The organism is Alphaproteobacteria bacterium (assembly GCA_020638555.1).
Lineage (GTDB): Bacteria > Pseudomonadota > Alphaproteobacteria > Bin95 > Bin95 > JACKII01.
The window spans coordinates 1,093,882-1,150,612 of sequence record JACKII010000002.1; the positions used below are offsets into that span (position 1 = coordinate 1,093,882).

52 protein-coding genes and 2 pseudogenes (2 of these 54 running past the window's edge) are annotated in these 56,731 nt (G+C 66.9%); 32 read left to right on the forward strand and 22 right to left on the reverse strand.

From position 1 onward, the window contains the following. Together sseA and metC are read left to right on the forward strand one after the other, a co-directional pair. Positions 1-163, forward strand: the 3' end of a protein-coding gene (gene sseA / locus H6844_10920) for a 3-mercaptopyruvate sulfurtransferase (GenBank protein MCB9929909.1). Its footprint begins 701 nt before the window's first position; only the last 163 of its 864 coding nucleotides appear in the window; its start codon lies off the left edge, out of view; it ends in the stop codon at positions 161-163. Next, positions 121-1,341, forward strand: coding sequence for a cystathionine beta-lyase (metC, locus tag H6844_10925; GenBank protein ID MCB9929910.1), 1,221 nt, complete (start codon positions 121-123; stop codon positions 1,339-1,341). Before sseA ends, metC begins: the two co-directional genes overlap by 43 nt. Before the next feature lie 298 nt (positions 1,342-1,639). Here the strand turns inward: metC and H6844_10930 are convergent, their stop codons facing one another. Beyond that, positions 1,640-2,128, reverse strand: coding sequence for a DUF721 domain-containing protein (locus H6844_10930; GenBank protein ID MCB9929911.1), 489 nt, complete (start codon positions 2,126-2,128; stop codon positions 1,640-1,642). Positions 2,129-2,179: 51 nt separating this feature from the next. On the opposite strand from H6844_10930, the gene mutY reads away from it, so the two are divergent. Continuing rightward, positions 2,180-3,277 (forward strand): A/G-specific adenine glycosylase, encoded by a 1,098-nt coding sequence (mutY, locus tag H6844_10935; protein ID MCB9929912.1) that lies wholly within the window; start codon positions 2,180-2,182, stop codon positions 3,275-3,277. An 81-nt stretch (positions 3,278-3,358) separates the two neighbouring features. Further along, positions 3,359-4,204 (forward strand): crotonase/enoyl-CoA hydratase family protein, encoded by an 846-nt coding sequence (locus tag H6844_10940; GenBank protein MCB9929913.1) that lies wholly within the window; start codon positions 3,359-3,361, stop codon positions 4,202-4,204. 29 nt (positions 4,205-4,233) lie between these two features. On the opposite strand, the gene H6844_10945 is transcribed toward H6844_10940, so the two are convergent. Beyond that, on the reverse strand, positions 4,234-4,686 hold the full coding sequence (locus H6844_10945) for an acyl-CoA thioesterase (protein MCB9929914.1): 453 nt from the start codon (positions 4,684-4,686) through the stop codon (positions 4,234-4,236). Positions 4,687-4,796: 110 nt separating this feature from the next. Here H6844_10945 and H6844_10950 point away from each other — a divergent pair, with 110 nt between their 5' ends. From H6844_10950 to H6844_10965, 4 genes are all read left to right on the forward strand, one after another. Next, the gene (locus H6844_10950) at positions 4,797-6,515 is read left to right on the forward strand and encodes an amidohydrolase family protein (GenBank protein MCB9929915.1); all 1,719 of its coding nucleotides are present in this window, start codon (positions 4,797-4,799) and stop codon (positions 6,513-6,515) included. A 107-nt stretch (positions 6,516-6,622) separates the two neighbouring features. Beyond that, positions 6,623-8,344: a thiamine pyrophosphate-binding protein gene (locus H6844_10955; protein MCB9929916.1), complete on the forward strand. Its 1,722-nt coding sequence runs from the start codon at positions 6,623-6,625 to the stop codon at positions 8,342-8,344. A 99-nt stretch (positions 8,345-8,443) separates the two neighbouring features. Next, positions 8,444-9,505, forward strand: a complete 1,062-nt coding sequence (locus tag H6844_10960; protein ID MCB9929917.1) for a TIGR03617 family F420-dependent LLM class oxidoreductase — start codon at positions 8,444-8,446, stop codon at positions 9,503-9,505. A 429-nt stretch (positions 9,506-9,934) separates the two neighbouring features. Beyond that, positions 9,935-11,557 (forward strand): methyltransferase domain-containing protein, encoded by a 1,623-nt coding sequence (locus H6844_10965; protein MCB9929918.1) that lies wholly within the window; start codon positions 9,935-9,937, stop codon positions 11,555-11,557. A gap of 248 nt (positions 11,558-11,805) precedes the next feature. Here the strand turns inward: H6844_10965 and H6844_10970 are convergent, their stop codons facing one another. The 3 genes and pseudogenes from H6844_10970 to H6844_10980 form a co-directional block, all read right to left on the reverse strand. Next, positions 11,806-12,225, reverse strand: a complete 420-nt coding sequence (locus tag H6844_10970) for an EVE domain-containing protein (protein ID MCB9929919.1) — start codon at positions 12,223-12,225, stop codon at positions 11,806-11,808. 57 nt (positions 12,226-12,282) lie between these two features. Further along, positions 12,283-12,966, reverse strand: a pseudogene (locus H6844_10975) (arginyltransferase). 12 nt (positions 12,967-12,978) lie between these two features. Beyond that, entirely contained in the window at positions 12,979-14,142 is a 1,164-nt protein-coding gene (locus H6844_10980; protein ID MCB9929920.1) for a glycosyltransferase, read from the reverse strand. 107 nt (positions 14,143-14,249) lie between these two features. On the opposite strand from H6844_10980, the gene H6844_10985 reads away from it, so the two are divergent. The 4 genes from H6844_10985 (at position 14,250) to H6844_11000 (ending at position 16,320) form a co-directional block, all read left to right on the forward strand. Beyond that, complete coding sequence (locus H6844_10985) at positions 14,250-14,759, forward strand: flavin reductase family protein (GenBank protein MCB9929921.1); 510 nt, start codon at positions 14,250-14,252, stop codon at positions 14,757-14,759. 9 nt (positions 14,760-14,768) lie between these two features. Then, complete coding sequence (locus H6844_10990) at positions 14,769-15,182, forward strand: acyl-CoA thioesterase (protein ID MCB9929922.1); 414 nt, start codon at positions 14,769-14,771, stop codon at positions 15,180-15,182. A 163-nt stretch (positions 15,183-15,345) separates the two neighbouring features. Then, positions 15,346-15,642, forward strand: a complete 297-nt coding sequence (gene rplY, locus H6844_10995) for a 50S ribosomal protein L25 (protein ID MCB9929923.1) — start codon at positions 15,346-15,348, stop codon at positions 15,640-15,642. 33 nt (positions 15,643-15,675) lie between these two features. Further along, positions 15,676-16,320, forward strand: a complete 645-nt coding sequence (locus H6844_11000; protein MCB9929924.1) for an aminoacyl-tRNA hydrolase — start codon at positions 15,676-15,678, stop codon at positions 16,318-16,320. 284 nt (positions 16,321-16,604) lie between these two features. On the opposite strand, the gene H6844_11005 is transcribed toward H6844_11000, so the two are convergent. Both H6844_11005 and H6844_11010 read right to left on the reverse strand, forming a co-directional pair. Then, positions 16,605-17,201 carry an aldehyde dehydrogenase gene (locus H6844_11005; protein MCB9929925.1) on the reverse strand — a complete coding sequence of 199 codons (597 nt, stop codon included), beginning with the start codon at positions 17,199-17,201 and terminating at the stop codon, positions 16,605-16,607. Between the two features lie 14 nt (positions 17,202-17,215). Continuing rightward, positions 17,216-17,746: a phosphonopyruvate decarboxylase gene (locus tag H6844_11010; GenBank protein MCB9929926.1), complete on the reverse strand. Its 531-nt coding sequence runs from the start codon at positions 17,744-17,746 to the stop codon at positions 17,216-17,218. 289 nt (positions 17,747-18,035) lie between these two features. Here H6844_11010 and H6844_11015 point away from each other — a divergent pair, with 289 nt between their 5' ends. The 4 genes from H6844_11015 to H6844_11030 all read left to right on the forward strand — a co-directional run bounded on the left by H6844_11015 (position 18,036) and on the right by H6844_11030 (position 23,231). After that, positions 18,036-18,815, forward strand: a complete 780-nt coding sequence (locus tag H6844_11015; protein ID MCB9929927.1) for a PEP-CTERM sorting domain-containing protein — start codon at positions 18,036-18,038, stop codon at positions 18,813-18,815. 80 nt (positions 18,816-18,895) lie between these two features. Then, the gene (locus H6844_11020; GenBank protein MCB9929928.1) at positions 18,896-19,750 is read left to right on the forward strand and encodes a TauD/TfdA family dioxygenase; all 855 of its coding nucleotides are present in this window, start codon (positions 18,896-18,898) and stop codon (positions 19,748-19,750) included. Between the two features lie 511 nt (positions 19,751-20,261). Continuing rightward, positions 20,262-22,097: a KUP/HAK/KT family potassium transporter gene (locus H6844_11025; protein MCB9929929.1), complete on the forward strand. Its 1,836-nt coding sequence runs from the start codon at positions 20,262-20,264 to the stop codon at positions 22,095-22,097. A gap of 114 nt (positions 22,098-22,211) precedes the next feature. Then, the gene (locus H6844_11030) at positions 22,212-23,231 is read left to right on the forward strand and encodes a TIGR03617 family F420-dependent LLM class oxidoreductase (GenBank protein ID MCB9929930.1); all 1,020 of its coding nucleotides are present in this window, start codon (positions 22,212-22,214) and stop codon (positions 23,229-23,231) included. A 185-nt stretch (positions 23,232-23,416) separates the two neighbouring features. Here the strand turns inward: H6844_11030 and H6844_11035 are convergent, their stop codons facing one another. After that, on the reverse strand, positions 23,417-24,376 hold the full coding sequence (locus tag H6844_11035; protein ID MCB9929931.1) for a mitochondrial fission ELM1 family protein: 960 nt from the start codon (positions 24,374-24,376) through the stop codon (positions 23,417-23,419). 268 nt (positions 24,377-24,644) lie between these two features. Then, complete coding sequence (locus H6844_11040) at positions 24,645-25,862, reverse strand: CoA transferase (protein MCB9929932.1); 1,218 nt, start codon at positions 25,860-25,862, stop codon at positions 24,645-24,647. A 263-nt stretch (positions 25,863-26,125) separates the two neighbouring features. On the opposite strand from H6844_11040, the gene H6844_11045 reads away from it, so the two are divergent. The 9 genes from H6844_11045 to H6844_11085 all read left to right on the forward strand — a co-directional run bounded on the left by H6844_11045 (position 26,126) and on the right by H6844_11085 (position 33,912). Further along, the gene (locus H6844_11045; protein ID MCB9929933.1) at positions 26,126-26,371 is read left to right on the forward strand and encodes a hypothetical protein; all 246 of its coding nucleotides are present in this window, start codon (positions 26,126-26,128) and stop codon (positions 26,369-26,371) included. Further along, complete coding sequence (locus H6844_11050) at positions 26,365-27,192, forward strand: hypothetical protein (GenBank protein MCB9929934.1); 828 nt, start codon at positions 26,365-26,367, stop codon at positions 27,190-27,192. The genes H6844_11045 and H6844_11050 overlap by 7 nt, the downstream gene beginning before the upstream one ends. 111 nt (positions 27,193-27,303) lie before the next feature. Beyond that, complete coding sequence (locus H6844_11055; GenBank protein ID MCB9929935.1) at positions 27,304-28,779, forward strand: M81 family metallopeptidase; 1,476 nt, start codon at positions 27,304-27,306, stop codon at positions 28,777-28,779. Between the two features lie 77 nt (positions 28,780-28,856). Next, positions 28,857-29,426: a TRAP transporter small permease subunit gene (locus tag H6844_11060; GenBank protein MCB9929936.1), complete on the forward strand. Its 570-nt coding sequence runs from the start codon at positions 28,857-28,859 to the stop codon at positions 29,424-29,426. A gap of 3 nt (positions 29,427-29,429) precedes the next feature. Then, positions 29,430-30,749, forward strand: coding sequence for a TRAP transporter large permease subunit (locus tag H6844_11065; protein ID MCB9929937.1), 1,320 nt, complete (start codon positions 29,430-29,432; stop codon positions 30,747-30,749). Positions 30,750-30,783: 34 nt separating this feature from the next. Beyond that, positions 30,784-31,890 carry a TRAP transporter substrate-binding protein DctP gene (dctP, locus tag H6844_11070; protein ID MCB9929938.1) on the forward strand — a complete coding sequence of 369 codons (1,107 nt, stop codon included), beginning with the start codon at positions 30,784-30,786 and terminating at the stop codon, positions 31,888-31,890. Positions 31,891-32,115: 225 nt separating this feature from the next. Next, positions 32,116-33,135, forward strand: coding sequence for an LLM class flavin-dependent oxidoreductase (locus H6844_11075; GenBank protein ID MCB9929939.1), 1,020 nt, complete (start codon positions 32,116-32,118; stop codon positions 33,133-33,135). Positions 33,136-33,149: 14 nt separating this feature from the next. Continuing rightward, positions 33,150-33,548 (forward strand): DUF1491 family protein, encoded by a 399-nt coding sequence (locus H6844_11080; protein MCB9929940.1) that lies wholly within the window; start codon positions 33,150-33,152, stop codon positions 33,546-33,548. 43 nt (positions 33,549-33,591) lie between these two features. Next, a complete protein-coding gene (locus H6844_11085; protein ID MCB9929941.1) occupies positions 33,592-33,912 on the forward strand; it encodes a hypothetical protein in 321 nt (106 codons plus the stop codon). A gap of 79 nt (positions 33,913-33,991) precedes the next feature. On the opposite strand, the gene H6844_11090 is transcribed toward H6844_11085, so the two are convergent. From H6844_11090 to H6844_11105, 4 genes are all read right to left on the reverse strand, one after another. Beyond that, positions 33,992-34,795, reverse strand: a complete 804-nt coding sequence (locus H6844_11090; GenBank protein ID MCB9929942.1) for an enoyl-CoA hydratase/isomerase family protein — start codon at positions 34,793-34,795, stop codon at positions 33,992-33,994. A 39-nt stretch (positions 34,796-34,834) separates the two neighbouring features. Beyond that, on the reverse strand, positions 34,835-36,010 hold the full coding sequence (locus tag H6844_11095) for an alpha-hydroxy-acid oxidizing protein (GenBank protein MCB9929943.1): 1,176 nt from the start codon (positions 36,008-36,010) through the stop codon (positions 34,835-34,837). Positions 36,011-36,124: 114 nt separating this feature from the next. Further along, positions 36,125-36,937 carry a DUF2182 domain-containing protein gene (locus H6844_11100; GenBank protein MCB9929944.1) on the reverse strand — a complete coding sequence of 271 codons (813 nt, stop codon included), beginning with the start codon at positions 36,935-36,937 and terminating at the stop codon, positions 36,125-36,127. 92 nt (positions 36,938-37,029) lie between these two features. After that, positions 37,030-37,785, reverse strand: a complete 756-nt coding sequence (locus tag H6844_11105; GenBank protein ID MCB9929945.1) for an SDR family oxidoreductase — start codon at positions 37,783-37,785, stop codon at positions 37,030-37,032. A 141-nt stretch (positions 37,786-37,926) separates the two neighbouring features. Between H6844_11105 and H6844_11110 the strand changes: the two genes are divergently transcribed. Next, positions 37,927-38,952 (forward strand): LLM class flavin-dependent oxidoreductase, encoded by a 1,026-nt coding sequence (locus tag H6844_11110; protein MCB9929946.1) that lies wholly within the window; start codon positions 37,927-37,929, stop codon positions 38,950-38,952. Between the two features lie 57 nt (positions 38,953-39,009). Next, positions 39,010-40,858 (forward strand): annotated as a pseudogene (locus H6844_11115) (dipeptide ABC transporter ATP-binding protein). A gap of 167 nt (positions 40,859-41,025) precedes the next feature. On the opposite strand, the gene H6844_11120 reads toward H6844_11115, so the two are convergent. The 5 genes from H6844_11120 to H6844_11140 form a co-directional block, all read right to left on the reverse strand. After that, positions 41,026-41,292 carry a hypothetical protein gene (locus H6844_11120; GenBank protein ID MCB9929947.1) on the reverse strand — a complete coding sequence of 89 codons (267 nt, stop codon included), beginning with the start codon at positions 41,290-41,292 and terminating at the stop codon, positions 41,026-41,028. Continuing rightward, complete coding sequence (locus H6844_11125) at positions 41,289-42,479, reverse strand: MFS transporter (protein MCB9929948.1); 1,191 nt, start codon at positions 42,477-42,479, stop codon at positions 41,289-41,291. The genes H6844_11120 and H6844_11125 overlap by 4 nt, the downstream gene beginning before the upstream one ends. 88 nt (positions 42,480-42,567) lie before the next feature. Next, positions 42,568-43,041, reverse strand: coding sequence for a GNAT family N-acetyltransferase (locus tag H6844_11130; protein ID MCB9929949.1), 474 nt, complete (start codon positions 43,039-43,041; stop codon positions 42,568-42,570). Between the two features lie 14 nt (positions 43,042-43,055). Beyond that, entirely contained in the window at positions 43,056-44,255 is a 1,200-nt protein-coding gene (locus tag H6844_11135; protein MCB9929950.1) for a 3-methylitaconate isomerase, read from the reverse strand. A 216-nt stretch (positions 44,256-44,471) separates the two neighbouring features. Next, positions 44,472-46,178 carry an amidohydrolase family protein gene (locus tag H6844_11140; protein MCB9929951.1) on the reverse strand — a complete coding sequence of 569 codons (1,707 nt, stop codon included), beginning with the start codon at positions 46,176-46,178 and terminating at the stop codon, positions 44,472-44,474. Positions 46,179-46,329: 151 nt separating this feature from the next. Between H6844_11140 and H6844_11145 the strand changes: the two genes are divergently transcribed. Further along, the gene (locus H6844_11145; GenBank protein ID MCB9929952.1) at positions 46,330-47,553 is read left to right on the forward strand and encodes an MFS transporter; all 1,224 of its coding nucleotides are present in this window, start codon (positions 46,330-46,332) and stop codon (positions 47,551-47,553) included. A gap of 206 nt (positions 47,554-47,759) precedes the next feature. Beyond that, a complete protein-coding gene (locus tag H6844_11150; GenBank protein ID MCB9929953.1) occupies positions 47,760-51,359 on the forward strand; it encodes a hydantoinase B/oxoprolinase family protein in 3,600 nt (1,199 codons plus the stop codon). Between the two features lie 58 nt (positions 51,360-51,417). Here the strand turns inward: H6844_11150 and H6844_11155 are convergent, their stop codons facing one another. The 4 genes from H6844_11155 to H6844_11170 are packed head-to-tail and all read right to left on the reverse strand — an operon-like array spanning position 51,418 to position 54,400. Further along, positions 51,418-52,194, reverse strand: coding sequence for an SDR family NAD(P)-dependent oxidoreductase (locus tag H6844_11155; GenBank protein ID MCB9929954.1), 777 nt, complete (start codon positions 52,192-52,194; stop codon positions 51,418-51,420). Positions 52,195-52,216: 22 nt separating this feature from the next. After that, a complete protein-coding gene (locus tag H6844_11160) occupies positions 52,217-52,552 on the reverse strand; it encodes a tRNA-binding protein (GenBank protein MCB9929955.1) in 336 nt (111 codons plus the stop codon). A gap of 14 nt (positions 52,553-52,566) precedes the next feature. After that, positions 52,567-53,487 carry an aminotransferase class IV gene (locus H6844_11165; protein MCB9929956.1) on the reverse strand — a complete coding sequence of 307 codons (921 nt, stop codon included), beginning with the start codon at positions 53,485-53,487 and terminating at the stop codon, positions 52,567-52,569. 43 nt (positions 53,488-53,530) lie between these two features. Continuing rightward, positions 53,531-54,400 carry an LLM class F420-dependent oxidoreductase gene (locus H6844_11170; GenBank protein MCB9929957.1) on the reverse strand — a complete coding sequence of 290 codons (870 nt, stop codon included), beginning with the start codon at positions 54,398-54,400 and terminating at the stop codon, positions 53,531-53,533. A gap of 161 nt (positions 54,401-54,561) precedes the next feature. Between H6844_11170 and H6844_11175 the strand changes: the two genes are divergently transcribed. The 3 genes from H6844_11175 to H6844_11185 all read left to right on the forward strand — a co-directional run. Continuing rightward, a complete protein-coding gene (locus tag H6844_11175) occupies positions 54,562-55,017 on the forward strand; it encodes a cupin domain-containing protein (protein ID MCB9929958.1) in 456 nt (151 codons plus the stop codon). 152 nt (positions 55,018-55,169) lie between these two features. Further along, positions 55,170-56,219: a TRAP transporter substrate-binding protein gene (locus H6844_11180; protein ID MCB9929959.1), complete on the forward strand. Its 1,050-nt coding sequence runs from the start codon at positions 55,170-55,172 to the stop codon at positions 56,217-56,219. 335 nt (positions 56,220-56,554) lie between these two features. Continuing rightward, positions 56,555-56,731 carry the beginning of a malonyl-CoA decarboxylase gene (locus tag H6844_11185; GenBank protein MCB9929960.1) on the forward strand. The gene runs 1,260 nt beyond the window's last position, so only the first 177 of its 1,437 coding nucleotides appear in the window; its start codon is at positions 56,555-56,557; its stop codon lies off the right edge, out of view.

Sequence of the window (56,731 nt, forward strand, 5' to 3'; positions counted from 1 at the left end):
CGACCTTGCCAAGCCGATTGCCACCACCTGCGGCTCGGGCGTGACCGCCTGCACCCTGGCGCTGGGGCTGTATCTGATCGGCCAGACCGAAACCGCCGTCTATGACGGCTCGTGGAGCGAATGGGGCAGCCGGCAGGACACGCCCGTGGAGACCGAAGCGTGAGCAAAGATCTGACGGGCAAGGGCCCGGAAACCGTTCTGACCCATGCGGGTCGTGACCCGCAGGCGCATTTCGGCGCCGTCAACACGCCGGTGTTTCACGCCTCGACCATCCTTTCGCCCAGCTATGCCGACCGCAAGCGCGAGAAAGGCCCGCGCGAGCCGCGCTATGGCCGTCGCGGCACGCCGACCGTGTTCACGCTGGAGGATGTGTTGGCGGAGATCGAGGGCGCCGACGCCGCCGTGATCTGCCCCAGCGGCCTCAGCGCCATCACCACGGCGATCCTGGCCTTCGTGAACCAGGGCGATCATGTGCTGATGGTGGATTGCGTTTATGGCCCGGCGCGGAATTTCGCCACCAAAATTCTGCCGCGCTATGGGGTTTCCACCACGTTTTTCGACCCGGCCATCGGCAACGACATCGCCGGCCTGATCCAGGACAACACCAAGGTGGTCTATCTGGAGGCCCCCGGCTCGCAGACCTTCGAAATGCAGGACGTGCCCGCCATTGCCGCGGCGGCGCGGGCGCGGGGCTGCAAGGTGCTGATCGACAACACCTGGGCCACGGGCCTGTTGTTCAAGCCGTTCGCACACGGTTGCGATGTCTCGGTGCACGCGGCGACCAAATACATTGTCGGCCATTCCGACGTGATGATGGGCGCGATCACGACCACCGCCGAAGCCTATGCGCCGGTGCGCGAGATGTGGGACCTGTTGGGCCACTCGGTCGGGCCGGACGACGTCTATCTGGCGACCCGCGGCGTGCGCACCATGGCCGTGCGCCTGGCGCAGCATCAGAAAAACGCCGTTTCGGTCGCGGAATGGCTGCAAGGCCGGCCGGAGGTGGCGCGCGTGCTCTATCCGGCGCTGGAGAGCGACCCCGGCCATGCGCTCTGGAAGCGCGACTTCACCGGCGCCAGCGGCCTGTTCGGCGTCGTGCTGAAGCCGGCGAGCGATGGGCGGTTGGAGGCCTTTTTCGACGCGCTGTCGCTGTTTGGCATGGGGTCGAGCTGGGGCGGCTATGAGAGCCTGGCGATCCCCGCCGATCCTGCCGGGTACCGCACCGCGACGCAGTGGTCGCCGGAGGGTCCGCTGATCCGCCTGCATATCGGCCTGGAGGCGCCGGCCGACCTGATCGCCGACCTGGAGGCCGGCTTCGCCGCGATGCAGCGGGTCTCCTGACCTAACGAGGGAGGCCTGTTCCCCGGAGGTGGCGGAGCCGCCGTTCGGGGCTGGTGTCTTCCTACGAACACGGCCCTAGCCGATGTTCGCAAGAGCGGCCGGTCCCGGCCCGCCGCTCCGCAGCGGCCGGGAAACATGGATCGGTTTGGGGACGCCAGCCCGCGAGACGGGCCTGTTCCCCGGAGGTGGCGGAGCCGCCGTCCGGGGCCGGTGTCATCCTTCGAACACAGTCCTTGCCGGTGTTCGCGAGAGCGGCCGGTCCCGGCCCGCCGCTCCGCAGCGGCCGGGAAAGGCGCGCTCAGCGGGCGACGGCTTCTCCCAGGCGCCGCAGGATTTCGGCCAACTCCTTGTCCTCCACCGTCGCACAGGCCGCGTCCAGGCGGGCCTGCGCCTCCGATGACAGGGGCGGACGCGGCGAGAGGCGCGCGCCCTGCCGTGGCGCCTTGGGCTCCGGGATCGTGCCCTGGCGCAGCACCAGGCGCTCGACCAGGGTGTGGCCGAAATAGCGGTTGATGCGGTCGGCGATCTGCGGCGTCAGGTGCTGCACCTCCAGCGCCCAGCCGGAGGCCACCACCAGGCGCAGGGTCGGCATCCCGCCGCGCCGTTCGAGCCGGAGCGGCCGGGTGCGGCCGGCGAGCGGCTCGCCGACAATGGTCGACCACTCCGCCAGCAGTCGCGCCTCGCGGAAGCCGTGCTTTGCCGCGGGCTTGGCGAGTACGGGCGCCAGCGCCGCCGCGATCGGGCGGCCCATGGGGCGGTAGACGTATTTTGTCGGGCGTCGCGCCACGGCGCCGGCCTCTCCATTGAATGCTTACGAATTCGCTCTACCCTATCCGCCATGTCCGCTGCAACACCCGCCCCGATCACACCGTTCGCCGCCGAGGAGGTGGCGGCCATTCGCGCCGCCATCCTGGGCTGGTACGATGCCAACCGGCGCGACCTGCCATGGCGCGCGCCGGCCGGCCGGACGGCCGACCCGTATCATGTCTGGCTCAGCGAGATCATGCTGCAGCAGACCACCGTTGCGGCGGTGAAGGGCTATTTCGCGGAGTTCCTCAGGCAGTGGCCCAGCGTTGCGGACCTGGCCGCGGCGCCGCTCGACGAGGTCATGCGGGCCTGGGCGGGGCTCGGCTATTACGCGCGCGCCCGCAATCTGCACCGCTGCGCCCAGACCGTCGTTGCGGACTTCGGTGGCGCGTTTCCGGCGGATGCGGCGCTGCTGCGCTCGCTGCCGGGCATTGGCGACTACACCGCCGGCGCCATCGCCGCCATCGCCTTCGGCCACCGGGCCGCACCCGTCGACGCCAATATCGAGCGGGTGGTCTCGCGCCTGACCGCGATCACCGAGCCGACATCGCCGACCAAGCCGCTGGTGCGCAAGGGCGCCGCCGCCCTGGAGGACCCGGAGCGTCCGGGCGACTGGGCACAGGCGCTGATGGACCTGGGCTCGGCGGTGTGCACTTCGCGCAGCCCGAAATGCCTGCTCTGCCCGGCCGTGCAATGGTGCCAGGCGCAGGCGGCGGGCAATGCGGAGAGCCTGCCGGTCAAGCCCGCCAAACCCGCCCGGCCGCTGCGCACCGGCATTGTCTACTGGCTGGAGCGGGCGGATGGCGCGGTGCTGCTGCGCAAGCGCGCCGGCCGGGGCATGCTGGGCGGCCTGTGGGAGTTCCCGTCCGCCGGCTGGGACGACCGGAACGCGCATCCGACCGACCCCGCCATCGAGGCGCTGGCCCGGACGTGGGAGGCCATGCCGGGCCGCATCGCCCACGGCTTCACCCATTTCGAGGTGGCGCTGGAGGTGCGCAGCGCCGCCGCGCGGCCGGGCGTCAATCTGCCGGAGGGCAGCCGCTGGACCGCGCGCCAGAGCCTGGGCGAATTCGCGTTGCCGACCTTGATGAAGAAGGTTGCCAAGGCGATGGGCGGGGCGAAGCGCTGACGCGGACCGGCGTTGCCAAACCCCGGCCCGGCATGCGATCAGTCTGTGACCCGTCCCTACTCTCGTGCGGAGGCCCCTATCGTGGCGCACACCTGTTTTGACGTCTCAATCGAAAACCACGTCGCCCATATCCGCATGAAGCGGCCGGAGAAACGCAACTCCATGATCCCGGCCTTCTGGGACGAGTTGCCGGCCATCGTCGCCGACCTCGACGATTTCGTGCAGGCCCGGGTGATCGTGATTTCCTCGACCGGCCCGCATTTCACCTCCGGCATGGATGTCAGCTCGTTCGGCGACGGCCATCTGGATGCCAACGACGCGACGGCTCGCATTCAGCATGGCGCCCGTTTCTACAACAACCTGAAGCGTTTGCAGAAAAGCTTTAACTGCCTGGAGGAAAGCCGCCTGCCGGTGCTGGCGGCGATCCAGGGCGGCTGCATCGGCGGCGGCGTCGACCTCGCCACCGCCTGCGACATGCGCTATGCGACCGAGGATGCGTTCTTCACCATATTCGAGACCAATATCGGCATGACCGCCGATGTCGGCACCTTTCCCCGCATCGCCAAGCTGATCCCGGAAGGCATCGCCCGCGAACTCGCCTATACCGGCCGCCGTATGCCGGCGACGGAGGCGCAGGCCTGCGGCCTCGTCAACCGGGTCTATCCGGATCAGGAAGCGATGCTGGACGGCGTCATGAGCATCGCGCGCGAGATCGCCAGCAAGGCGCCGCTCACCACCTATGGCAACAAGCGGATGATGAACTATGCCCGCGACCACAACACGGCGGACGGCCTGGACTATATCGCCATCTGGAACGCCAGCATGCTCCAGGTGGCCGAGATCCGCGAGGCCATGACCGCCAACCGGGAAAAGCGTCCGGGCCAGTTCGCGGACCTGCCGCCGGTCAAGCGCAAGCGGGCGGATTAGGCGGCGGCAGGGCACACCGGGAGCAACGGTCAGCCCCCTGCCATTCCCTCCAGCAGCACCGCCCGCACGTCCTTCGGAATCCGCACCGCCCGTGCGGTTTCCGGATGGACGAAGACGGTTTCGACCTCGGCCGTTGCGATACAGGTCTCGCCCTGGAACAGGCCCTGTCCGAAGACGAAGCCGGCGCCGCCGACATGCAGGATGATGGTGCCGATCTCCACATTGCCGGGGAAATACAGCGGCGCGCGATAGCGGGCGTCCAGGCGCACGACCACGATGCCCGCGACCGTGTCGCGGCCGCAGCGGATCAGGTCGTCCCGCCGGAACCGAATGCGGCCCTCTTCGAAAAAGCCATTGATAACCCCGTGATTGACATGGCCGTTCGGGTCCAGGTCGCGATAGCGGAGAATGGCGGGCGCCCAGTCGCGAAAGGTCTCGCGGCGGCTCAGGTCGATGGTGGCGGCGGCTTCGGGGCGGCGCATGAGGGGGCTCCTTTCGGGCGGGCAGCGAATGATACCCGCTTGCACTTGTCGACGCTTACCGCCTAGCATTCCAGCCAAGCTTGACAAACAGCCAAGGAAGGTCCGCGACCATGCATGATATCGTCATTCGCGGCGGAACCATCGTGGATGGTACCGGCGCACCGAAATTCGTCGGCGACATTGCCATCGATGGCGACCGTATCACGTCCGTCGGCGGCACCGCCGGTCCGGGCAAGAAGGAATACGACGCTACCGGCAAGCTGGTCACCCCCGGCTGGGTCGACGTGCACACCCATTATGACGGCCAGGCCACCTGGGACCCGCTGCTGGCGCCCTCGTCCTGGCACGGGGTCACCACCATCCTGTTTGGCAATTGCGGCGTCGGCTTCGCGCCCTGCCGCCCGGATGACCGGGAAGCCCTGGTCGACCTGATGGAAGGCGTCGAGGACATTCCCGGCATCGTCCTGAACGAGGGCCTGAAATGGGATTGGGAGAGCTTCCCCGAATTCCTTGATGCCCTGGAACGCCAGGAACGGGTCATCGACGTCGCCGCGCAGGTGCCGCACCATCCGTTGCGCGTCTATGTCATGGGTGAGCGCGCCATCAATTTCGAGGACGCGACGCCCGACGACATCGCGAAAATGCGCAGCCTGACCGAGGAAGGCCTGAAGGCCGGCGCCTTCGGCTTCACCACCAGCCGCACCGAATCCCACCGCACCACCAAGGGCGAGCGGGTGCCGGCGCGCTATGCCAAGGCCGAAGAGCTGATCGGCATCGGCCAGGCGTTCAAGGGCGTGGATCACGGCGCCTTCGGCATGCTGAACGATTTCGAGGACGAATCGGCCGAGTTCGACTGGATCAAGGCCGTCGGCAAGGAGACCGGGCGGCCGCTCTGGTTCCTGCTCACCGGGCGCTATTCCGACCCGGACCGGGTGAATCGCCTGATGGGCGGCGTGCACAAGGCGCGCGACGCCGGCGCCAATGTCACCGCCCAGGTGGCGAACCGCGCCGTCGGCGTGATCCTGGGGCTGTCGACCTCGCTGACCCCGTTCAGCGCCCGACCCAGCTTCGCCGCCCTGAACGGCCTGCCGCACGCCGAGCGCGTCGCCAGGCTGCAAGACCCGGCCCTGCGCGCCAAAATCCTCTCGGAAGAGAATTCCGACGCATTGCTGGCGAAGATGCCGCCGCTGCAACGCGCCATCGCGACCCGCTGGGACCGCATGTACGTGATGGAGGACCCGCCGCAATACGAGCCGCCGGAGGAAGCCGCGGTCGAGACCGCGGCCCGCCTGGCCGGCCAGGAGCCGCAGGAATTCGTTTACGACTTCCTGGTTTCGGACGAAGGCCGCGGCATGATCATGTTCCCGGTCACCAACTTCCACACCGGCGATCTGGAGCCGGTCTATGAGGTGATGCAGGACCCGGCGACCATCGTCGGCCTTGGCGACGGCGGCGCCCATTGCGGCCAGATCTGCGATGCCAGCATGCCCACCTTCATGATCACCCACTGGACCCGCGACCGCACCCGCGGCGACAAATTCCCGGTCGAGTGGGCGGTGCGCCGCCTGACCAGCGAGACCGCCGACTTCTTTGGCTTCAAGGATCGCGGCCGGTTGCAGGCGGGCAAGAAGGCGGACGTCAACATCATCGACTACGACGGCCTGCAAATCCGCCGCCCGGAAGTGGTGTTCGACCTGCCCGCCGGCGGCCGCCGGCTGGTGCAGCGGGCGGAGGGCTATGTGGCCACCATTTGCTCCGGCGTGCCGATCTTCGAGAACGGCGAGCATACCGGCGCCCTGCCGGGCAAGCTGGTCCGCGCCGCAGCCTGACTTTGGTAAGAGGCGGGGAGGGGTGATCCTCCCCGCCATTCGTTTGTGTCGACCCGACCGGCCTTCGGCCGCATGCGGGCGACCGCAGCTTGGAGGAGACCCACCCAATGGGCGAAAAGAAAACCGTCGTCGGCACCGGCGGCGAACTGCTGATGCACCAACTCGTCGCCCAGGGCGTCGACTATGCCTTCACCAACACCGGCAGCGCCGAGGCGGGCTTTTTCGACGCCTTCCTGACCGTGAAGGGCGTGCAGCCGATCCTCCTGCTGAACGAGGCCCTGGTGCTGTCGGCGGCGGACGGCTACGCCAAGGCGGCGAAAAAGCCGGCCTTCGTCAACGTCCATCTGGCCGCCGGTACCCGTCAGGGCACCGGCCAGTTGTTCAACTCCTATTTCGACGGCACGCCGATGGTGGTCACCGCCGCCATGCGCGACAACGGCTCGTTCGGCGACCACAACCCGCTGGGCGCCCAGGCCGGTTTCGCGCAGATGAGCACCGTCCAGGACGTCACCAAGAACCGCTGGGAGGTCACGGACCCTCGCGGCATTCCGCTCGCCACCCGCCGCGCCTTCAAGGAGGCGATGAGCATGCCGAGCGGGCCGGTCTATATCGCCTATGACGGCCTCGCCCTGGACGCCAAGAATGTTGAGGCGCTGATCGAGACGGCGAAGCCGCTGGAACTGGCGATGGCGCCGCAGATCTCGACCCTGGAGGCGATGCACGACGCCCTGCTGAATGCGCAGAACCCGCTCATGCTGGTCGGCCCGGACGTGCACGCGGCCAAGGCGCATGAGGAAGTGCTGTCGCTGGCGGAGAATTATTCGCTGCCGGTGGCGCACAACATGTTCGACTATTCCGCCTTCCCGCTGCGCCATCCGAACTATGTCGGCCCGATCGACATGATGGATTCGGAGGGTTACGACGTCGTCATCACCGTCGGCTACCGGCAGAGCACGCGGGCCGGCGCCGGCGACCATCGCTTCAAGGATGCGGGCACGATCATCGCCGTCGGCCACGATCCGAACCTGATCGGCAACACGCACAATGTCGACATCGGCGTCGTCGGCAATGTGAAGCATTCGGTGGCCGCGCTGAACGCGCTCTGGAAGCCGGATCACGCCAACCTCGCGCACATCCAGAAGCGCAAACAGGGCCTGGCGGCGCAGGCCAAGGCGCGCGCCGCCAAGCTGGTGGAGCGGGCGGCGAAACTCTCTTCCAGCAAGCCGATCCACCCGGATTTCCTCGGCTACACCATGGGCCAATGCCTGGCGGAGAACACCGTGCTGGTCTCCGAGGCCTTCCGCGCGGCCGACCAGTTGATGCCGCTCGGCTATGCGGACAATGAGTGGGACTATGTGCGCACCTATGGCGCGAGCCTCGGCTATGGCCCCGGCAGCGCGGTGGGCGCGCAACTCGGCGCGCCGGACCGGCCGGTGACGCTGGGCCTTGGCGATGGCGCGGTCATGTACTCGTCGAGTGCGTTCTGGAGCATGGCCCGCTACAGCCTGCCGATCCTGACCGTGGTGTTCAACAACATGCAATACCAGACCGTGCGGGCGAATTTCGCGGCCTGGGGCGGCAATATGGCGGAGCAGAACAAATATCCGGAAACCTTCCTCGGCGATCCGGATATCGACTTCGTCATGCTGGCCAAGGCCCAGGGCATCGAGGGCATGCGCGTCGACGAGCCGGGCGAGCTGGAAGCCGCCCTGAAGCGCGGCAGCGATGCCCAGGCCGCCGGTGAGCCCTTCCTGCTGGACGTGCGCATCACCAATGTCGGCGCCGGTTCGGACCAGAGCTGGTACATGCCGCACTCGCCGCGGGGGTAGAGCGGATTGCGGGAGCGCCGGTCGGCGCTCCCGCCCTCTCATTTCGTCAAGGCGGACCCGCTGCGCGGGCTCGCCGTGGCTCGCACCGGAAACGTACCCATGAAAGTCGAAACCCTCCTTCCCCTCGGCAAGACCGATCCCGGCCTCAGGGCGCCGGAAAAGGCTTTGGACCTCGCCACGCTGATGGAGGATGCCCGCCAGGTCGAGGCGTTGGGCTATGACACGCTGGTGGTGGAGGAGACCAAGGACGACCCGTATCAGGTCATGGCGCTGGCCGCCGCGGCGACCACGACGCTGGGGCTCGGCACCTCGGTCGCCATGGCGTTTCCGCGTGCGCCCGCGGTCACGGCCATGTCGGCCTGGTCGATCCAGAAACTGTCGCAAGGCCGGTTCACCCTGGGCCTCGGCAGCCAGGTGCGGGGCCATATCACCCGCCGTTTCGGCCTGGACTATCATCCGCCCGGCCCCTGGATGCGCGACTATATCGGCGCGGTGCGGGCGGTCTGGCACACCTGGCAGACCGGCGAGCCGCTCGCCTTCGAAAGCGAGCGCTACAATCTTTCGCTGATGGTGCCCTTGTTCGATCCGGGGCCGATCGACCATGCGCCGCCGCCGATCCATATCGCCGCCGTCAACGCGGTCATGTGCCGGATTGCCGGCGAGTGCGCCGACGGCGTTCGCCCGCACCCGGTCTGCACGCCGCGCTATATCAAAGAGGTCATGCGCCCCGCCATCGAGGCCGGTGCGGCTCGCAGCGGACGCACGACGGCAGGGTTCGCCATCGCCATGAAGCCGCTGGTGGCGGCCGCGCGCGACGAGGATGCGCTCCAGGCCAAGATCCGGGACACCCGCGCCCGTATCGCGTTCTATGCCTCGACCCCCACCTATCGCCGTCCGTTCGAACTGCACGGCTATGGCGAGCTGGCGAGTGAGATGGCGACGCTCTCGCGCGCCCAGCGTTGGGAGGAGATGCCGGGGCGCGTGCCGGACGACCTCTACAACACCTTCGTGACCGCCGGCACGTACGACACCATCGCGGCGCAGTTGCGCGAGCGCTATGCCGACTGCGTGACCAGCATCGAATTCAGCGTTCCGGTGGAAAGCGAAGCCGATGCCGGCGCCCTGCGCGAACTGGTTCAGGACCTGCGCCGACCCGCGTAACGGTCGCCGGCGCCCGGTACTTTGATAGGTGTTTGCGGGTACGCGCTTTTACTCGACTGGACTTGGAAAGCCCCGGCGCCCTCCCGCCCGGGCCGTGGTTTTACCTGGAAAGGCCAGCGCATTTTTCTGAGGACGGCGGGTGTTTGACAGAAAATAAAAGCCGAATTCAGTCGAAATTGTGCCTCGAATTCGGAATGGTAATAAAATTTACTTATGACATTACAGAGATGTAAACTGGCAATTATTGGCATAAATTTCTCGGAATATCAAGGTTGTTTCCGTCGGAAAGTCTGCGCTAGGGCTTGCGCTTCGCTGTTCCGCGATGATCAGAACTGCGGCCCCGTATCCGTTTCCATTGGGTAGCCGGCGCATACGGCCCGATATCCCGCAGTGGCATTGTTAGATTCCGACGATTAAGAGGCTGAACTCATGAATCATGTTGCTGAGAACGAAAAATATCGCAAAGAATACAACTCCGATTTCGTTTCAAGATGGGACGACCTGATCGGCTGGGATGGAAGAGAGGAGGGTGAGCGCCAGTTCTTCGAGCGCATCCTCAATATCCACGAGGTCAAAACCGTTGCCGATATTGCTTCCGGCACCGGCTATCACGCCATCAAGCTCGCCCATGCGGGCTTCGAGGTGACCGCCACCGACGGCGCGGCGACCATGCTGGAGCAGACCAAGGCCAACGCCGAGCGGATGGGGATCGCGCTGGCCGATGCCCAGGTCGTCGACTGGCGCAAGCTGTCGGATGTCTATGGCGCGAACCATTTCGATGCCCTGGTCTGCCTCGGCAATGCCTTCACCCACCTTTATGAGCACGAAGCGCGGCGCGACGCGCTCGCGGCCATGTATGCGGTGCTGAAGCCGGGCGGCATCCTGCTGCTGGACCACCGCAACTACGACTCGATCCTGGACCAGGGGTTCAGCTCGAAGCACAAATTCTACTACACCGGCGACGAGACCGACGTGCGCCCGGTCCGCATTTCACGCACCGAGGTCAAGTTCGAGTATGATTTCGGCCAGGCCGGCAAGCACTATCTGACGCTGTATCCGCTGCGCCAGAATTACGTGCAGTTCCTGTTGGAAGACGCCGGGTTCGTCGATATCACCCGCTATGGCGATTTCGAACGGCCGTTCGAGCATTACGACCCCGATTTCATCCAGCAGGTGGCGTTCAAGCCGCAGCGCACCTCCGACGGCGTCGCACCGCGGCCCCGCAACACCGGCGTTGCCAAGGTGGTGGAGCAGACCAAGCGCTATTACGACGGTGCCGCCGACACGATCTATCGCGAGATCTGGGGCGAGAACATCCATCTGGGCCTGTTCGAGGAAGAGGGCGAGTCGCTCCAGGACGCGAACGCCCGCACCAACAAGCGCCTGGCGGCCCTGGCCGGCCTTTCCTCCGAGCAGACCGTGCTGGAAGTCGGTTGCGGCTATGGCGCCACCGCGCGCTTTCTGGCGGAGACCGTGGGCTGCAATGTGGTCGCCACCAACATTTCCGACCGGGAACTGGCCGAGGCCAAGCGCCTGACAGAGGCCGCGGGACTGGGCGACAAGGTGCGGTTCGCCTATGGCGACTTCCATGCGCTCGACTTCCCGGACGATCATTTCGATGTCTATTGGTGCCAGGAATCCTTCCTGCACGCCGCCGACAAGGAACAGGTGTTGCGCGAAGCCTATCGGGTGCTGAAGCCCGCCGGCCGCTTTGTCCTGACCGAGTTGCTGGTGCGCGAGGGCACGCCCGACGACATCCGCGAACGGGTGTATGAGCGTGTCGGCGCGCCGATCATGTGGGATGCGCCCGACTACCGCCAGACGCTTCAGAATCTGGGCTTCCGCATGGAGGTCGAAGAGGACTGGTCGCCCAATGTCGCCCGCACCTATGGCTGGGTGCGCGAGCAGTTGGAGGCGCGCCGGCCCGAGTTCGAGGACAAGATCGGCCGCGACCTGGTCGACCGCACCAGCCGGGCGTTGCAGTTCTGGGTCGATACCGCCAATGACGGCTGCATCGGCTGGCACTTCTTCATCGCCGACAAGGTGGGCTGACGCCTGCCAAGCCTCGGCCGCGCATTGTTGCCACCGATTGCAACGGTGCGCGGATCGGGGCTTGGCGTTAAGAGCGCGTTCGGCACCGGTTGACCCGCTCTCCCGCCCCATCATCTCCCGCGCAAGCGGGAGCCCATGCCTGATAGCCTCTCACAGGGTACGGACGCTGTATTTGTCTCTCCGGCATGGGTCCCCGCTTCCGCGAGGACGGGGAAGACGGGGTGATGAGCCAGCGGGGAAAGAATCCCCTACGCTTCGACCTCGGCCAGATCGCAAAGGGCCTTCCAGTGCTCGGGCGAGACGGGAACGACGGAAAGGCGCGACTGGCGCACCAGGGCCAGGTCGTCGAAGCGGCCATCGGCCTTGATGTCGGCCAAAGTGATCGGCTTGCCGACCGGCTTCACCGCGGTCACCTCGACCATGCCGAACTTGCCGGTCTTGTCGGTCGGGTCCGGGTGGAATTCGCGCGTGACCTTGACGATGCCGACAATCGCCCGCTCGTTGACCGAATGGTAGAAAAATCCCAGATCGCCCACCTTCATCGCCCGCATATTGTTGGCGGCCTGGTGGTTGCGCACCCCGTCCCAGCCCTCTCCGGCCGGCAGTTTCTGCACCTGATCGTCCCAGGACCAGGTGCCCGGCTCGGACTTGAACAACCAGTAGGCCATGCGGGGTCTCTCTGTCGTTTGGCGGGGCAGGGGGCGCCAGTGGCCGGCGGTCAGGGCCTCGACACCGGGGAAGCGCCGTTTGTAGCCCATGGTTTGCGACCCGTCGATCCAGAAGCCCAGATAGACATGGGGCTTGCCGGCCGCGCGCATGGCCTCGACCAGACGCAACACGATATGGCTGCCCAGGCTGCCCTTCGCATCCGGCTCGAAATAGCTGTAGACGGCGGAAACGCCGTCGCCCAGCCGGTCGCACAGGCAGGCGCCGATCAGGGCGTGGGTTTCGGGGTGGCGCAGTTCCAGCAATTGCGTATCGACCGGGCTGTCCGTGACCATCGCCTCGAAATCGCTCCGGTCCATCTGCGCCATTTCGCTGTCGTTGTGCCGCGCCCGGACATAGCGCCGAAACAGGGCAAAGTGTTCGGCGTCCGGCACCGGCAGCACGAACCGCGCCACCAGATGGCCGTGGTCGCGCCGGATGCGCCGCATCGAGCGGGTGTCTTCGAATCGCTCCGTGTTGATGCGCACCGGCACGCAAGCCTGGCAATTCTGGCAGGCCGGGCGATAGGCCAGATGGTGCGAGCGGCGGAAGCCGGCCCGCGACAGGTCGGTGTGCAGGGGCAACAGGTCGGGGCCGCGCAACTCCATCACCAGCTTCTGCTCGGTCCGCATCGGCAGATACGGGCACGGCACCTGAATGGTGGCGAAGAACTGGCGGAGGCGGCTGGGATGGGCTCGATCCATGGGGAGCGAACGTTACTCTTTTCGGTTCAGGGTTTCGAGCGCGGCCAGGAACCGCCGGGCGCGTCCTGACCAGTCGAAGGCGGCCTCTGCCGCCAGATAGGCATTTTGCTGCATCCGGTTCAAGCGCTCAAGATCGTCGATTGCCGCCGCTATCGCGGTGGCGAGCGCCGCGGGGGTCTCGGCCACCAGGGCGTGCCCGATCACACCGGCGGGCTGACCGGCCAGATTGTCCGCCAGGGCGGCGACCGGCAGGCGGTGGAACAGGTAGTCGAGCGTCTTGAGCTTGAAGCCGCCGCCCACTTCCTCCGCCACCAGCCCGAATCGGGCGGCGTCGAGATACGGTGCCAGGTCCGGCACGCGGCCCGCGAACGCCAGGCCGGGCCGGGAGAGGGCCTGGCGCAGGGCATCGGGCACGGTGCCGACCACCACGGTTTCGATGCCGTGCCCGGTCAGGACCGGCACCGCGCCCTCCGCCCAGCGCCGCAGATTCTGTTGCTTGGCCTGCCACTGGAACCGCCCCACCAACACGACGCGGCGGGGCGTCTCGGCCGTGATGTGGCGGCGGTCGAGCCGCGGGCCGCTATAGCCGGGCACCAGTTCCAGCACCCGGTCCGCCCCGATCTCCTGCGCGAACGCCGCGGCATCGTCCGGGGTGATGGCGGCGAGGAGGGCGGCCCGGCCGGCCAATCGCTGCTCCAGCCGGGCGTATTTGGCGGCATCCGCGCGCATCACCCGGCGTTTCATCGGCGAGCGCTCCCCCGCCGCCACCTGCGTTCGCACCACCCCTTCCCGGTTGTGGGCGATATAGACCAGCGGCGGATGCGTCGGCGGCAGATCGGCCAGGACCCAGCCGCACGCCGCCTGGTCCACCACCACGGCCTGCCAGTCGCGGGCCGCCAGCAAGGCACGAAACCGCTGGCGCAGGCGCGGGTGGGCGGCCTGCCAGACGCTGGCGGGCCAGCGGCCGGCAAAGCCCAGGGCGCGAGGGCGAAACGCCGGTGGCGGCACCGCCTCGACCGTCACGCCGGCGATGGGCGGGCCGTCGTTCCGGGTCAGCAGGGTCACCGCCTGACCGAGCCCGCCGAGCGCATCCAGCAGGCCGCCGCTATAGACCTGGTTGCCGGCATGCCGCTCGCCCGGATGGGTGACCGTCAGCCAGAGCAGGGGCCGGGCCATCGCCGGGCTATGCGGATCGCCTCTCAATCGTTAGTCTCCGCGACAAAGGGTCAGGTGAGCGCGCCGAGACCCTTGTACCTACGCCGCTGTTGTCAAGGAAACGCTTTATGACCGACCAGCCCGCCATCGACTCCCGTGCCTATCGCGACACGCTGGGGCGGATGCCGACCGGCGTCACCATCATCACCACCTGCAACGAGGCTGGCGAGCGTGCCGGCGCCACCGTCGGCTCGTTCACGTCGCTGTCGCTCGACCCGCCGCTGGTGCAGTTCAGCCTGGACAAAACCGCCATCTGCCACCCGCAATTCGTCGAATCCTCGCATTTTGCCATCAATGTGCTGGCCGAGGACCAGACCGACCTTTCCGGCGTTTTCGCCTCGAAGAAGGACCGGCCGTGGGACGAGTTGTCGTTGATCGCCGGTGAAAAGAGCGCGGCGCCGCTGCTGGCGGGCTGCGTCGCCTATATCGAGTGCGCGCACGAGGCGACCTATCCGGGCGGCGACCACGACATTTTCGTCGGCCGGGTGCTGTCGCTGCGAATCGAAGGGCTGGACCGGCGGCCGCTGCTGTTCTTCGGCGGCGCCTATCACCGGCTCGACACCGACGTGATCGCCTGAACCGCCGGCATGTTCCGCACGCCAATCACTCCCCGCGTCTCGGAAACCGACGGGGCGGGGCATATCAACAATTGTTTCGTCCCGATCTGGCTGGAAGCCGGCCGGCGCGAGATCTTCCGCATTCTGACGCCTAGCCTGGCCTTCGATGCCTGGCGGGTGGCGCTGGTGAACACCAATATCGACTATACCGCGCAACTGTATTTCGCCGACGATGCGGAAGTCCTGACCTGGGTCGACCATGTCGGCACCAAGTCGTTCCGGCTTTATGAAGAAGTGCACCAGACCGGCCGGCTTTGCGCCCGCGGCACGGCCACCTATGTCTATTTCAACTACGCGACCCAGCAGGGCGAGCCGATTCCGGCGGCGGTGCGTGCGGCGTTCGCGTCACACCGCCGCGACGGGGGAGAGCCGCAGGCGGTCTGAGACCGCACCGGCTGCGGGCGCGCGCGGGTAAGCGACGCTCTGCCCCCCTTGCGTATTGGCGGCCTGCCGCGTAAAAGGCTCGCTTCGCTGCCGCCCGGTGCCGGTACACGGCCCGCGCGCGCGGCGTCCTGTTTCTGAGATTGTGTTTCGAGGAGTTCCTCCCATGGCGGCTTCCCACAGCCTTGACGCCACCCTCCGCACCGACGCCGGCACCGGCGCCACGCGGGCGCTTCGCCGGGACGGCAAAGTGCCAGCCATCGTTTATGGCGGCAATGGCGAGACCGTCAGCATTGCGCTGGAGCGGCGCTCGCTGAACCGGGCGCTGAACGTGCCGGGCCTGATGACCCAGACCATCGCCCTGACCGTCGACGGCAAGACCGAGACCGTGAAACTGCAGGACGTGCAGCTGCACCCGGTCACCGACGAGGCGCTGCACATCGACTTTATGCGCACGGCCTGATCGCCTGCTTCACCCAGCCGGGGAGGGAGAGGCATGAGCCGGACCCGCCTGCTGGTCGGCCTCGGCAATCCCGGGGCCAAATACGCCGCCACCCGCCACAATATCGGCTTTCGCCTGCTGGACGCGATTGCCGCGCACCACCATGCGCCCGCATGGCGGGCGCGGTTCAATGGCGCGTTCAGCGAGCTGTTTCTGGACGGCCGCAAGGTGCTGCTGCTGAAGCCGCAGACCTTCATGAACGAGTCCGGCCGGTCGGTGGCGCCGGCGCTGAAGTATCACAACCTCTCGATCGAAGACGCCATCGTCTTTTACGACGAACTTGACCTGACGCCGGGCAAGGTGCGGGTGCGTCATGGCGGCGGGCTGGCGGGCCATAACGGCCTGCGCAGCATCAACGCCCATTGCGGTCCGAATTTCTGGCGGGTGCGGGTCGGCATCGGCCATCCCGGCCGGCCGGAGAAGGTGGCGGGCTATGTGCTCCACCCCTTCGCCAAGGCGGATGAGGCCTGGCTCGACCCCTTGCTGGACGAGGTGCCGCGGCTGCTGCCTTTCCTGCTGGACAACCAGGACGGCGAGTTCATGAACCGGCTCTATCTGCGCCTGGGCCCGGTGCTGAAGCCGGAGAAGCCGGCCAGGAACGAGAAGAAGCCCGAATCGCCGGGCGCCTCCGCCAAGTGAGCGGTGTACCCCGGAGGTGGCGGAGCCGCCGTCCGGGGTTGGTGTCGGCGTGCGAACACAGGCGGGGGTGGTGTTCGCGAGGGCAAGCGATCCCGGCCCGCCACTCCGCGACGGCCGGGAAATACAATCAAGCCTAGGCGAGAGGTACCCCGGAGGTGGCGGAGCCGCCGTCCGGGGCCGGTGTCATCCTTCGAACACGGGCGGGGCGGTGTTCGCGAGGGCGGCCGGTCCCGGCCCGCCGCTCCGCGACGGCCGGGAAACACCAGCGCCGTGTCGGCGGCCGCCTATTCCTTCAGTCCGCGCTCGCCCAGCAGGGCCTCGCGGAAGCGCGACTTGCCGATGGAGCCGTCGCGGATCGGCATCACCACCGGTGGCATGTCGCTGGAAACCTTGATCACCGCAAACTGCGGCCCCTCCGCCGCGTAGATGGCGGTCCGCAGCGCGTCAAGGCCGGTCTCGTTCTGGACCTCCAGGACGTGGTGGAAGCCGCTGGCCCGGGCGATGCCGGCCAGGTCGACCCCTTCCGACGTGTGCGCCATCTGGCGGCCGGTCTCGCCGAAGCGTTCGTTGTCGATGCAGACCACGGTGAGGTTTTTGGGCCGCCGCACCGCGACGGTCGGCAGCGCGTAGAGCCCCATCATCAATTCCGCGTCGCCGGTCAGCGCCAGCACGCGGCGCTCCGGCTGGGCCAGGGCGAGGCCGAGGGCGGTGGGGACGACGCTGCCCATGGCGCCCAGCAGGTAGTAGTTGAGCGGGTTCTCGCCGGCGCTCTCCGCATCCCAGATGGCGGAGCCGAGGCCGGCGACGATCAGCAGCTTGTCGGTGCGCCCCTCCAGCAGGCGGTGGATCGACGGGCGGCGGGGGAGGAGATTGTCGGTCATGGGCTTGCTCCTCGCTAAAACACTTTGGCGCCGATGACGCGCTGGCCGATCAGCACCGCCACCGGGCAATAGGAATTGAACGCCAGCCGCGCGCCGGCCAGCACCATGTCGGCGACCTCATGCGCATAGTTGGCCCGCATGACGACGGCGCCGGCCGCGTCCAGCATCTTTTCCGCCGACTGGCCGCCATGCAGCTGCCACGGATTGAACTCGCCCCACTCGCCGCGCATGGTGACGATGGTGAAAAAGGGGAAGCGGCCGGAGGTGGCGAGGCCCAGGGCGTGGGCAATGTTGCCGATGCCCGACGACTGCATCAGCATGACGCTGCGCTGGCCGCCGAGCCAGGCGCCGCAGCAGACGCCCACGGATTCGAACTCGTTCGCCAGCATGCCCGCCTCGATCTCCGGGTCGGCCAGGCAGCGATCGATCACATGGGCGTGGCCGGCGTCGGGCACGTAGTGGACCTGCTGGATATTCAGCTCTTTCAGCGCCTGGTAAATCTGTTCGCGCCAGTTGGGTTCGGCGCTGGGCGTGGTTTCCGGCATTGCGGCATCCTCGGGGCGGGGCATTTCCGGTCCCATCCTTATCGCGTCACGCCGGGCGAAGACAAGCGTTCGGGCCGAAGCGGTGTAAAGACTGACAGAGGGTATCGACAAATTTGACACTTATCGGGGTGTGCGTTTGGCGAGCCTCATAGAAACTTTTGCGGATTTGGCGTTCTTCGGTTTGGCACGATGCATGCATAAGTTGTTTCATCCTTACGATTGGTCGGCCAAACCCAGTCCGTTCACGGTGAACCGAACTGGCGGTGGGCTGCGCAAAAGGTCATGGAATATGAAATTCGCTCCCATCGTCGCTTCGGCTCTCCTGGCGGTTTTGTCGCTTGCCGCACCGTCGGCGCAGGCCATGGTCATCGACAATTTCATCACCCAGCAAATCGTCAGCGTCACCGCTGCGCCGGTCGCGACCGGTTTCAACGCTGCCGCGACGGCGAGCGCGCTGGGAGTCGAACGCGATATCCTGGTGACGAAAACGGTCGGATTTCCCGGCGAACAAATTCGCGCCCGAACCAACCCCTTCGGTGCGACGCACCTCCGCATCAGCCAGGACGCGGGTGTGCGCGGAACCGTCGATGTGGTTTGGGATGGCACAGACGGTTCGTCGGCCGTCAATGCCTCGGGCCTGGGTGGCCTGTCATTGCTGGCCGATGGGTCGACGGCATTTGCGCTGCGTGTGGGCGGTTCCGACGTTGGCGGCCCGGTGCAGGTGACGCTGTTTCAGCAAGGAAATGCGGCCAACACGCTTTCCGGCACGTTCACCGTGCCGGGCGGGCTTCTGGCCAGCCAGGCGGCGGATGACGTGACCTTGTTGTTGCCGTTCACCTCGCTGACGCTGGCGGGTACGGCAAGCGCAAACGATATCCTGACGTCTGTTGGCGCCATCCGGCTTCGGGTCGATGGGTCCGCCGCGGCTCAAGAAGCCTGGGATTCCGACTACATTTATTTCCGCACGGTCCCGGAGCCGATGACGCTCGGCCTGATCGCGATCGCAGGGCTGGCGGTGGCAGGCTTGCGCCGCCGCAGCCCTTGCCATGGAGCGGTAATGCCGGTTTAGTTTGTGGGAAACGTCCCAGCGAGCGAAATTGGCTTTCGCGGTGCACGGCACCGGAGGCTGCGCGCATACGGAGCCCGGCCATGGCAACCAACGGCTATCAACACATCGAGGTGCGTCCGATTGCCGGCGCTTGCGGGGCGGAGATCCACGGGGTCGACCTGAATGCCCTCTCGGACGCGGCGTTCGCCGAGATCAGGGCGGCGTGGCACGACCACCTGGTGATCTTCTTCCGCGACCAGTCGCTGGACGACGAGCAGTTGAAGGCGTTCGGCCGGCGGTTCGCGCCGCTGTTCCGGCACCCGAATTTCGTGCCGCAGGACGACCAGCCGGACATTGTGCGCATCTACGCCTCGCCGACCGACACCCGCATTGTCGGCGAGGACTGGCACCAGGACACGAGTTGCATGGTCGAGCCGCCATCGGGCGCCGTGCTCTATGCGGTGGAGGTGCCGCCCGCCGGCGGCGACACGCTGTTCGCGAACCAGTACCTGGCCTATGAGACCCTGTCGGACGGCCTGAAGGCGGCCCTGGCAGAGCGCACCAGCCTGCACTCCGACATTCGCGTCGCCGGGCCGCAGGCGAGGGCCCGGATCACCGGGCGGTCGTCCGTGACCCGCGCCGACGACGCGTGGCGGCCGACCGAGGCGACGCACCCGGTCTTCCGCACCCATCCCGAAACGGGACGCAAGGCGTTGTTCGTGAACCGCTCCTACACCCAGCATTTCGACGGCATGACCAATGAGGAAAGCCAGCCGCTGCTCGACTTTCTGGAGCGGCACGCGACCCGGCCGGAACTCACCTGCCGCTTCCGCTGGGAAAAGGGCTCGGTGGCGGTGTGGGATAATCGTTGCGTCATGCACATCGCCATGCACGACTACAAGGGGCATTGGCGCAAAATGCACCGGGTGCAGATGACGGGTGACCGGCCGGTGTGAGGTGCGGTGCTGCGGTTTGTTAAGGCGAATTCGGAAATCGTTTGTATTGGCAATTGGTTAAGGCGGTCTTCTCGGAAACCGTAACAATTGAAAGCAATTCTTGGCTGTTTCGTGCCTTGCGCCGATAGGGTGCAACTGCCGTAGCGGATCGCACGACGAAATCTTATCCCGATAGGGAGTGAAAGACGAGGGGCAGGCCTCTGGGGGAGGCATCTTGACCTCGGGAGGTCCCGGATAGCGGCTTTGCCGCTTCCGGGAGAGCTTGAGGGTGCGGATGGCGCGTCGGCCCGGGATGCGATGGTTGACCGATGACCTCGCGCCGTGATGGGGCTTGCATTGCGGTATTCGACGGCGCTTTCTGGCGCTCCTCAACTCGCCGGCCTCGGAAGTCGATGCAACGGAAGCCACTGCACATCTCGGAGAGCGGTGTAGCACGGCGTTCGAACGGGAAGATTGGAGCAATCGGTTGGGTCAGAATCATGGCGGTGAGGAGCGCTCCAGGCTCCTGCCCCTGTCCCTGGCGGCGCTGGGGGTGGTCTATGGCGATATCGGGACCAGCCCGCTTTATGCCTTCCGCCAGGCTCTGGGGGCGACGTCGCCGAGCGAACTGAGTGTCCTGGGCATCCTGTCCATGATCGTCTGGGCGCTCGTGATCGTCGTGTCGCTCAAATACCTGCTGCTCGTCATGCGCGCGGATAACAAGGGCGAGGGCGGCATTCTCGCGCTGCTCGCCCTGCTGCACCCCTGGCGCGGGTCGGAGACACCTGGCAAGGCGCGACTGATCGTTATCGGCGTGTTCGGAGCCGCGTTGCTCTATGGCGACGGCATGATCACCCCGGCCATCTCCGTTCTGAGCGCGGTCGAGGGGATCGAGACCATCCATAGGGGGATTGCGCCCTATGTCGTGCCCCTGACCATTGTCATCCTTTTGCTGCTGTTCCTGGTGCAGTCCCGCGGCACCGCCAGTGTCGGCACGCTGTTCGGCCCCGTGACGCTGGTCTGGTTCATCGTCATCGCGGTGCTGGGCCTGGTTCAGATCGTCGAGCATCCGGTGGTGCTGAAGGCGCTGAGTCCGACCTATGCGGTGCTCTTCGCGGCAGGGCATCCGACGACGGCGTTCACCGTGCTGGGGGCCGTGTTCCTGGTCGTGACCGGCTGCGAGGCGCTGTATGCCGACATGGGCCATTTCGGGCGGGCGCCGATCCGCCTCGCCTGGTTCGTCTGTGCGTTTCCCTGCCTGGTGCTCAATTACCTTGGCCAGGGCGCGCTGGTTCTGGGCGATGCGGCCCAGGCGGCGCATCCCTTCTATCACCTGGCGCCGGACTGGTTTCGCATCCCGTTGGTCGTGCTGGCGACGGCGGCGACGGTGATTGCCTCGCAGGCCGTGATCTCCGGCGCGTTTTCGCTGACCCGGCAGGCGGTGCAACTGGGACAGTTCCCGCCGGTGCTGATCCGCCAGACATCGGCGGAGGAGACCGGACAGGTCTATGTGCCGGCGGTGAACCTGGTTCTGGCCCTGGCAACCATCGGTCTGGTGCTGGGGTTCGGCAGTTCCACCAACCTCGCCGGGGCCTATGGCATTGCCGTGAGCACCACGATGGTGATCACCACCTTTCTGACCTATTTTGTCATGGCATACCGCTGGAAATGGTCGCCATGGGTCGTGATCTCGGTCACCGTCGTCCTGATCGCCATCGACCTGAACTTCCTGGTCGCCAACAGCCTCAAGATTATCGACGGCGGCTGGTTCCCGCTCCTGGTCGGGGGGCTTCTGTTGTTCGTCATGAGCACCTGGGCGAGCGGCCGCAGGCGGCTGAACGCCAAGCTGATGGAAGACAACGGCACCATGCGGGACTTCCTGGCGGAGCTGAAGGCGAAGCCGGTGGTCCGCGTGCCGGGAACCGCCGTCTTCATGACCGCATCGCCCCGCCGCGTCCCGCCGAGCCTGCGCCATCAGCTCAAGCATATCGCGGTGCTGCACGAGAAGGTGATCCTGCTGACCGTGGTCATCGAGGTGGTCCCGCGCGTCAGCGCCCGCGAGCGGCTGGAAATCGAGCCGCTGGGCCAGAATTTCCTGCGCATGCGCGTGCATTACGGCTTCATGCAGTCGCCGAATATCCCGGTCGCCCTGATGCTGGCCGCCGAGACCGGACTGGAACTCGATCTGGAACGGATCACCTATATTCTGGGCCGGGAGACGGTGCTTCCCGCGGAGAACTCGGCGGGATTGAACCGCTGGCGGGCGCGGTTCTTCGGCTTCCTGTCACGCAACTCCCTGCCGGTAACGGCCCATTACAACCTGCCGCCCGACCGGGTCGTCGAACTGGGGGTGCAGGTTCGGGTCTGATCGGGGCCTCTGTCGTCGCGGGGAAGGCGGCGGATTTGCGACCGGCGCTTGGCAAGCCGCGCCGCGGCCGGTACCAAAGTGGGAGACAATCACCGCCCGTGAGGATGCCCGCCCATGATCCGCCTCGACACCCAACTCCGCGATTTCGATGCCAGGGAGGTTCCGGCCCAGGCGCAGCGCTTCGAGGCGCTGGGCTTCGATGGGGTCTGGACCTTCGAGGCGGCGCACGATCCGTTCCTGCCGCTGGTGCTCGCCGCCGCCGCGACCGAAAAGCTGGAGATCGGCACCAATATCACCGTCGCCTTCGCCCGTTCGCCCTTTGCGGTGGCGCAGACGGCCTGGGATTTGCAAAAAGCCTCCGGCGGGCGCTTCAATCTGGGCCTGGGGACGCAGGTGCGGGCGCATGTGGAGCGCCGCTTCTCGATGCCGTTCGACCGGCCGGCGGCCCGGATCACCGACTATATTCGCTGCGTGCGCGCCGTCTGGGACACGTTCCAGACCGACGCCAGGCCGGCCTATGACGGCGAGTTCTATCGCTTCCGCCTCATCAACCCGTTCTTCAATCCGGGGCCGCTGGAGCACCCGCGCATCCCGATCTGGCTCGCCGGCGTGAACGAGCGCATGTGCCGGGCGGCGGGCGAGGTGGCGGACGGCTTCCATGTCCACCCGGTACACTCGGTCGGCTATCTGCGCGACGTGATCCGGCCGGCGATCGCGGCGGGGGCTGCCAGTGCCGGGCGCCAGGCGTCGGACGTGGCGCTCTACGCGCCGGTGTTCGCCGTGACCGGCGAGACGCCGGAGCAGCGGGCCGAAAGCGAGGCCGAGGTGCGGCGGCAGATCAGCTTCTATGGCTCGACGCCGAACTATCGCGCCGTGCTGGAGTATCTCGACTGCGGCCATATCGCCAAGGAACTCTCGGCGCTGGTGCGCCAGGGCGAGTTCGAGGCCATGGCGCGGCTGGTGCCGGACGCGCTGCTGGACGCCATCGCGATCTCGGCCGCGCCGGCGGATCTGGGCCGGGCGCTGCGCGAGCGCTATGAGGGCGTGCTGGACCGGGTGTCGCTCTACTTCCCGATCCAGGCGACCGATACGGATGCGGGCTGGCAGCGTTTCGTGCGGGACTTCAAGAAGTAGGAGGCTTCCCGCGCAGGGCAGGGCTTTGATGGACCCCGGACGGTGCGGAGCGCCGATCTGTTCCCCGGAGGTGGCGAAGCCGCCATCCGGGGCCGGCTTCTTCCTTCGAACACCACGGTTGCCCGCGTTCGCGAGAGCCAGCGGTCCCGGATGTTCGCTCCGCGCACTCCGGGAAACAGGATGATTCAGGGCAGGCGGGCGAGGATCGCGGCGGCGACGGCGGCGCGGTCGTCCGGTGGCGCATAGGTCCAGGCGGCAAGCGGTGGGCCGGTGAATCTCCGGGCGCAGCCGTCGGCATAGAGGCCTTCCAGGAAGCGGCGGAAACGGACCGTGCCGCCCGGCAGTTCCGCCACATGCACCGGCTTGCCGGTGAAACAGGCCTCGGTCAGCATGTTGGCGCTGTCGCAGGTGGCGACCACATGGTCCGCCAGGGCCAGCAGGCCGAAATAGGGGTTCGGGCCGTCCGCCTCGCCGCTCCAGATCCAGGCGTCGGGCAGGGCGGTGCGCAGGATGGCGGTGTTCTCCGCCCCGGTGCGGCGCGAGGTGGTGACCAGCAGGCTGTGGCCGGCGTCGGCCAGGGCTCTCAGCTTGGCGGCGAGCGCGCGGGCGTCATCGGCGCCGAAGTCGTAGGCGCGACTCTTGCCGCCGACCAGCACGGCGACCCAGGGGCGGGGGAACCGGGCGAAGCGGGGGCGCCATTCTGCGGCGGCGTCGGCCAGCTTGGCGGTGGTGACGCGGTGAATCGAGCCGCGGGTTTGCAGCACGTTCGGGCCGGAAAGGCCGTCATGGCGGGGGGCCGCGACCAGGTCGAACCGGTCGGGCGGGCAATCGGGCTTTTGCACATAGACCGTGAACACGCCCGCCTTGCGCAGCGCCAGCGCGGCCGGGATGCTGCGCCGACCGCAGGCGATGACGAGGCCGGGCAGGGGTGGGGCGAAGTCCTCCGGGTTTTCCAGCAGCAGGGCCAGCCGCCGCGGCGCCCAGTGGCCGGGCAGCCAGCGCCAGGGGCGGCGGGGGCGGACGGTTTTTTCTTCGATCTCGGCTTGGGTTTGCGCCGCCACCGCCTCCGCCAGGCCAAAGGCCTGGGTGCGCATGCCGGCCTCGCCGGTGGTCAGCGTCCAGATGCGGAGGGGCGGAGGGGTCATGCCTGCGGCTTCACCCCGAATAGAGCCGCAGGCTCGTATCGAGGGGCGTAATCCGGGCCTGGCAACCGCTCCCTCGATACGCCGCGTGCCGCGACTACTCGGGATGAAGGGTGAGGATGGGTGCGAGGCGGGGTGAGGCTGTTGTGGGAGGGATGTGGAGTGCAGCGAAGGTGGGGCACTGTCATCGCCACGGCTTCATCCCGAGTAGCCGCGGAACGCGGCGTATCGAGGGATCGGCGGACGGGGGAAGGCGAAAGGACAGCCGATGTCACAGCACACCCTCGGCCTTGAGCGCCGCGATCTCCTCGGCCGGGACGCCGATCCCGCCCAGGATTTCGTCGGTGTGCTGGCCGAGCGCCGGCGCCGGCGTGCGGATGGCGCCGGGAGTGTCCGACAGGCGCGGGACGATGTTGTGCATGGGGATACGGCCCATGCTTTCGTCCGGCATCTCCACCAGCGCCTCGCGGCCGATGACGTGCGGGTCGTGGCGATATTGCTCGGCGTTGTAGACCGGGCCGGCGGTGACCTCCAGCCGCTCGAAGAAGTCCAGATTCTCGGCCAGGGTCTTTTCGGCGACGGCGTCGGCGACGACCTGGTCGACATAGTCCAGGTGCTGCATCCGGCCGGCGGGGTTGTTGTAGCGCGGGTCCTCGCACATGTCCTCGCGGCCGATGGCACGGAAAATGCGCAGCGCCATCACCTGCATCGAGCCGCTGATCGCCAGCCACTCGCCGTCCTTGGTGCGGTAGGTGTTGCGGGGGGCGGCCGTGTTCGAGCGGTTGCCGGATCGCATCGGCGACTTGCCGCTCGCCTCCTGCACGGCCGCGTCGCCACCCAGAATGGCGTGCATGGGCTCCATCAGCGACAGGTCGATGACCTGGCCCTTGCCGCCGTTCGCGGCGCGGGCCTGGAGGGCGACCATGGTGCCGAACGCGCCATAGGTGCCGGCGACCATGTCGGCCAGCGCCATGTTCGGCAGCGACGGCGGCCGGTCCGGGAAGCCGGTCTTCATGGCAAAGCCGCTCATGGCCTCGATCAGGGTGCCGAATCCCGGGCGCTCGCGATAGGGGCCGGTCTGGCCGAAGCCGGTGACGCGGACGATGACCAGGGCTGGGTTGCGCGCGTGCAGGATTTCGGGCGCAAGGCCCATCCGCTCCAGCCCGCCAACGCGGTAGTTTTCGAGGAAGACGTCGGCGGTTTCGACCAGTTTCAGCAGCAATTCCTTCGCCCGGTCGTCGCGCAAATTCATGCGCACGCTTTTCTTGTTGCGGCCGTAGATTTTCCACTGCACCGGCTGGCCGCCAGCGCCCCAGGAGCGCAGCGGGTCGCCGTCCGGCGGCTCGATCTTGATGACCTCGGCGCCGAAATCGGCCAGCAGCACGCTCACCTGGTTGCCGGCCACGAGCCGCGTCAGGTCGAGCACGCGCAGGCCGTCGAGCGGGCAGGCGGCGTCCGGGGCAAAGTCTTTGAGGGGGCCGATGGGCATGCAATCCTGTTCCAGATGGGCATTGACGGTTGCGCGTCAACCTAGACCACCCGGTTCCGGGTCGCCAGATCGTTGCGTCACACCGATTGGCCCGTTCCCATTCGGTGTCAATTTGCTTGGAGGAGGACCCAGCCGCGACGCAGGAAGTGGGCGAATGGAGGCTGCGGGTTGCCATATCGTTGGGGAATTCGGCTTACGCGTGCCCCGCTAATGCGTATTTGTGGAGCGACGGCATGAGCGAGACTGGCAAAGGGCGGTGAGGCATGGAAAGCGGTCGACGGATTTTCACCGAGAATGAACACGGTCAACTGATCCCGATGCGAGTGGCTGCGCCGCCGTCCGAAGACGAATTGCAGGACCTCATCGCGCGATTTCCGGAGATTGTCAGCGAGCATGACGGCGAGTTGCTGCTGATCCGCCGCGAACAGGGTGTGCCCGGACAGGAGGCTGGCTCGGATCGCTGGTCGCTCGATCACCTTTTGTCAGTCAAAAGGCGGTCCCAGTGCTGATCGAGGTGAAGCGCGCCTCCGACACGAGAATCCGCCGAGAGGTCATTGGCCAAATTCTCGATTATGCGGCCAATGGCGTGGCCTATTGGCCGAAAGGGGCCTTGAAGGCTGCGTTTGTCAGGACCTGCGAGGAGGAGAGCGGCAAGGACCCGGACATGGCTCTAAGCGAGTTTTTCGGGACCGAAGACCCGACCGATTTCTGGGATCAGGCCGAGGCAAACCTGGAGGCCGGTCGCGTCAAGCTCGTTGTTGCGGCCGACAGCATTCCGAGCGAACTGGCCCGCGTTATCGAGTTTTTGAACGAGCAGATGCGGGCGGAGGTTCGTGCTGTAGAACTCCGCTACTTTCTGGGTGAAGACGGCCGCAGGACCCTCGCCCCCCGCATTTTCGGCGAGACAGAGAAGACCCGGCCACCAAATCCGCCGCCGGCCGGGCCAAACTCGATCCAATTTTCTGTCGAGGCTTGGCTGGAGAAATTCACCAATGCACGCCGTTTGCCGATGCCGATACCGGCGATCTTGGACATCATCGCCCGGATCGGCGGGGAGACTGTGGTTACGTCAACGCAGGGCTCGCTCGCTGCACGGTTTCAGGGCAAAGACGGTAAATTGATCCATCCGCTAATCTCTGGAACAATGGGACGGTCACGATCAACTTTGCTTGGACTTGTGATCGCCCCCAACTCGCAGATGACAATGTGCGCCAACATCTTCTCGATCGGTTTAACGAAGCTGTCGGGGCCTTTCGACGAAAAACCTGAAGGGTTTTTCCGCGTTCCCGGCTGCCAGCCTCGTGGATGGCGCAATTCGGGAATCCTATGAGACCGTGGCTAGGGACTTTGTGGCGCTGGCGGTTGCCGACGGCTCGGAATCTTAGGGCACGTCGTAGATTCATCACACATTGAGACGTGAGTTTTATCGGAAGTCTTTGTCATGGCCCGTATCGCCGTCGCCGGTTTTCGGCACGAGACCAACACGTTCGCGCCTGCCAAGGCGAGCCTCGCCGATTTCGAGCAGGGCTATTCCTGGCCGCCGCTGACCCGCGGGCCGGCGGTGGCCGACGCGGTCAAGGGCTACAATCTGGCGCTCGCCGGCTTCATCCAGGCGGCGGAGGCGGCGGGGCACGAGGTGGTGCCGTTGCTCTGGGCCTCGGCCAGCCCGTCCTCCTATGTGGAGGAACGGGCTTATGAGCGCATTGCCGGCATGCTGTACGATGCGGTGCAGGCGGCGGCTCCCGTGGACGCGGTCTATCTCTCGCTGCACGGCGCCATGGTGACGGAGCATCTGGAGGACGCCGAGGCCGATACCATCAAGCGGGTGCGCGATGCGTTGAACCCGCTCGGCTGGCGCATTCCGGTGGTGGCGACGCTGGACTATCACGCCAACATCTCGCCGGCGATGGTGGGGCGGGCCTCGGCGCTGCTCGGCTACCGCACCTATCCGCACGCGGACATGGCGGAGACGGGTGCGCGCATGCTGCCCTGGCTGGAGCGGCTGCTGGCGGGCGAACACCTGACCGAGCGGGCCTTCCGGCAGGTCCCGTTCCTGTTCCCGCTGGTCTGGGGTTGCACCACGCACCCGCCCGCCTCGCGCATCGTCGCGATGATCCCGGACCTGGAGCGCGAGCACGGCGTTCTGCTGACCTTCGCCGGCGGCTTTCCGGCGGCAGACATCCACGACTGTGGCCCGAGTGTCGTCGCCTACGGCCCGACCAGGGCAGCATGCGAGGCGGCGGTGAACGCGCTCTATGACGCCGTGCTGGCGGCGGAGCCGGAGTTCACCGGCGCGCTGCTGGGGCCGGAAGAGGCGGTGGCAAGGGCGCTGGCGCACGGTGGCTCCGGGCCGGTGGTGATCGCCGACGTGCAGGACAATCCCGGTGCCGGCGGTACCGCCGACACCATGGGCCTGCTGAAGGCGCTGGTGGCGGCGGATGCGCCCGGCAGTGTCTGCGGCATGATCTTCGACCCGCACGTGGCCTCGCTGGCGAGCCGGTCGGGGGCGGGGACGGAGATCGTTGCGGCGCTGGGCGGCAAGCACGGGGTCGCGGGCGACTCGCCGCTGACGGCAACCTTCGCGGTCGAGGCCGTGGGCGATGGCCTGGTGCACTGCGATGGGCCGCTCTACAAGGGCGCGCACATGGACCTGGCACCGATGGTCTTGCTGCGCCTCGGCCATGTGCGGATCGTCGTCGTGGGCAAGAAGGTGCAGGCGGCGGACCTCGCCTTTTTCCGCCATCTGGGCGTGGAGCCGACCGAGGCGCGCGTGCTGGCGCTGAAGTCGAGCGTGCATTTCCGCGGCGCCTTCGATCCCATCGCGGCGGAGACGATTTTGTGTGCCGCGCCCGGACCGATGGTCATGGACCTGAAGGCGCTGGACTTCCGGCGTCTGCGGGCTGGGATCAGGCGGTGAGGCGACGACCCGTTCGCGTCCGGGGCGATTGACAGCGCTACTTTAGTACGTTACGCCTAGACCAATCCAAGATTTGGATGGTGGGCGGCGCATCGACAGACCTGACTGCCCGCAAGCGCATTCCGAAAGAGGGCAGCGTGAAGATATTCTTGTCGATGATCGATGGGCTGAACGAAATTGTCGGTCGCCTCTTCAGTTGGGTAGTGGTCGCCGTGATGCTGATCGCCGTTTACGACGTTGTCATGCGTCAGGTATTCGGCGTGGCGACCTTGTGGGTGTTCGACCTGTCGAAACAGCTTTATGCGCTGCATTTTTTGATTCTTGGCGGTTTCGCGCTTCTGTATTCCGAGCATGTCTCGGTTGATCTGGTCTATGCAAGATTATCCGAGAGGAAGCAGGCCCTTTTGGATGTCATTGGCTACTGCGTCTTCTTTTTCCCGTTCGTAATCGTCCTGATTTACTACGGTTATCAATTCGCCGCGCGTTCCTGGGCCAGCAAGGAGGCCACCTGGGGGGTGATCGCCATGCCGGTCTACCCGATCAAGACCGTCATCGTCGTGGCGGCGGTTTTGCTGGGGTTGCAAGGCATCGCGACATTCGTCCGCCGCTTGTCGGTGCTGGTATCCGGACAAGAAGTGGGCCGCTGAGCGATGTCTCAAGAACTCTTTGCCATTCTGATGTTTGTCGGCCTGCTCATCGGGCTGTTCATGGGCCATCCGCTGGCCTTCGTCCTGGGCGGTCTCGCCGTGATCTTCGCGCTGATCGGCCCCGGCATCAGCGTGTTCGGCATCATCATCAGCCGCATTTTCGGATTGATGGACAATTATGTCCTGATCGCGGTGCCGCTCTTCATCCTGATGGCGCGGTTGCTCAGCGATTCCGGCGTTTCCGAGAACATGTTCTTCGCGCTGAGGCAAATGCTGCGGTCGGTCCGCGGTGGGCTGACGCTCGCGGTGATCGGGGTTTCGGTGCTGCTGGCGGCATCGACCGGGATTATCGGCGCCTCCATGACCGTGATGGGCGTGCTCGCGCTGCCGGCCATGGTGAAATACGGCTATCAGAAGGAAATGAGCTGCGGCGCCATCTGCGCCGGCGGCTCGCTCGGCATTCTGATTCCGCCGTCGATCATGCTGGTCATCATGGGCAGCTATGCCGGCCTCTCGGTCGGCAAGCTGTTTGCGGCGGCGTTGATTCCCGGGCTGCTGCTGGGCCTGACCTATGCGCTCTACGCCGCCATTCGCAGCTATATCAACCCGTCGCTGGGGCCGCCCATGTCGGCCGCCGAGCGCGAGGAGGTGGCGGACGGGCAGTTGCTGAAAATGGTGGTCACGCTGGTGATCCCGCCGCTGCTGCTGATCCTCGGCGTTCTGGGCTCGATCTTCGCCGGCATCGCCACCGCGACCGAGGCCGCTTCGATCGGCGCCTTCCTCTCGCTGATCCTGGTGATCGTCTACGGCAAGTTCAGTTGGAGCGGCCTCTATACCAGCGTGCTGGAGACCGGCAAGGTCACCGCCATGGTGCTGTTCATCGCCGTCGGCGCGACCAGTTTTACCGGTGTGTTCGTGGCCGGCGGCGGCATCGACGTGATGGGGCATGCGCTGGGCGGCCTGGGGCTGGAGCGCTGGGGCACGTTCGTCGTGATGATGTTGATCGTGTTCGTGCTCGGCATGTTTCTCGACTGGCTCGGAATCGTCCTCATCAGCTTTCCTCTGTTCCTGCCGATGGCGGCGGGATTCGGCTTCGACAAGCTCTGGTTCGTGCTGATGATCGCCATCGTGCTCCAGACATCCTTCCTGACCCCGCCCTTCGGCTATGCCCTGTTCTATCTGAAAGGGGTCGCGCCAGAGGGAGTGGAGACCTCGCACATCTATCGGGGGGTGGTGCCGTTCATCGCTCTGATCCTGGCAGTGGCCGCGTTGTGCGCGGTGGAGCCCGATATCGTCCTCTGGCTGCCGAACCGGTTGTTCTGATGCTCCGTCACCATAGGAAAAATGGGAGAAAACGATGAAGGTTTCCCTGAAGACGATGGGGGGTGCCGCGGCGGTCGCCACCGCATTGCTGGCCGGCTCCGCGAGTGCGGCCGATGTCGAGTGGCGCATCACCTCCACCTGGCCGACCGGCATCAATCTCAGCGACGCGGATAACCATTTCGTCAAGCTGGTGAACGACCTGGGCGGCGATCGGTTCCAGGTCAAATACTTCCCCGGCGGCGCGCTGGTCGGTGCCATGGAAGTGTTCGACACGGCGTCCGCCGGCAATGTCGATGCGACGATCGAGTGGGCCGGCTATTGGGCCGGCCGGGATTCGGCGTTTGCCTTGCTCGGTGCCTATCCGATGTTGTTCACGCTGGGCGACTATCGCATCTGGTACCAGGATTATGGCGGCCGCGAACTGTTCGACGAGGTCTATGGCAAGTTCAACATGAAGTATCTTCTGTTGAACGTCATCAACATGGAGTCCGGGATCCGATCCAGCAAGCCGCTGAAAACGCTGGAGGATCTCAAAGGGCTGCGGATCCGCATGTCCGGCCGGCCGCAAGGCGTCATTCTCGATAAGCTGGGCGCGGTGCAGGTGCAGTTGCCGGGCGGCGAGGTCTACCAGGCGTTGGAGCGCGGCGTCATCGACGCGGCCGAGTTCTCGACCCCCGGCGTCGACTGGAGCCTGGGCTTCCAGGAGATCACCACCAATTGGATGGTGCCGGGCTGGCACCAACCGGGTTCCACCGGCGGCATCGCCATCAATCTGGATTCCTGGAACGCGCTCGACGACTGGACCAAGAACCTGTTGCGGACGGCCGCCGACGCCACGCTCGCCTGGACGTTTGGCCATTTCGAGCGCATCAACGCGGAAAAGACGACCGAATTCGTCAAACGCGGCACGGAGGTGGACAGGATCTCGGACGCGGAACTCGACCGTCTGCAAGGCATGGCGAACGCGGTGCTGGTGGAGCAGAGTTGCGAGAACCCCCTGTTCGCCAAGGTGGCCTATTCTCAGGTTGATTTCCTGCAAAAATACCGCGATTGGCGGGCCATGGCGGCGCCCTTTGGCGTCGGTCGCAACATCGCCAACATGCCCGACCTGGAGGCGATCAAGAAGTGCATGGACCAATAACCGCGCCCGCGCCCCGGCGGCGCTGACCGGTTGAGCGATCCCCGGATCGGCCGCAACGGCCGGACCGGGGATTTTTTTGCGCCAAGGGCGAGGCCCTCCGTCGGGCAAAATCTGGCGGCGAATGGCCCGGGGCGTTTCCGTGTTCGCAACGCCCCTGGATCGCGCTGCCGCCAGGCGCTAGGGTCTGGGCCGACACGGATTTCGCGCAAGCCAGGAGCCTCCCCCATGACCATCCAGTTCGGCGTTATGAACCGCGGCCAGTACAACTGGGGCGACGACATGCGGGCGCGCTTCGGCGAGTTGATGGAGCAGGCGCGCCTTGCCGACCGGCTGGGCTATGACAGCTTCATGAAGGGCTCGCACTTTTCCAGCTATCCGCTGCACGATTTCAACCAGATCGCCTATATGGGCCGGCTCACGGCGGAGTGTCCGAACCTGCGCCTGATCGCCGGCATCGTGCTGATGCCGCTGCACAAGCCGCTGGATATCGCCGAGCAGTTCGCGAATATCGACCTGATGAGCGGCGGCAAGCTGATCTTCGGCTGCGGCCTCGGCTATCGCGACGTGGAGTTCAAGGCGTTCGGGATCGAGCGCAAGAACATCGCCCGGCACATGGAAGAGAATATCACCGCCGTCCGCCGGCTCTGGACCGAGACCGATGTCAACATGAAGGGGACGGGTTGGGAATTGGTGGACGCCAATGTCTCGATCAAACCGGTGCAGTCGCCGCCGCCTTTCTGGATTGGCGCCAACGCCGACAAGGCGATCGAGCGCGCGGCGCGGCTGGTGGATGCCTGGTTCGTCTCGCCGCACAACCGCATCGACACGACCCAGCGGCAGTTGGAGGTCTACAGGCGCGCGCTGGATGCGGCGGGCAAACCCTTCCCGGGCGAGTTTCCGATGATGCGCGAATGCTGCATCGCGCCGACCCATGACGAGGCCATGAAAATCGCCAAGGATTATCTGGTGCACAAATATGCCGCCTACCACCAGTGGGGGCAGGACAAGGCCATGCCCGAAGGCGACAACGACCTGGGCATGGACATGGACGAGTTGATGAAGGATCGCTTCCTGGTCGGCACGCCGGCCGAGGTGACGGACCAAATCCTCAAGACCGTGCGCGAGTGCCAGACCAATCACATCGTTCTGGGCGTGCAGTTCCCGGACATGCCGCACAGCCTGGTCTGCGATCAGATGCAGTTGCTGGCGGAAGAGGTGTTCCCGGCCGTGCGCGCGGCGCTCTAGGCGGCTTCCAGGGCATGCAACCGGCCCGCCTGCGCGCCCGCCTCTGGGTGGAGGCCTGCCTGGGCGCGTGCCGCGCGGCGGGCGTGTTTGCCACCGTGCTGGCCCGCGGCGACGCGGACGCCGGCACCGTGCTGCTGAAATGGCGCCGCACCGATGGCTCCGGCGGCGTGCTCTCGCCGTATTCGTCACCGGACGGCGTGCGGATTTGGCTGCCGGCCACCGGCCAGGAGCCGGTCGCCGAAGCCGAGGCAGATGCCTACTGGCAACGCCAGAAGGATCGCGACCCGGATGTCTGGGTGGTGGAAGTCGAGAGCGAGACCCTGTGGCACCCGCTCCAGGAGCCGATTGACCTGAACCATAACAGTGACCATAACGCGTTACAAGAAAAGGCAAAAAGCCTGTTCAGACGTTGAATCCTTCGTGCAAGGAGAGAGAGTGATGATCATGGCGGACCCGTTGCCCAAATGTATCTTATTGGTGGTTTGCGAGATTTGTCCCACAGTCGAGGACGAATGGAATACTTGGTACGACGAAGTGCATTTGCCGGCAGCACTCGCCTGTCCCGGCGTGATTTGCGGTGCGCGCTATAAGTCCGAAGGGGCGCTGCTTTGGACGGAACAGGGCCGCCGCGAGGTCCGGGACACGGTGACCTATGCCACGATTTACGAGGTCGAAGGACCCGAAGTCTTGGAAACGCCGGAATTTCGGGCCATGGCGGGGTGGTATCAGTTCAAGGAGCACATTTCGGCCCGCACCCAGATCCTGCGCCAGTTGTAGGCGTGGCGCCCGAACGGCCACCGACCGGGGCCGTTCGGGCTGAAGCCGGGGGCGGTAGGTACTCCGCGGTCCCTTGCGGTCAGTCGCCCTTGAAGGCCGGCTTGCGGCGTTCGCCGAAGGCGGTGACGGCCTCCTGGTGATCGCGGGTCATGTTCGACTGCGTCTCCAGGCTGATGGAGAGGTCCATCATCGAATGCGCCAACTGGCGCAGCGGGATGTTGACCGTCCGCTTGGTCCAGTTGATCGACTTCGAGGCGCCGGTCGCGAGGCGATGGGCGAGGCCATAAACCTTCTCGTCCAGCTGGTCCGCCGGCACGACGTGGTTGATGAGGCCGATGCGTTCCGCCTCGGTCGCGCTCATCAGGTCGCCGGTCAGCAGATATTCCTTGGCGCGGGCGAAGCCGACCAGTTGCGGCCAGATCAGCGCGCCGCCGTCGCCCGCCACCAGGCCGGCATTCACATGCGGATCGCCGATCTTGGCGTGTTCGGCGGCAATGATGATGTCGCAGAGCAGCGCCACCGTGGCGCCGAGGCCGACGGCGTGGCCGTTGACGCGGGCAATCACCGGCTTTTCGCACTCCAGGAGGCGATAGACGATGCGCCGAGCCTCCGGCATGCCCTTGTCCCAGAGGGCGTGGTCGTCGATCTTCTTCTGCATGCCCGGCACGTCGCCGCCGGCGGAGAACGCCTTGCCATTGCCGGTGAGCACGGCGACCTTGACCCGGTCGTCGTCGTTCACCTTGTCCCAGATGGTCGACATGGTGGTGTGCATGCCGGCGGTGAAGGCGTTCAGCCGGTCCGGCTGGTTCAGGCGGATGGTGAGAACCTCGCCATCCAGTTCCGTTTCCACATCCTGATACTGTTCGTAGCCTGTGACGGCCATGGCGGTTTCCTCCGTTGCGGATTGCGATGCGGGCGGGCCTCAGACGCGGGCGTTGCGGCCTTCCGGGTCCCAGTGCAGGAAGTCCGGGCCGCATTCGCGCAGCACCGGGCAGCCGACCTGGGCCATGATCTTGTTGATCTCGTCGCGCACGATGCCGATGGCCTTGGTCGCGCCCGCCTCGCCGCCGGCGACGACGCCATAAAGGGTCGGCCGGCCCAGGAAGACGAATTTGGCGCCGCTCGCCAGTGCCACCAGAATATCGGAGCCGCGGCGGACACCGCCGTCCATCATCAGGGTCATGCGGTCGCCGACCGCCGCGTCGAGCGCCGGCAGCACGTCCAGGGCCGACGGCGCGCGGTCGAGCTGGCGGGCGCCGTGGTTGGAGACGATCAGGCCGTCGACGCCCAGGTCGGCGGCGCGCTTGGCGTCGTCGACCCGCATCACGCCCTTCAGCACCAACGGGCGCTTCCAGAGCTTGCGGAAATTCTCGACGTCTTTCCAGGTGATGCTGTTCGGCAGTTGGCTCGCCATGAACTCGCCCACCTGGTCGGCATTGGAACCGGCGGGCGCGTAGCGCTGCCAGTTCTCGCACATGGCGATGCCGGTCTCCAGATAGTCCTTGAGCCAGAGCGGCCGGCGCAGCGCGTCCAGCTTGGTGCCGAGCGAGAGTTTCAGCGGCCGGCCGAAGCCGTTGCGGCGGTTGCGCTCGCGGTTGGAGCCGGTCGGCACGTCGACGGTGACCACCAGGACCGGGATGTTCAGGCCGTCGGCGCGGCGGATCATGTCCTCGGCGATGGACCGGTCGCGGGCGGTGTAGAGCTGGTACCAGCCATGGTCGGGCGCCGTGGCGGCCATTTCCTCCATGGAGGCGTTGGAGGCGCCGGACATGATGAAGGGAATGTTGGCGTCGCGGGCCGCACGGCAGAGCATCATGTCGCCGCCGCGCCGGTAATTGCCGACGCCGCCGGTGGGTGCGATGCCCCAGGCGCTGGAATAGGTGCGGCCGAACAGGTCGGTCTCCTGGTCCAGCCTGGTGGTGACGTCGACCATGTAGCGCGGCACCAGTGGGCGCTGGCGAAACGCGTCTTCGTTGCGGACCAGCCCGTTTTCGTCATCGACGCCGCCCTCGATGAAATCGTAGATCAGCTTCGGCACCCGCCGCTTGGCGAGCACACGGAGGTCATCGAGATTGACGCAATTGTCGATGGCGGGCATGGGCGGCGGCTCCTGACCCTCCGACCGGGGGAGGGGTGTTCGGTCATTGGTTTGCTTTGCCAATAGCAAACTACCGCTGGCCCGCGCGGGCAAGGCCCAATCGGGCGCAGGAGGCTATGCCAGCGCGCCCGACAGCAGGATCCCGCCGCCCCAGGCCGTCAGCACAACGCCCAGGCCATAGCCGAGCCAGTGGGCCGCAGGCACGGTTTTCTCTAGCAGGACATAAAGCGCGAGGCCGCCGATCCACCAGAGATTCATGATGCCGCCGAAAAACAGCAGCGCCATCAGGAACCAGCAGCAGCCGAGGCAAAAGGCGCCATGGTCCAGGCCCATGACGAGGGCGCCCTTCCAGCCCGGCCGCCAGCGGGTCATGAGGAAGGACAGCGGCGAGCGGCAATGGCGCAGGCAGGCCAGCTTCCAGGGCGAGAACTGCCACAGGCCGGCGGCGATCAACAGGCCGCCCCCCAGCCATGGCACGGTGGAGGCCATCATCCCGTTCAGCAGGCCAACACGTTCCAGCCCCCATTGCAGGGCGGTGGCGAGCACGCTGAAGCCGGCCCAGGCGGCCAGATAGCCAAAGGTGAAAATCGCAGTGGGCACCGAGGCCTGGCCGCGTTCGCGTTGCTTCCGGTGGATGCGGGCGAACAGCAGCACGGTCGGGCTGGCGCTCGGCAGCATCATGGCGATCATCATGATCCACCACATGAAGAACATGACGACGGCATAGGCCGGCGACCAGGGCGCCATGGCGAACGCCATGCGCATGCCGCCGCCCGTCGCCAGATCCAGCCCGGACATGCCGAGCGTCGACATGCCGGTGCCGGCGCCGGTGAGCACGAACAGCCAACTGGCCATCGTCACCGCCACCAGAATGGCGATGACGATGAGCCGGTCGCGCCGCAGCGCCTGTTCCAGAAGGGTTGTCATCGGCGCCAGTGTGGCGGAAGGATCAGGCCGCCTTCAACGGGTATTTCGCCAGTGGGAGCTTTGCCCGTGCGGTCGAATGGCAAGCGCGGCCGCTACCCGTTCAGCACCTGGCCGCCGTCGACCGGGATCACGGCGCCGGTGACCCAACGGGCCATGTCGCTGGCCAGGAACAGCGCGACGTCGGCGATGTCGTCGGGCTCGCCCATGCGGCCGGCGGGAATGCTGGCCAGGATGCGGTCGTAGAGCGGGCGGTTGTTCTGGCGGGTGATGTCCCAGACGCCGCCCTCGAACTCGATCGAGCCGGGGCAGATGGCGTTGACGCGGATGCCGTCCTTGGCCAGCGCCAGGGCCTGGGTCTGGGCGTAGTGGTTCAGGGCGGCCTTCACCGCGCCATAGGGCGGGGTGCGCAGGCTGGGCCGCAGGGCCGAGATGGTCGAGATATGGGTGATCGAGCCGCCGCCATTGGCCGCGATCAGCGGTGCTGCGGCGTGGCTGGCGCGGACGCTCGCCAGAATGTCGACCTCGATGCCGGCGAGCCAGCCGGCGTCGTCGTCGGTGCGGCCGAAGCCGGAAGCGTTGCAGACCAGGATGTTGACGCCGCCGATGGCATCGTTGGCGGCGTCGATATAGGCGTCGAGCTGGTTCTTGTCGGCCAGGTCGCAGGCGGCGCCGTGCACCGTGCCGCCCAGCTCGCGCAGGCTGGCGACGGCGCGCTCCACACCATCGGCACCGCGGGCGCAGAGCGAGACGGCGGCGCCGTTGCGGGCGAACGCCTCGGCGATGGCATAGCCGATGCCGCGGCTGCCGCCGGTGATGATCGCGCCTTTGCCGGCAAGGGAAAGAGACATGGGCTGCGGGCTCCTCGACCCCTGGATACTGCGAGGGCGACGCGGGATGCGCCGCTGTCATTCTTGCTAATGGCGGAAACCCGGGGGGGCAATGGCAAAAGGGCGTCGACAAGCCGGGCGGAATTCGGCCTAATGCCCGGTATGATTTTGTCTGTCCTCGACCAATCCCCGATTTCCGCGGGCCGGAGCCATCGCGACGCCCTGCAGGAAAGCCTGGAACTGGCCCGGCAGGCCGATGCGCTGGGATTCCACCGCTATTGGTTTGCCGAACATCACAACAGCCACGGGCTGGCCTGTTCCGCTCCCGAAATCATGATCGCCCGCGTCGCCGCCGAAACCGAACGCATCCGTGTCGGCTCCGGCGGGGTGATGCTGCCGCATTACGCCTCCTATAAGGTGGCGGAGCAGTTCGCGCTGCTGGAGACGCTGTATCCGGGCCGGATCGACCTGGGCATCGGCCGGGCGCCGGGCTCGGACCAGCTGACCGCGGCGGCGCTGGCCGGCGAAGGCGGCATGCGCAATATCGACAACTTCCCGCGCCAGGTGCAGGAGGTCGCGCTCTATCTGAAGGACCAGATCCCGGAAGGCCATCCCTTCGCCCGCGTCCATGCGGTGCCGACGCCGGAGAAGATTCCGGAAATGTGGATGCTGGGCTCGTCCGACTATTCGGCGACGGTGGCGGCCGTGCTGGGCCTGCCCTTCTGCTTTGCCCATTTCATCGCCGGCCCGGTGGGGGCCAAGGTGATGGAGGCGTTCCGCGGCCATTATCGCCCGTCGCCGGACTATCCGGAGCCGACCGCAAGTGTCGCCGCGCATGTGATCTGCGCGCCGACCATGGAGGAGGCGGACCGGCTGGCCCGCGGCCGCGACGTCTGGCGGCTGCGCCTCGACCGGGGCATGTTCGCGCCCTTCCCGACGCCGGAGGAGGCGGACGCGGTTCTGGCCGAGATCGGCGACTGGGAACGCCAGCGCATCGCCAGCGCCCGCAGCCAGCAGATCATCGGCGATCCCGAGCACTGCAAGCGCGCGATCGAGGCGCTGGCGACGGAATACGGGGTTGATGAGGTTGTGATCGTGACCATTACCCACGACTTTGCCGCGCGATGCCGCTCCTATGCGTTGCTGGCGGATGCGTTCGCCTTGACGTCCGCGGCTCGCGCCGCGTAACACTGAACCTCAATGAAGGGCAAAAGTCCCTCCACTCACTGACGGTAGAACAGGGCCATGGATCAAAATCACGTCGTCGATGTGCAGGACCTGCGCGTCTATTTTCCGCTAGAGGATACGACGGTGAAGGCCGTCGACGGAGTCTCGTTCCATATCGGCAAGGGCGAGACCGTCGCCGTGGTGGGCGAGTCCGGGTCCGGCAAGTCCGTGACCGCCATGGCCATGATGCGCCTGAACGATGCCAGCGGCGGCAAGATGCCGACCGGGCGGATCGAATTGCGCCTGCCCGACGACCGGGTCGTCGACGTGGTGAAACTGCCGGATGCCGAACTGCGCTCCATCCGCGGCAATGCCATTTCCATGATTTTCCAGGAGCCGATGACCAGCCTGAACCCGGTCTACACCATCGGCTTTCAGATCGCCGAGGCGATCATGCTGCACCAGGGCCTGAACGAGAAAGAGGCCGAGGGCCGGGCGCTGGAAATGCTGCGGCTCGTGCGCATTCCCGAGCCGGAAAAGCAGTTGAAGCAGTATCCGCACCATCTCTCCGGCGGCATGCGCCAGCGCGTGATGATCGCCATGGCGCTGTCGTGCCGGCCGCAATTGCTGATCGCCGACGAGCCGACCACGGCGCTGGACGTGACCATCCAGGCGCAGATCCTGGACCTGATCCGCACCTTGCAGGACGAGATCGGCATGGCCGTGCTGTTCATCACCCACGACATGGGCGTGGTGGCGGAAATCGCCGACCGCGTGGTGGTGATGTTCAAGGGCGAGGTGGTGGAGCAGGGCGACGTGGAGACCATCTTCCACAAGCCGCAGCACCCCTATACCCGCGCCCTGATCAACGCCGTGCCCAAGCTGGGGTCGATGAACGGCAAGGATGCACCCGAAAAATTCCCGGATGTTGCGCAGAGCGGTACGTTCAAGCCCGAGGATTTCGCCGAAGCAGGAGCCGTCTGACGCCATGGCCACGAATGGAAGCGCGACCCAGCCCCTGCTGGAAGTCGAGAATCTGGTTACCCGCTTCGACATCCGTCGGGGCCTGTTCGGCGGCGTGACCGGCCGGGTGCATGCGGTCGACGACATCACGTTCCACATCGACCCGCGCGAGACGCTGGCGGTGGTGGGCGAGAGCGGTTGCGGCAAGTCCACCACGGGACGCTCGATCCTGAAACTGGTGCCGATCACCCGCGGCAAGGTGGCGTTCGAGGGCCAGGACATCACCCACCTGACGCCCAAGCAGATGCGGCCGTTGCGGCGCGAAATGCAGATGATCTTCCAGGATCCGTTCGCCTCGCTGAACCCGCGCATGACCGCGGGCGAGGCCATTGCCGAGCCGATGCGGGTGCACGGGCTCGAAAGCGGCTCGGCCCTGCGCGACAAGGTTGCCGGCCTGCTGACCCGCGTCGGCCTGCTGCCGGAACACGCCAGCCGCTATCCGCACGAATTCTCCGGCGGCCAGCGCCAGCGCGTCTGCATCGCCCGCGCGTTGGGGCTGGAGCCGAAGCTGATCGTGGCGGACGAAGCGGTCAGCGCGCTCGACGTGACGATCAAGGCGCAGGTGATCAACCTGATGATGGACCTGCAGGACGAATTCGGCATCGCCTTCCTGTTCATCAGCCACGACATGGCGGTGGTGGAGCGCATCAGCCACCGGGTGGTGGTGATGTATCTGGGCCGGATCGTCGAGATCGGCACGCGCCGGCAGGTGTTCGAAAACCCGACCCACCCCTACACCAAGAAGCTGCTGGGCGCGGTGCCGGTCGCCGACCCGCGCCTGCGCCGCACCGACCGGGCCCTGAACACGGACGAGATTCCCTCGCCGGTGAAACCGCCCGGCTTCGAGCCGCCTGCGGTGGTGATGAACGAGATCGAGCCGGGCCACCTGGTGGCGGCGGAATAGCCCCGGTCGCCTGCTCGCGCGCGGGTGTTCGCTGGCGGGGTCGCCCCCTCCGGGATGCAAAAATCTTCGGGTAATCCTGTTTCCCGGCCGTCGCGGAGCGGCGGGCCGGGACCGCTCGCCCTCACGAACACCGTCCTCGCCCGCGTTCTCACGCCATGCCGGTGCGATCACGACGCCGGGTTCGGGCTCCCCTTGGCGCGGGACAGGCTGCGGCAGTCGGCACTGGCCCGGTTGTTGGTGTAATTGCCCTCGTCGATGCGCCAGTAGACGGTGTAGTCGCCGGGCCGGGCCTCGGAAATCAGGCGATAGCGGACACAACCGGTGTCGTCGCGGTCGATGGGGACCATCAGCACGCCGGCGCCCAGATACTCGATCTGCGGATTGCGCAGCGCGCCCGCGTGGGAACAGGCGGCGGTAAGCGCCACCAGGGTCATCGCTGCCGATTTCCGCCAAAGAGCCATAGTGCACCTCCGGACAGGGCCGCAAGTGCGGCAATTACCTCGTAGGCGAGATCATACCCCCCTGCGGCTACCACGAAACTAAAGCTCGACGGAAGCATCATCACACCAAAAAATTGTGACGCCGCGCCAAGCCCGGTGGTTTCCGCCGCGCGCTCGGCCCCGCCCATGCGGGCGTATTCGGCAAAGGCGAGGCCGGTATAGCCGCTGGCGGTGGCGCCGGCGCCGATGCAGACCAGGAATATGCCGATCCAGGGCCAGTCGGGCGAGAAGGTCCCCGCCAGAAATGCCATGGCGGCCATGACGAAGCCCATGATGATGAGCATGGTGCGGGCGGGGATCCAGCGGTCGGCGACCACGCCCCAGATCGGGCGCGAGACCACGCCGGATATCTGGTAGGTCGCCAGCATCTGTCCCGCCGCCACCAGGCCGAAGCCGGCCTGGCTGGTGAGGTGGACGCTGGTATAGGCGACGAAGCACAACTGCGTGCCGCCATAGAAAAAGACGGCGGCCGTCAGCACCCGCAGTTCCGGCATGGTCTTCAGCAGCATCAGCGGACCCAGCAGGCCCTTGGCGCCGATGGCATGGGCCGGGTCGCGGTCGGCGTCGTATTCCGGTCGCATCCATTGCAGCAGCAGCAGCATGACCGCCGCCGGCACGATCTGGATGAACAGCGCCGTCTGCCAGCTATAGGCCAGTACCAGCGGCGGCACCAGCAGGCCGCCCAGCACGCCGCCCAGCGGCACGCCGATCTGGCGGACGGAAAACACCAGATTGCGGATGTCGGCGGGCGTGCGCTTCATCAGCAAATGGCTGCTGGTCGGCGCCGTCGCGCCATAGCCGCAGCCGAGCAGCACCGCCGAAAAGGCCAGCGTGCCGAGCGAACTGCCGAGGCTCGCCATCAGCACCATGGCGATGGTGGCCACCATGATGACCTGGCTGACCCGCACCGCGCCATAGCGGTGGATGAAGCTGGGGCTGAACATGGCCGAGACCATGCCGCAACCATAGACGGCGGAGATGAACAGGCCGACATATTCGCCCGGCACCTGTAACTCCTTCGAGATGGAAGGGGCGGCGGCGGCCACGGAAAAGGCGGCCATGGTCGCCAGCGTTTGCACGAAAAGCGCCGAGATCAGCGGCACATAGGGGATGCGGGACATACGGTCTGCCCGGGGGAGGCCCCCCCGTGAAAGAGAAAGCGCGTCGGATGACCCTGCCGCGGAGCGGGGCTCCTGCCACGGTGCGGGGCTAGAGAGCCAGGGTCATGAAGACACTGTGGGGGGTATCGACATAATCGGCAAACGGCCCGCAGGCAACAAAACCATGACGTGCGTAGAGGCGGCGCGAGGCGGCATAGCCGTCCTGCACCCCGGTTTCGAGCCAGAGGCGGCGATAGCCGCGGCGGCGGGACTCGGCGATCAGGTGGCCCAGCATGGCCGCGGCCACGCCCTTGCCGCGATGGGCGGCGGCGGTGTGCATGGCCTTGATTTCGCCCTCGCTTTCGCCCTCGCTTTCGGGAGAGGCAAGCGCTTTCAGCCCGCCCATGCCGACCAGCGCGCCATTCTCCCAGGCCGACCAGACGGTGACGCCCGGCGCGCGCATGCCGTCGGCGTTGAGGGCATGAATGGCCTCCGGTGGGGAATAGACGGCGGAGTTGGCGAGATGGGCGGCGACCAGAGCCTGAATCTCCGGGCCGGACAGGTCGTCCTCGCGGATGGTCAGCGCCACGGGCAGGGTCACTCCGCGGCGAGGTCGAGATGCTCGGCCCAGGCGGGGACGTAGACCTGGCCCTCCATGATGCGCCTTGCGGTGCGCGCGACGGTGGCGCGGGTGGCGTGCCAGGTGTTGCCGCGCAGTTCCACCCTGGCCTCGGTCTCGATCACGCCGGCCGGGTGGCCGAAATGGGTGGCGAGCCGGTCCTGGCATTCCGGCCGGGCCGCCTCGTGCACGATGGTGCCGGGCAGTTTCGAGGCGACGCCGGTGCAGACCGTGGAGGTGCCGGCGTAGGTCTTGTGCATCTGCTGCATGAACATCAGGCGGGTGAGGAAGTCGCATTCCTCCGCATGCACCTGGCGGTTCTGCAGCACGTTCCAATAATCCTGCGGCGGCGCGATCATGCCGAGAATGGGCGTCGCCGGCGTCTCGCGGGTGGCATTGGCCGGATCGTCGACCATGCCCATGCGGTGGGCCGCCTGGCTGCGAATGCGCTCCAGCAGGTCGCGGAGATCGGTGTTGGCGTCGATCTCGGCCGCAGTCTCCGTGCCGCGGATGCCGACATCGGCGGCGCGGACGAAGACATGGGCGTTGCCGCAGTCGACCAGCGACGCCTGGATCGGGCCGAAGCCCGGCACGTCCAGCGTGTCGACGGCGTTGCCGGTGGGCAGCAGGCCGCCGATGCTCCGGCCGGCGCTGGAGCCGCCGGTGGCAGCCAGGTCCAGCACGATCTTGGCGCCGGTGCCGGGGACGCCCGGCATGACGAAACCGCCGGTCTCCAAGGGCCTTCCGTTCTTCGTCGGCACTTCGGCCAGCAGCACGGCGTCGAGATTGCGGTTGTAGATGCGGACATGGGTGACCGGGTCGGTGGGCGCGACCATGTTCTCCCAGAGCGCGAACGCCGCGACGCCGGCGGTGAGGTTGCCGCACAAGGAATGGTAGTCCACGTGCGGCTGGTCCAGCTCCACCTGGCCGAAGGTGTAGGTCAGGTCGCAGCCGGCGGCATGCGGCTTGTCCTTGGGCGGCGGGCCGATGATGCAGCATTTGGAGGTGAGCGGGTCGGCGCCGCCGAGGCCGTCGATCTGGCGTTTGTCCGGCGAGCCGAAAATGCCGAGAATGGTGCGGTCGCGCCGGGCCGGGTCGCGCGGCAGGTCGCTTTCCTTGAGATAGATGCCCTTGGACGTGCCGCCGCGGATGATCCAGGCGCGGATGGGGTGGGACATGGGGGAAGGTCCTACGATCGGGATCGGTGCTGGGGGGATGCTGATGGCGGGGCTATTGTGTCCCGGAGCCTGCGGAGCAGGCATCCGGGATCGGTTGCGGCGGGCGAACACCGGCGCGGGCGGTGTGCGAAGGAGGACACCGGCCCCGGGTCTCGGCTCCGCCTCGCCCGGGGAACATCCCGCCAGAAGAGATGGGCGAGGTGAGGGCGCACAAGTTTACGCGCTCCGCAGCAGGCGGCCGGGGAGGGCGCCGGTGGCCTCACCATTGCGCCAGGTGACGGTGCCGGCGACCAGGGTGGCGTCGATGCCGTCGGAGCGTTGCAGGATGCGCTTGCCGCCGGCGGGCAGGTCGTAATGCACCTCCGGTCCGCGCAGGCGCAGGCGGTCGTAGTCGATCACGTTGATGTCCGCACGCAGGCCGGGGGCGATGCGGCCGCGGTCGGCCAGCCCCATGGCGCGGGCGTTCGCCTCGGTCAGGCGGTGCACCATGGCCTCGATCCCGTGCCTGGGGCCGCGCGAGCGGTCGCGGGTCCAGTGGCTCAGCGTGTGGGCCATGTCGGTCGCATCGCACATGATGCCCACATGCGCCCCGCCGTCGCCGAGGCCGATCAGCGTGTGCGGATGGCCCAGCATCTCGTAAACCGCGGCCATGTCGCCGCCGGCGTAGTTGGTCATCGGGTGATAGAGCACGCCGCGGCCGTCGTTCGCCAGCATGCGGTCATAGGCGAGCGCCGCCGGGTCCACGCCCTCGCGCTCGGCCTGGGCCGCGATGCTGGTGGACGGGTCCGGCTCGTATTCCGCCGGGTCGCCGAGGACGTAGAGGTTGGCCCAGTCGCGCAGGCGCCGGACCTGGCCGCGGGTGCCGCCGGGCTCGGCCAGCAGGCGGGCGCGGAAGGCGGGGTCACGCAGGATGGCGACGCGCTCGGCCAGCGGCAGCGGTGTCAGGTCCTGCCAGCTCGGGCAGCCAAGGAACGGGTTTTCGGAGAGTTCGAAGCCCAGCAGCGTGCTGGTGGGCCGTCCCCGGATCTGGCCGTAGATCGGCAGGCCGTCGGCATTGGCAGCGTCGACGCGGGCGAGCAGGTCGCGCCATTGCTCGGGATAGCGGTGGGTTTGCAACAGCGTGAAGGTGAGGGGGCGACCGGAACACTCGACCAGCCGCCTGAGCAGCGCGAATTCCGCGTCGATGGCCTCGCCATAGTCGCCAACCACCTGGAGCCAGCCGCGGCCGGTCCGGCCGATGGCGGCGGCGATCTCCACCAGTTCCGCCTCGGCCGCGCCGTATGAGGGGATGGGCTCGCCCTCGGCGGTGCGGTGCTGCAACAGGCGCGAGGTGGAAAAACCGAACGCGCCGGCGCGCACGCCCTCTGCCGCGAGCCGGGCCATGGCGGCGCGGTCGTCGGCGGTGGCCTCTTCCCGGTTCGCGCCGCGCTCGCCCATGACGAAGACGCGCAGTGCGGCGTGCGGCACCTGGGTCGCCACGTCGACGTCGAAGCGGCGGGCGGCGAGCGTGTCCAGATAGTCGGGGAAGCTGGCCCAGGTCCAGGGCAAGCCCTCCTTCATCACGACTTCGGGAATGTCCTCCACCCCTTCCATCAGCGAGATCAGCCGGTCGTGATCCTCGGGGCGGACGGGCGCGAAGCCGACGCCGCAATTGCCCATCAGCACGGTGGTGACGCCGTTGCAGGAGGACGGCAGGATCTGGCTCGCCCAGGTGGCCTGGGCGTCGTAATGGGTGTGCACGTCGACAAAGCCCGGCGTGACCAGCCGGCCGCGCGCGTCGATCTCCTCGCGCCCGCTGGCGGGGACTTGACCGACGACGGTGATGCGGCCGCCGGAGACCGCCACGTCTGCCTCCCGCATCGGCCCGCCGGAGCCATCGACCACGGTGCCGCCGCGGATGACCAGATCCGGTTGTTCGCTCATGACTGTCTGTTTCCTTGCGCGCCGTCGTGCCCGATCAGGAAGCGGCGTTTCCGGGACTTCGTCAACCGGCAGGCGTTGGGAGCATTGCCGCGGGGGCCGGCAAGGCCCTACCATTTGCCGATTGCTCCGTCCCGATAAGGACCTCCCGATCATGTTCTACGGCTGGCGCGTGGTTGGCGTCTGCTTCGTCGCGGCCGTGTTCACCTGGGGGCTGGGGGTGTTCGGCGGTAGCGTCTATCTGAGCGAAATCCGCGCCGCCCATGGCTGGCCGACGGCGCTGGTGTCTTCGGCGCTGACGGTGTTCTACCTGACCAACGCGGTCTCGCTGCCGGCGGTCGGCTGGTGCATCGACCGCTGGGGCTCGCGCCTGGTAATGGCCACCGGCGTGCTGCTGCTGGCGGCCGGCGTGGTGGCGGTGGGGCGGCTGGAGGCGGTCTGGCAGTTGTACGGCGCCTTCCTCTGCATGGGTCTCGGCTATGCCACCATGTCGGTGACGGGGCTGAGCGCTACCATTGCCCCCTGGTTCGAGCGGCACCAGGGCCGCAGTATCGCACTCGCCCTGACCGGCGCGAGCTTCGGCGCGATGCTGGTGGTGCCGCTGCTGGTGTTCGCCATTGCCGGCCTGGGCTTCGGCCCGGCGACGCTGCTGGCCGCGGCGGTGCTGGTGGCGGTGATGACGCCGCTGGCGCTGGTGGTGCTGCGGGTGCGGCGGCCGGCGGATCTGGGGTTGGAGCGCGACGGCGACCCGCTGGGGGGCTCGCACGCGGTCGGCGGCAAGGCGGGCGGGGGGGCCTCGGAGCCGCCGCGGGCGGCGGTGCGCTCGCTCAGGCTCTGGAGCGTGGCCCTTGGCTTCGCGCTGGGTCTGCTGGTGCAGGTGGGCTTTCTGACCCACCACTACGCCCTGGCCGAGCCGATGATCGGGGCGGAGGCGGCGGGCCTGCTGGTGGGGGCGACCGGGTTCATGGGGTTCATGGGCCGGCTGGTGCTGGCCCGCGTCATCGACCGGGTGAACCCGCGGCGCTACACCATGGGCGTGCTGGCGGTGCAGGCGGTGGTGCTGGCCGCGTTCGCGCTCTGGCCGGGCGTGGCGGTGCTGGTGCCGGTGAGCCTGATCTATGGCTTCTGCCTGGGGCAGATCACGACGCTCTCGCCCATCGTCGTGCGGCGCGAGTTCGGGGCGGAGGCGTTCGGCGTGGTCTATGGCGTCGCCGGCACGGCGATCCAGTTCTGCTCGGCGTTCGGGCCGGTGTTCTATGGCGTGCTGGTGGGGTGGTTCGGCGGCTATGCCGGCGTGCTGGGCGTTGCCGCAGGGTTCGAACTGGCCGCGCTGGCCGTGCTGGCGTTGGGGATGATTGGAGGGAAACGGCGCGGCTGACGGGCGATGCGCGCGCGGTTCCAACCGCAAGTCCGTCCCCCTGGTGTCGGACCGACCGGGGCCGCGGCGTATACCCTGTTCCTGCGAATTCGAAGGGGCGCGGATCGGGTTTTGGCCTCGGGCGAGGGCGTTTGCTCGTATTGCCGAACGGCCCCGCTCATGGCAGACACATCTGATTCGGTTTCTATAATTCGGCGAGCACCCCCATGTCCGACAAACAGTGGCAGTTCTGGATCGACCGCGGCGGCACCTTCACCGACATCGTCGCCCAGACGCCGGACGGCGCGCTCGTCACCCACAAGCTGCTGTCGGAGAACCCGGAACGCTATCCGGACGCCGCCACCCAGGGCATTCGCGACCTGTTGGGCGTGGCCACCGGCGACCCGATCCCGGCCGAGCGCATCGCCGCCGTCAAGATGGGCACCACCGTCGGCACCAACGCCCTGCTGGAGCGCAAGGGCGAGCGGGTGGTGCTGGCCATCACCAAGGGCTTCCGCGACCAGCTCCGCATCGCCTACCAGAACCGGCCGAAGCTGTTCGACCTGAACATCCGACTGCCGGAACTGCTCTACCGCGACGTGGTCGAGGTGCCGGAGCGCCTCGCCGCCAATGGCGACGTGGTCGCGCCCCTGGACGAGGCCGCCACCCGCGCCGGGCTCCAGGCCGCCTATGACGGCGGCTATCGCGCCATCGCCATCGTGCTGATGCACGCCTACCGCCACACCGCCCACGAGGCGCGGGTGGCGGACATCGCGCGCGCCATCGGCTTCACCCAGGTTTCCGCCAGCCACGAGGTCAGCCCGCTCATCAAGCTGGTCTCCCGCGGCGATACCGCGGTGGTGGATGCCTATCTCTCGCCCATCCTGCGCCGCTATGTCGACCAGGTGGCGGCCGACCTGGGCGACGCGGCGCTGCAATTCATGCAGTCCAATGGCGGCCTGGTTGCGGCCGAGCGCTTCCAGGGCAAGGACTGCATCGTCTCTGGACCGGCCGGCGGCGTGGTCGGCGCGGCGCGGGCCGCCGCCATGGCCGGATTCGAGCGCATTATCGGCTTCGACATGGGCGGCACCTCCACCGATGTCAGCCACTATGCCGGCGCCTACGAGCGCGCGTTCGAGACGCTGGTGGCCGGCGTGCGCATGCGCGCGCCGATGATGCAGATCCACACCGTCGCCGCCGGCGGCGGCTCGATCCTGGTGTTCGACGGCCAGCGCTACCGGGTCGGGCCGGAGAGCGCCGGCGCCAATCCCGGCCCCGCCAGCTATCGCCGCGGCGGGCCGCTGACGGTGACCGACGCCAACGTCATGCTGGGCCGGGTCCAGGCCGACTATTTCCCGCACGTGTTCGGCCCGGACGGCAACGCGCCGCTCGACTTCCACACCGTCAAGCGCCAGTTCGAGCGCCTGGCCGCGCGCATCCACGGCGAGACCGGCGACACCCGCTCGCCGGAACAGGTGGCGGAGGGCTTCCTCACCATCGCCATCGACAACATGGCCAACGCCATTCGCGAGATCAGCGTGCGCCGCGGCTATGACGTGACCCGCTACACGCTCTGCGCCTTCGGTGGCGCCGGCGGCCAGCATGTCTGCCGCATCGCCGACGCGCTGGGCATGACCAGCGTCTTCCTGCACCCGTTCGCGGGCGTGCTCTCGGCCTACGGCATGGGCCTCGCCGACCTGCGCGTGGTGCGCGAGCAAAGCGTCGAGGCGGTGCTGTCCGATGCGGCCCTGGCCGAGATCGAGGCCACGCTTGCCAGCCTCTCCGAAGCGGGCGAGGCGGAAATGGCGGCCCAGGGCCTGCCGCCCGCCCGCCGCCGCACCGAATACCGGCTGCACCTGCGCTATGAGGGCACGGATTCCTCGCTGGAAATCCCCTTTGCCGCCGACGTCAGGGCGCTCCGTGAGGCGTTCGAGGCGGCGCACAAGCAGCGCTTCGGCTTCGTCATGCCCGAAAAGGCCCTGGTCGCCGCCACCGCCGTCGCCGAGGTCATCGGCGAGACCGAAGTGGCCGAGGAACCGACCCTGCCGCTGGCTCCCGCCGAGGCCTGGCCGCTCTCGCGCCGTCCGGTCTGGGCCGGCGGGCGCTGGCAGAATGTGCCGTTCTATGAGCGCGACGGCCTCACCCCCGGCACCACGGTCGACGGCCCGGCGGTGATCCTGGAAGCGACCGGCACCACCGTGCTGGAGCCCGGCTGGCAGGCGCGCATGACCGAACGCCAACACCTGGTTCTCACCCGCGTCGAGGAATTGCAGCGCGACCACGCCATCGGCACCGAGGCCGACCCGGTGCGCCTCGAACTGTTCAACAACCTGTTCATGTCCATTGCCGAGCAGATGGGCGCGGCGCTGGAAAACACCGCCTATTCCGTCAACATCAAGGAACGGTTGGATTTTTCCTGCGCGATCTTCGATCCGGACGGCTATCTCTGCGCCAACGCCCCGCACATGCCGGTGCATCTGGGCAGCATGGGCCAGGCGGTGCGCTCGATCATCCGCACGCGCGCGGCGACCATGAAGCCGGGCGACGTCTTCGCCCAGAACGCGCCCTACAACGGCGGTACCCACCTGCCCGACATCACCGTGATCGCGCCGGTGTTCGAGAACGGCGCGGTCATTTTCTATGTCGCGAGCCGCGGCCATCACGCCGATATCGGCGGCAAAACCCCCGGCTCGATGCCGCCGGACTCGACCCATATCGAGGAAGAGGGCGTCCTGATCGACGATTTCCTGCTGGTGGACGGCGGCCGCTTCTGCGAGGCGGAGTTGCGCGCCCTGCTCGCCAGCGGCCGCTATCCCAGCCGCAACCTGGACCAGAACATCGCCGACCTCCGCGCCCAGATCGCCGCCTGTGAGCGGGGCATTCAGGAGGTGCGGGGCATGGTGGGCCAGTTCGGCCTCGACGTGGTCCAGGCCTATATGCGCCATGTCCAGGACAATGCGGAGGAGCAGGTCCGCCGCGTCATCGACCGCCTCGGCGATGGCTCTTTCCGCTATGAGCTGGACGACGGCAGCCATGTGCAGGTGGCGGTCTCGGTCGACCGCACGGCACGGACGGCCAGGGTCGACTTTACCGGCACCAGCCCGCAGCAACCCTCGAACTTCAACGCCCCCAGCGCGGTGGCGCGGGCGGCGGTGCTCTATGTCTTCCGCTGCCTGGTCGCAGACGACATCCCGCTGAACGACGGCGTGCTGAAGCCGCTGGAGATCGTCATTCCCGAAGGCTGCATGCTGAACCCCACCTATCCCGCCGCCGTGGTGGCCGGCAATGTCGAGACCTCGCAGGTGGTCACCGACACCCTGTTCGGCGCGTTGCAGGTGATGGGCGCGGCCCAGGGCACGATGAACAACTTCACCTTCGGCAATGATCGCTACCAGTATTACGAGACCATTTGCGGCGGCAGCGGTGCGGGGCCGGACTTCGACGGCACCTCGGCCGTGCATACCCACATGACCAACACCCGCCTGACCGACCCGGAAATCCTGGAATGGCGCTTTCCCGTGCGCCTGGAGAGCTTCGAAATCCGCCATGGCTCCGGCGGTGCGGGAAACCACCGGGGCGGCGACGGCATTGTCCGGAAGGTACGGTTCCTGGAGCCGATGACGGCGGCCATTCTCTCCAACCACCGCCGCGTGCCGCCCTATGGCATGGCGGGCGGCGAGCCCGGCAAGGTCGGCGAGACCTATGTCATCCGCACCGACGGCACCCGCGAAGACCTGGGCGGCCAGGGCCAGGCCGAGATGGCCACAGGCGACACGTTCGTGATCGAAACGCCGGGCGGCGGCGGCTATGGGACCGGCGGCGCCTGACTCTCATCGGGACCGGTCCCGGTTCACCGCTCTGCGGTGACCGGGATACGGGAAGCTCTCAATCGTCCCGGGGCACGGTGAAGTCGGGGGAGCCGATATAGCCGCGGTTCCAGACGGGCGAGATGTGAACCTCGTTCATGCAGACATGCGGCGGCATTTGGGCGATGAACAGGATGGTGTTGCCGACATCCTCCTCCTGCACCATGCGGGCACGCTCCACCGGGCTCGGCGGCTTCGGGCGTTTGTCGAGGATCTCCGTGGCCACCTCGCCGGGGCAGAGGGCGCAGGCGCGGATGCCCATATGCGCGTGCTCGTCGTTGATGCTCTCGTTCATCACGTTCAGGCCGTGCTTGGCCGAGGCATAGGCAAAGCCGCTGACGCCGCCGCTGCGGCCCTGGCTCGCCATGGACGAGACGTTGATGATCAGGCCGTCGCGCTGCGCCCGCATCGGCTTCAGCGCGGCGTGGCAGACGTTGAAGGCGCCCTTCAGGTCGACATCGACGACGATGTGAAAATTCTCCTGGTCGATGTCGCGCCAGCGGCGGATCGGCCGGTTCAGGCCGGCGCTGTTCACCACCATGTCGAGCCGGCCGTGCGCCGCCACGATGCGGTCGACAAGCGCATAGCAGCCGTCGGCGTCCAGGATATCGAGCGGGGCCACTTCGGCCTTGCCGCCGGCCTCGCGAATGGTGGCGGCGACGGCTTCCAGTTCCGGCACGCGGCGGCCGGAGAGATAGACGACCGCGCCGGCCGCGGCCAGCGCCTTGGCGCCCGCGCGGCCGATGCCGGTGCCGGCGCCGGTGACCCAGGCGATTTTTCCGTCGATGGATTGCATGGCGTTTCCTCTGCGTTTGCGATCAGTGCATGCGGCCGCCGTCGGGCACGGCCTGGTCGGGGCTGAGCAGGACGACGGCGCCGTCCGCATCGGGCACGCCCAGCACCAGCACCTCGCTCATGACCTTGCCGATCTGGCGGGGCGGGAAGTTGACCACGGCCATGACCTGCCGGCCGATCAGGCTTTCCGGCGTGTAGTGCACGGTGATCTGGGCGGAACTTTTCTTGATGCCGATCTCCGGCCCGAAGTCGATCTCCAGCTTGATCGCCGGCTTGCGCGCCTCCGGATAGGGCTCCGCGTTGACGACGGTGCCGACGCGGATGTCGACCTTCAGAAAATCGTCGAATGCGATGGTCATGGGAAGCGGCTCTCTCAAGGCTGGCGGGTGTCTTCGTCGAGCAGCCCCTTATAGAGAGCCTGCAGGCGCTCGACCATAGGGCCGCGGCAGCCACTGCCGATCCGGCGGCCGTCGATCGTGCCGACGGGGGCGACGCCGGCAAAGGTGCCGGTGACGAACGCCTCGTCGGCGGAATAGACGTCGGTCAGGCTGAAATTCCGCTCCCGCGCGGGGATGCCGTTTCGGCGGCAGAGGTCGAGCACGTTGGCCCGCGTGATGCCGCCCAGGCAATAATCGCCGGTCGAGGTCCAGACCTCGCCCTTTTTCACGATGAAGAAATGCACGCTGTTGCAGGTGGCGACGAAGCCCAGCGGGTCGAGCATCAGCGCCTCGTCGGCGCCGGCCTTGGCGGCCTGGATGCAGGCGAGAATGCAGTTCAGCTTGGAATGGCTGTTCAGCTTCGGGTCCTGCACGTCCGCCGGCCCGCGCCGCACATGGACGGTGAAGAGCGACAGCGGCCGGGTCGCGGTTTCCGGCGTCGGCGTTTTCCATTCCGGAATGATGACCACGGTCGGCGGCGAGACGGTGACGCGCGGGTCCTGGTAGGGCGTCGCCTTGATGCCGCGCGAGATCATCAGGCGGATGTGCACGCCGCTGGCGCCCTGCATGCCGTTGGCGTCGCAAATCGCCTGGATGCGCGCCGTCAGCGCCGCCGGCGACAGGCCGATGTCGAGGTCGATGGCCTTGGCGCCCTCGTAGAGCCGCTCCAGGTGCTGGCCCAGAAAGGCCAGGTGGCCGTCATGCAGGCGAATGCCCTCCCACACGCCGTCGCCCAGGATGAAGCCCGAGTCGAACACCGAGACCACGGCCTCGGCCCGGCATTTGTGCTCGCCGTTGACGCAGATGAGGATGTCGGCGTTGCGGGGGTCGTCCCGGTAGGCATGGGTGGCGGTCATGGGCGCGGGCTTTCGGGCAGGGCGTCTGAAGAGGGAGGGCGGCTCAGGCGCCGGTCCAGGCTTCGCGGAAGCGTTGCAGCGCTTCCAGATGCTGGGTCCAGCTTGTGTAGCCCTGGCCCAGGGTCTGGATGCTGATATGGGTGGCGCCGAGCGCCTGCCAGCGCCGGGCGTCCGCGACCCAGCGGTCGACGTCGTTGCCGGCGCAATAGACCGTGGCGTCGACGCCGAACCGGCTCTTGTCGCGGCCGAATTCCTCCAGATAGCGCCAGACGCGCTCCATCCGGCCCTCGGTCTTGTCGTCGAGGGGCATGCGCGGGAAGAAGCCGTCCATGAGCCGGCAGACCCGCTCGATCGCCACCGGGCGGAAGGCGCCGCCCCAGAGCGGGATCGGCCGCTGCACCGGCAACGGGTTCAGGCCGGCGTCGCGGATGCGGTGGTCCTGTCCCTCGAACGTGACGAGGTCGCGGGTCCAGAGCTGGCGCAGCACCTCGACCTGCTCCTCCATACGGCGGCCGCGGGTGGAGAAGTCGGCGTTCAGCGCCTCGTACTCGACCGCGTTCCAGCCGATGCCGACGCCCAGGCGCAGGCGGCCGCCGCTCAGCACGTCGACCTCCGCCGCCTGCTTGGCGAGCAGGGCGGTCTGCCGTTGCGGCAGGATGACGATGCCGGTGACCAGTTGCAGCCGCCGGGTGGCGGCGGCAAGGAAGCCCATCAGCACCAAGGGCTCGTGGAATTTGTGGGTGTGGTCGTAAGGGCCGCTCCAGTCCGGGCGGGCGGAGAGACCGGCGCCCAGCACATGGTCGAAGGTCAGCAGATGACGATAGCCGAGGGCCTCGACGGTCTGGGCATAGTCGCGGATGGCACCGGGGTCCGGGGCGATCTCGGGCGCGGGAAAGACGACGCCGACTTGCATGGGATGGTCTCCTTTGGGAGGGGAGAGGCGGACGGGTGGGAGAAGGGGACGGGCGGGAGAGATGGACGGGCGCCTCAACCTGCCGGAGACCGGCCGGTTTGGGAAGACGGTGGCGCCGATGACGGGCAAGAACGCCGCCGACAGGGGCGGGACCGTCTGGTATGCTGGTGCGCGGTCGGCGCTTGGGCCGAACCATCGACCGGGAGGACAACCCCATGGACGTGGTGAAAGTGGCGAAACTGGCGGAGGCCGAACGGATCAGCTTTGGCGATCTGGCGCATTACCGCCCCCTGATCGCCGATGGCGAGACGCCGATCCGGACCGGAATCCAGGTGTCGGAGCCGGGCTATGCAGCGCCGCCGCACTCGCACCCCTACTGGGAATTGCTGCTGATCCTGGAGGGCGAGGCGGAAGCCTGGATGATCGACGCGCCGGACAGGGTGATCGCCCTGCAGCCCGGCGATATGATCGCCCTGCCGCCGAACCAGGCGCACAGTTTTCGCGTCATGGGTGACAAGACCATGCGGTTGTTGGGTATCCACCAATCGCCGGATCGGATCGTCAATTACTTGGACCGGGAGACCGATTCCCAGGGATATCCAGTACTGAAGTCGTAGAACAGTTTCCGTCCGGCAAAAATGCTCGGCCTTTTTATTGTGGCCGCGATTGTCATGAGTCATATTGCCACTGTGGCGTCGGGATCCGGGAAAACTCGGGCGATGGCTGCCGCAGGAGGCAATGCAGCCTCCGGAACACAAGGAGGAAACTTATGGGTATCAAAGCCATTCTCGGCGGGGCGCTCGCCGCCGCGGTGATGATCACGGCGGCGACCGGCCATGCCGAAGACGTGCGGAAGCGGTGGAAAATGCACTCGTCTTTCGGGTCCCAGGTGGCAATCCTGGGGCCGGCCGGCGTCCGGGTTGCCAAGAACATCACCGAATTGTCCAACGGTTCGATCCGCGTGAAATTTTTCGAACCGAATGCGCTGGTGCCGGGCATCCAGTATTTCGACCCCATCTCCTCCGGCTCGTTGCCGGCGGCCTGGGGCAGCCCCGGCTACAACATGGGGCAGGAGCCGGCACTGGCCTTCTTCTCCGCCGTGCCGTTCGGGCCGGGTTTTGCCGAGTACAACGCCTGGGTATTCGAAGGCGGCGGCGTGAAATTCCTGGATGAAATCTATGCCAAGCATAACATCAAGTCGTTGATGTGTGGCATGATTCCGCCCGAGGCCTCCGGCTGGTTCCGCAAGGAGATCAAGAGCCTGAACGACCTGCAGGGCTTGAAGATGCGGTTTTTCGGCCTGGGCGCGCGGGTCATGGAAAAGGTTGGCGTGTCGACCCAGCTTTTGGCGGGCGGCGATATTTATCCGGCGCTGGAACTCGGCTCCATCGATGCCACCGAATTTTCCATGCCGTCGATCGACGAGTCCTATGGCTTCTACCAGATCGCCAAGCATTACTATTTCCCCGGCTGGCATCAGCCGTCCAGCTATGCGGAACTGGCGATCAACCTGGATGAGTGGAACAGCCTGTCCGATCACCAGCGATTCGTGATCGAGACGGTCTGCAAGGCCAACCTGATGGAGGAGTTCACCCAGGCCGAAGCGATGCAGGGCGCCGCGCTCGACCGGATGGTGAACGAGCATGGCGTGCAGGTGCACCAATGGAGCGACGAGACGCTCAACACCCTCCAGGAAAAATGGCAAGAGGTCGCGGGCGAAATGTCGGCGGAAGACGCGATGTTCAAGACCGTCTGGGAGCACTACAGCGCGTTCCGCAAAACCCATAAGGCTTGGCGGACGCTGGGCTATCTCAAATAGCGGGGCGATCTCAAACAATCGCCTTACGGGTGCGACCGGGCGAGAGGCGATGCCGGGGCATCGGAACCCGTTGCCGATGCCGTCGGTTCGGGTCTCGCCCGGCCCATCGCCCAGCCCCTGACCGCCAGGGGATCGGCGCAACGCGGTAACGATTTACCGGGTTGCGCCGAATTTCGTGTGGCTGCGACCACGTGACGAGGGTTTGGCGATTGTTCCGACATGATTTGTTGGCATGGTGACCGGGTGTAAAGTGATCGGAGGCGATGGGTGCTTCCGGATCGGGTGTGATGCGGCCTGCGGAGAGCGGGCAATCTTTCTGACGATGGAACCGAGCGATGGTTGAAATTGCCGTGCAGCCCAGCTTGTTTGACCGGACGCTGGAACAGGTGCGCCGCGCCGTTCGCGAACTGGCGAACCGCCGTGGCGTGCGGGTGCTCGACCTGAAACCCGATCTGCCGGACGCCGACCGCGAGCGGCTGTTGCAGCAGATGCGCGATTGCCTGGAAGGCAAG

Excerpts from the sequence above, each read along its gene's own strand:
- H6844_10965 (MCB9929918.1), top strand. The coding sequence starts at position 9,935 with ATGAATCATGTTGCTGAGAACGAAAAATATCGCAAAGAATACAACTCC.
- H6844_11035 (MCB9929931.1), bottom strand. The coding sequence starts at position 24,376 with ATGACCCCTCCGCCCCTCCGCATCTGGACGCTGACCACCGGCGAGGCC.
- H6844_11180 (MCB9929959.1), top strand. The coding sequence starts at position 55,170 with ATGGGTATCAAAGCCATTCTCGGCGGGGCGCTCGCCGCCGCGGTGATG.
- H6844_11060 (MCB9929936.1), top strand. The coding sequence starts at position 28,857 with ATGGTGGGCGGCGCATCGACAGACCTGACTGCCCGCAAGCGCATTCCG.
- mutY (MCB9929912.1), top strand. The coding sequence starts at position 2,180 with ATGTCCGCTGCAACACCCGCCCCGATCACACCGTTCGCCGCCGAGGAG.
- H6844_10945 (MCB9929914.1), bottom strand. The coding sequence starts at position 4,686 with ATGCGCCGCCCCGAAGCCGCCGCCACCATCGACCTGAGCCGCCGCGAG.
- H6844_11005 (MCB9929925.1), bottom strand. The coding sequence starts at position 17,201 with ATGACCGACAATCTCCTCCCCCGCCGCCCGTCGATCCACCGCCTGCTG.
- H6844_11160 (MCB9929955.1), bottom strand. The coding sequence starts at position 52,552 with ATGACCATCGCATTCGACGATTTTCTGAAGGTCGACATCCGCGTCGGC.
- H6844_11150 (MCB9929953.1), top strand. The coding sequence starts at position 47,760 with ATGTCCGACAAACAGTGGCAGTTCTGGATCGACCGCGGCGGCACCTTC.
- H6844_11100 (MCB9929944.1), bottom strand. The coding sequence starts at position 36,937 with ATGACAACCCTTCTGGAACAGGCGCTGCGGCGCGACCGGCTCATCGTC.
- H6844_10970 (MCB9929919.1), bottom strand. The coding sequence starts at position 12,225 with ATGGCCTACTGGTTGTTCAAGTCCGAGCCGGGCACCTGGTCCTGGGAC.
- H6844_11145 (MCB9929952.1), top strand. The coding sequence starts at position 46,330 with ATGTTCTACGGCTGGCGCGTGGTTGGCGTCTGCTTCGTCGCGGCCGTG.
- H6844_11000 (MCB9929924.1), top strand. The coding sequence starts at position 15,676 with ATGAGCCGGACCCGCCTGCTGGTCGGCCTCGGCAATCCCGGGGCCAAA.
- H6844_11075 (MCB9929939.1), top strand. The coding sequence starts at position 32,116 with ATGACCATCCAGTTCGGCGTTATGAACCGCGGCCAGTACAACTGGGGC.
- H6844_11015 (MCB9929927.1), top strand. The coding sequence starts at position 18,036 with ATGAAATTCGCTCCCATCGTCGCTTCGGCTCTCCTGGCGGTTTTGTCG.
- dctP (MCB9929938.1), top strand. The coding sequence starts at position 30,784 with ATGAAGGTTTCCCTGAAGACGATGGGGGGTGCCGCGGCGGTCGCCACC.
- rplY (MCB9929923.1), top strand. The coding sequence starts at position 15,346 with ATGGCGGCTTCCCACAGCCTTGACGCCACCCTCCGCACCGACGCCGGC.
- H6844_11105 (MCB9929945.1), bottom strand. The coding sequence starts at position 37,785 with ATGTCTCTTTCCCTTGCCGGCAAAGGCGCGATCATCACCGGCGGCAGC.
- H6844_11170 (MCB9929957.1), bottom strand. The coding sequence starts at position 54,400 with ATGCAAGTCGGCGTCGTCTTTCCCGCGCCCGAGATCGCCCCGGACCCC.
- H6844_11055 (MCB9929935.1), top strand. The coding sequence starts at position 27,304 with ATGGCCCGTATCGCCGTCGCCGGTTTTCGGCACGAGACCAACACGTTC.
- H6844_10960 (MCB9929917.1), top strand. The coding sequence starts at position 8,444 with ATGAAAGTCGAAACCCTCCTTCCCCTCGGCAAGACCGATCCCGGCCTC.
- H6844_10985 (MCB9929921.1), top strand. The coding sequence starts at position 14,250 with ATGACCGACCAGCCCGCCATCGACTCCCGTGCCTATCGCGACACGCTG.
- H6844_11010 (MCB9929926.1), bottom strand. The coding sequence starts at position 17,746 with ATGCCGGAAACCACGCCCAGCGCCGAACCCAACTGGCGCGAACAGATT.
- H6844_11040 (MCB9929932.1), bottom strand. The coding sequence starts at position 25,862 with ATGCCCATCGGCCCCCTCAAAGACTTTGCCCCGGACGCCGCCTGCCCG.
- H6844_11065 (MCB9929937.1), top strand. The coding sequence starts at position 29,430 with ATGTCTCAAGAACTCTTTGCCATTCTGATGTTTGTCGGCCTGCTCATC.
- H6844_10980 (MCB9929920.1), bottom strand. The coding sequence starts at position 14,142 with ATGGCCCGGCCCCTGCTCTGGCTGACGGTCACCCATCCGGGCGAGCGG.
- H6844_10990 (MCB9929922.1), top strand. The coding sequence starts at position 14,769 with ATGTTCCGCACGCCAATCACTCCCCGCGTCTCGGAAACCGACGGGGCG.
- H6844_11120 (MCB9929947.1), bottom strand. The coding sequence starts at position 41,292 with ATGACCCTGGTGGCGCTTACCGCCGCCTGTTCCCACGCGGGCGCGCTG.
- H6844_11020 (MCB9929928.1), top strand. The coding sequence starts at position 18,896 with ATGGCAACCAACGGCTATCAACACATCGAGGTGCGTCCGATTGCCGGC.
- H6844_11045 (MCB9929933.1), top strand. The coding sequence starts at position 26,126 with ATGGAAAGCGGTCGACGGATTTTCACCGAGAATGAACACGGTCAACTG.
- H6844_11090 (MCB9929942.1), bottom strand. The coding sequence starts at position 34,795 with ATGGCCGTCACAGGCTACGAACAGTATCAGGATGTGGAAACGGAACTG.
- H6844_11110 (MCB9929946.1), top strand. The coding sequence starts at position 37,927 with ATGATTTTGTCTGTCCTCGACCAATCCCCGATTTCCGCGGGCCGGAGC.
- H6844_11140 (MCB9929951.1), bottom strand. The coding sequence starts at position 46,178 with ATGAGCGAACAACCGGATCTGGTCATCCGCGGCGGCACCGTGGTCGAT.
- H6844_11080 (MCB9929940.1), top strand. The coding sequence starts at position 33,150 with ATGCAACCGGCCCGCCTGCGCGCCCGCCTCTGGGTGGAGGCCTGCCTG.
- H6844_11135 (MCB9929950.1), bottom strand. The coding sequence starts at position 44,255 with ATGTCCCACCCCATCCGCGCCTGGATCATCCGCGGCGGCACGTCCAAG.
- metC (MCB9929910.1), top strand. The coding sequence starts at position 121 with ATGGGGCAGCCGGCAGGACACGCCCGTGGAGACCGAAGCGTGAGCAAA.
- H6844_10955 (MCB9929916.1), top strand. The coding sequence starts at position 6,623 with ATGGGCGAAAAGAAAACCGTCGTCGGCACCGGCGGCGAACTGCTGATG.
- H6844_11030 (MCB9929930.1), top strand. The coding sequence starts at position 22,212 with ATGATCCGCCTCGACACCCAACTCCGCGATTTCGATGCCAGGGAGGTT.
- H6844_11175 (MCB9929958.1), top strand. The coding sequence starts at position 54,562 with ATGCTGGTGCGCGGTCGGCGCTTGGGCCGAACCATCGACCGGGAGGAC.
- H6844_11125 (MCB9929948.1), bottom strand. The coding sequence starts at position 42,479 with ATGTCCCGCATCCCCTATGTGCCGCTGATCTCGGCGCTTTTCGTGCAA.
- H6844_10950 (MCB9929915.1), top strand. The coding sequence starts at position 4,797 with ATGCATGATATCGTCATTCGCGGCGGAACCATCGTGGATGGTACCGGC.
- H6844_11095 (MCB9929943.1), bottom strand. The coding sequence starts at position 36,010 with ATGCCCGCCATCGACAATTGCGTCAATCTCGATGACCTCCGTGTGCTC.
- H6844_11165 (MCB9929956.1), bottom strand. The coding sequence starts at position 53,487 with ATGACCGCCACCCATGCCTACCGGGACGACCCCCGCAACGCCGACATC.
- H6844_11155 (MCB9929954.1), bottom strand. The coding sequence starts at position 52,194 with ATGCAATCCATCGACGGAAAAATCGCCTGGGTCACCGGCGCCGGCACC.